Here is a 57,671-nt window from a genome sequence, read left to right as displayed (position 1 = left end):
GCGGGTGGAGGTGAAGACGGCGGCGAACCGCTCCCAGTCGACGTCGGCGACGGCGAGTACGGTCTCGTCGTCGTCCAGGGCCTGGCGCAGGGCGTGCAGCGCGAGGTCGGGGGCGATCCGGGGCAGGCCGTGCTCCTCCAGTTTGAACAGGTCGGCGTCCTCTCCGGCGACGCGGTCCAGGTGGGGGTTCTCGGCCTGCCAGATGCCCCAGTCGACGCTGGTGGCGGTGAGGCCGCGGGCCCGGCGGTGCTGGGCCAGGGCGTCGAGGTAGGCGTTGGCCGCGGCGTAGGCGCCGTGGTCGCCGCTGCCCCAGACTCCGGCGATCGAGGAGAACAGGACGAAGGCGTCGAGTTCGCGGTCGAGCAGGGCGTCGAGGTGTTCGGCACCGGCGGCCTTGGCGGCGACGATCTGTTCGAACGCGGACATCGGCGTGCCGTCCAGGGGGGCGAGCGCGACGAAGGCGGCCGCGTGGACGACCGCGGTGACGGGGTCGCCCGCCGTCTCCAGGCCGGTGAGCAGTTCCGCCACGGCCTGACGGTCCGCCAGGTCGCAGACGGGCAGGGTCAGTCGTGCGCCGAGGGCGGCCAGTTCCGCGGCGAGTTCGGCCGCGCCGGGTGCCTGGGGGCCGCGGCGGCCGGGGAGGACGAGGTGGGTGGCGCCGCTGCGGGCCAGCCAGCGGGCGAGGTGCGGGCCGACTGCTCCGGTCCCGCCGGTCAGCAGGACGGTGCCGCGGGGCTTCCAGTGCTCCGTGCGGCCCTCGCTGCGGGGGGCGCGCCGGAGGCGGCGGGCCAGTAGGCCGGTGGGGCGCAGCGCGAGCTGGTCCTCGCGACCGGCGCCGTCCGCACCGGAGGCCGCCAGTACGGCGGCGAGCCGGGTCCGGGCGCGGGCGTCGAGGTCCGGCGGCAGGTCGATGAGTCCGCCCCAGCGGGCGGACAGTTCGAGCGCGGCCACCAGTCCGGTGCCCCAGACCAGTGCCTGGCGGGGGTGGGTGACCGGGTCGTCCGGGCCCGTGGACACGGCCCCGGTGGTGGCGCACCAGAGGGGTGCGGTGAGGGCGAGGTCGCCGAGGGCCTGCACCAGGGCGACGGTGAGTGCCGTCCCGTTGGGCAGGGCCGGGTGGTCGGGGTGGGGCCGGTCGGCGGCGGCCAGCAGCGACAGCACGCCGGTCGGGACGCGGTCGCCGAGGGCGGTGGTGAGCGTGTCCGCGAGGTCCGTGCGGCGGACGGCGTCGGCGGTGAGCTCGGCCGTGACGACGGTGGCGCCCGCTTCGGTGAGAGCGAGCAGCGGGCCGGTTACCCGTGCGTCGTCCTCGTGTCCGGCGGGCAGGACGACGAGCCAGGTGCCGGCGGCGGGGGCGGCGGCCGGCGGGTCGGGCAGGGGCTGCCAGCCGATGCGGTAGCGCCAGGAGTCGATGACGCTCTCGTCGCGCCGCTGTTTGCGCCAGCCGCGCAGGGCCGGCAGGACGGGGGCGAGGGCGTCCTCGTCGACGGCGAGGTGGGCGGCGATCTCGGCCGGGGCCTCGTGGTCGACCATGTGCCAGAAGGCCGTGTCGTGCGGGTCGGCGGCCGGTCCGGCGTCGGGCAGCGCCTCCGGCTCCAGCCAGTAGCGCCGCAGCTGGAAGGGGTATCCGGGCAGGGCGGTCGGGCGGGCGCCGGTGCCGGCGTACACCGCGGACCAGTCGACGGCCGCGCCCGCCACCCACAGTTCGGCGGCCGAGCGCAGGGCCCGGCGCAGTCCGCCGTCGTCGCGGCGCAGGGTGCCGACGACCACGGGCGGCTCGGCGGCGCCGGTGGCCTCGACGGTGTCCTGGATGGCCATGGTCAGCACCGGGTGCGGCGACACCTCGACGAAGACCTCGTGGCCCTGCTCGGCCAGGGAGCGGACGGCCGCGTCGAAGCGGACGGTCCCGCGGAGGTTGCGGTACCAGTAGTCGGCGTCCATGGCCGTGGTGTCGAGCCGGTCGCCGGTGACGGTGGAGAACAGCGGGATCCGGGCCGGGAGCGGGCGTACGCCGGCCAGTGCGGCCAGCACCTCGGACCTGATCCGTTCGACCTGGGCCGAGTGCGAGGCGTAGTCCACCGGCACGGACCGGGCCCGTACGCCCTGTGCGTCGCAGTGGGCGAGCAGTTCGGCCAGGGCCCCGGTCTCCCCCGAGACCACCACGGCGGCGGGCCCGTTGACGGCGGCCACCGACAGCTTCTCGGCCCAGGGGGCGATTTCGGCGCGGACCCGGTCCTCGGGCAGGGACACCGCGACCATGCCGCCGAGTCCGGCCAGCGCCCGGATGGCCCGGCTGCGCAGGGCGACGACCTTCGCCCCGTCCTCCAGGCTCAGCGCTCCCGCCACCACGGCGGCGGCGATCTCGCCCTGGCTGTGTCCGACGACGGCGTCGGGCCGGACGCCCCAGGACTCCCAGTGCGCGGCCAGTGCCACCATCACCGCCCACAGCACCGGCTGCACCACGTCCACCCGCTCCAGGGAGGGTGCGCCGGGCGCGCCCGCCAGGACGTCGGGGAGACACCACCCGACGTGGGCGGAGAGGGCGGCGTCGCAGGCGGCGAGGCGGTCCCGGAAGGCGGGGCTGGTGGCGAGCAGGTCCCGGGCCATGCCGTCCCACTGGGAGCCCTGGCCGGGGAACACCAGGGCGGTCCGGCCCTCGACGACCCGGCCGGTGCCCGCGACGACGTCGGCGGACGCGGCCGGAGCCGGGCCGGACAGGGCGGCGAGGCCGTCCAGCAGTGCGTGCTGCCCGTCGCCGATCACCACGGCCCGGTGTTCGAAGGCGGACCGGGTGGTCGCCAGCGAGAACCCGATGTCGGCCGGCCGTGCGGGCGCGTCCGCGGCGAGCCGGGCGCGCAGCCGGGCCGCCTGCTCCCCGAGCGCGGCCGCGGTACGGCCGGACAGCACCCAGGGCAGCACGGCCCCGGGCGCCGCCTCCGACGCGTCGGCCGGTTCCGGCTCCGGTGCCTGTTCGAGGACGACGTGCGCGTTGGTGCCGCTCATGCCGAACGAGGACACCCCGGCCCGGCGCGGCCGGTCGACGGCGGGCCAGTCGCGGGCCTCGGTGAGGAGTTCGACGGCGCCCGAGGACCAGTCTGCGTGCGGGGTGGGCGCGTCCACGTGCAGGGTGCGCGGCAGGACGCCGTGCCGCAGCGCGAGGACCGTCTTGATGACCCCGGCCACCCCGGCGGCGGCCTGGGTGTGCCCGATGTTCGACTTCAGCGACCCCAGCCACAGCGGACGCCCGGCGGGCCGGTCCTGACCGTACGTGGCCAGCAGTGCGTCGGCCTCGATCGGGTCGCCGAGAGTGGTGCCGGTGCCGTGCGCCTCCACCGCGTCCACGTCGGCGGCCGTCAGCCCCGCGTCCGCCAGCGCCGCCCGGATCACCCGCTGCTGCGAGGGGCCGTTCGGCGCCGTCAGGCCGTTGCTGGCGCCGTCCTGGTTGATCGCCGAACCGCGCAGCACGGCCAGCACCGTGCGGCCGTTGCGGCGGGCGTCCGACAGTCGCTCCAGCAGCAGCATGCCCACGCCCTCGCCCCAGCCGGTGCCGTCCGCGGCCGCCGCGAACGGCTTGCAGCGGCCGTCGGAGGACATCGCGCCCTGCCGGCTGAACTCGACGAACACCGCCGGCAGCGCCATCACGCTGACCCCGCCGGCGAGGGCGAGCGAGCACTCGCCGGCCCGCAGCGCCCGCGCCGCGAGGTGCAGGGCCACCAGCGAGGACGAGCAGGCGGTGTCCACGGTGACGGCGGGGCCCTCGAGGCCGAGCGCGTAGGACACCCGCCCGGACATCACGCTCATCGAGTTCCCCGTCATCAGGAACCCCTGGACGGCTTCGGCGGCGGCGGAGCCCAGCGTCGCGTACCCCTGGTCGATGGCCGCGGCGTACACCCCGGTGCGGCTGCCCCGCAGGGTGAGCGGGTCGATGCCGGCCTGCTCGACGGCCTCCCAGGACGTCATCAGCAGCATCCGCTGCTGCGGGTCCATGGCGACCGCCTCACGGGGCGAGATGCCGAAGAACTCCGGGTCGAAGTCGGCCGCGCCGTCCAGGAACGCCCCCCGCCCAGGGACGGTGCCGCCGGACGGCCAGGCGCGCTCCCAGCCCCGGTCGCCGGGGACGGGCGCGCTGGTGTCGCGGCCCTCGGCGAGCAGTTCCCACAGCTCCTCCGGGGTGCGGACCCCGCCGGGGAAGCGGCAGCTCATCGCCACGATCGCGATCGGCTCGCTGGTGCGGGCCTCGGCCTCCCGGAGCCGCTGCCGGGTGTCGCGCAGGTCGATGGTCACCCGGTTGAGGTAGTCGCGCATCCTCTGGTCGCTCACTGGACACCGCTGCTTTCGTCTCGGGCTGCTCGGGTCTCGTCCCGAAGGACGCGGGGGGCGCGGGAGGCGCGGGAGGCGCGGGAGGCGCGGGCCGGTGTCATGAGGACCCCAGCTGCCGGTCGAGGTACTCGAACATCTCGTCGTCGCTGGCCGCCTCGATCAGGTCAGGAGCCAGATCGTCCAGGTCGTCCGGGTCGCCCGCGGGGCGGGCGGCGGCCGGTGCCCCGCCGGGCAGCGGGCGGGACAGCACGTCCCGGATCCGGCCGGCGAGTTCCTCGCTGACGCCGTCCGGCGGCAGGGCGTCGAGCAGGGTCTCCAGGGCGTCGAGGCCGGCCCGGACCGCCGCGTCGCCGGTCGGACGGGCGGCGCCGGCCCGCTCGGCGAGGTGGCGGGCGAGTGCCTCCGGGGTGGGGTGGTCGAAGACGAGCGCGGCCGGCAGCCGCAGCCCGGTCGAGGACGCCAGCCGGTTGCGCAGTTCGACGCCGGTGAGGGAGTCGAAGCCGACGTCCTTGAACGGGCGGGCCGGGCGGATCAGGTTCGGCGAACTGTGGCCGAGCACCGCGGCGGCGGTGCCGCGCACCAGGTCGAGCAGGGTCCGGTGCAGCTCGGCCTCGGGCAGCTCGGCGAGCTGCGCCGCCATCGAGCGGGTCGGCGCCTGCGCCGGGGCGGCGCCGCTCCGGGCGGGGCGGACCAGGCCGCGGAGCACGGCGGGCAGCCGGTCGTCCGCCCGCAGCACGGACGGGGCGATCCTGGCCGCGAGCCGGTAGGCATAAGGGGAGTGCAGCGCCGCGTCGAACAGGGCGAGGCCCTCCGCCGAGGTCAGCGCGCCCGCCCCGGCACCCCGGCCCGAGGTGACCGCCGCGGTCATCTCGCTGCGTTCCTCCCACAGGCCCCAGCCGATGGACAGGCCGGGCAGCCCCTCGACCCGGCGTTCGGCGGCGAGGGCGTCGAGGACGGCGTTGGCGGCGGCGTAGTTCGCCTGCCCGGCCGCGCCGAACTGGGCGGCGCCCGAGGAGAAGAGCACGAAGTGCGTGAGGTCGAGGTCCCGGGTGAGTTCGTGCAGGGCCAGCGCCGCGTCCGCCTTGGGCCGCAGGACGCGGTCGAGCCGGTCCGGGGTCAGCCCGGCGATCGTGGCGTCGTCCAGGACGCCGGCCGCGTGGACGACGGCGGTCAGCGGATGCGCGGCGGGCACCGACCCGAGCAGGGCGGCGAGCGCGTCCCGGTCGGCGACGTCGCAGGCCGCGACGGTCACCGACGCGCCGAGCCCGGTCAACTCCCGCACCAGCTCCGGCATTCCGTCGGCGGACCCGCCCCGGCGGCCCGCCAGCAGCAGGTGCCGGGTGCCGTGCGCGACGACCAGGTGCCGGGCCAGCAGCCGTCCCAGGGTGCCGGTGGCCCCGGTGACCAGGACGGTCCCCTCGGGGTCCGGCGCAGCGGGCAGCAGCAGGACGTTCTTGCCGACGCCCCGGGCCTGGCTGAGCGAGCGCAGCGCGGCCGGGGCCTGCCGGACGTCCCAGCCGGTGACGGGCAGGGGACGCAGCACCCCCCGCTCGAACAGGTCCAGGATCTCGGCGAGCATCTCGCCGATGCGCTGCGGACCGGCCTCCATCAGGTCGAACGCCCGGTAGCGCACCCCGGGGTGCTGCCGGGCGACCGCCTCGGGGTCGCGGACGTCGGTCTTGCCCATCTCCACGAACCGGCCGCCGTTCGGCAGCAGCCGCAGACCGGCGTCGACGAACTCCCGCGCCAGGCTGTCGAGCACGAGGTCGACGCCACGCCCGCCGGTGGCCGTCAGGAAGGTCTCGGCGAAGTCGGTGGTGCGGGACGAAGCGATGTGCCCGTCATCCAGTCCGCCGGCCCGCAGGGCGTCCCACTTGGCGGGGGAGGCCGTCGCGAACACCCGCGCACCGGCGTGCCGGGCGAGTTGCACCGCCGCCGTGCCGACCCCGCCGGCCGCGGCGTGGACCAGGACCGACTCCCCGGACGCCAGTCCGCCGAGGTCGAACAGGCCGTAGTAGGCGGTGAGGTACACCACCGGCACGGATGCGGCGCGGGCGAAGGACCAGCCCGCCGGTATCCGGGCGACGGTGCGGCGGTCGGCGACGGCGGTCGGGCCGAACGCGCCCCCGAAGATCCCCATCACCCGGTCCCCGGGCGCCAGGTCGTCCACGCCCAGGCCCACCTCGATGACGGTGCCGGCGCCCTCGCTGCCCAGGCCCTGGTGTTCGGGGTCGGGGTCCAGGCCGAGCGCGGCGATGACGTCGTGGAAGTTCAGCCCGGCGGCGCGCACCGCGATCCGCACCTCGCCCCGGCCCAGCGGGGCGAGGGCCGCAGGAGCGGGCTCCGCCACGATGTCCTCCGGCGAGCCCTGGCCGTCGCTGGTGAGCCGCCAGGCGGCGCCGTCCGGCAGCGACAGCGTGCCGTCCGGCCGTCCGCCGCGGACCAGCCGCGGCAGCAGCGGCGGGCCGGTCCGCAACGCCAGCTCGGGTTCCCCGGCGGCGAGCGCCGCGGGCAGGGCGTCCGCCGGCTCGGCGGCCGTGGCCGCGTCGACGAGGACGAAGCGCCCGGGGTGTTCGGCCCGCGCGCTGCGCACCAGGCCCCACAGCGCGGCCTGGGCGGGATCGACGGGACGGTCGACCGGTCCGGTGCGGACCGCGTCCCTGGTGAGCAGGGCCAGCCTGGCCGCGGCGAACCGCTCGTCGGCCAGCCACTGCTGCACGAGCGCGAGGCCCTGGTGCGCGGTGGCGCGGACCCGGTCGGCGGAGTCGGGCAGCTCGGCGGTGGCGACGGCCGCCACGATCACCTCGGGGAGTGCGGAGCCCGCTTCGAGGGCGGCGCCCAGGGTGTCGAGGTCCGGCCAGGACACGGCGGCACCGGGGACGGCGCCGCCGAGGGCGGCCCAGGTCGGCACGGCGCCGTTGGCCGGGTGGGTCGCCGGGGTCCAGTCGAGGCGGTACAGCAGGTCGGCGTGAGCACTCCCGGCGAGCGGCCCGCCCGCGGCCGGCGGCCGCAGCAGCAGGCCCTCGACGCCGATCACCTGGCGCCCGGACAGGTCGTGGGCGTGCAGGCTCACCGAGTCCGGCGCGTCGACGGCGAGCCGCACGCGCAGCATGGTGGCCCCGGTGATCCTGCTGGTCACACCGGTCCAGCTGAAGGGCAGCCGGGCCCCGCCGTCCTGGTCGGGCAGCAGCGCGGCGGTCTGCAGGGCCGCGTCCAGCAGCGCGGGGTGCAGCACGCATCCGGCGGCGTCGGCGTGCTGCTGCTCCGGCAGCACCACCTCGGCGAACACCTCGCCGCCGCGGAGCCACGCGGCCCGGATGCCGCGGAAGGCGGGCCCGTAGTGGTAGCCGGCCTCGGCGAAGCGCTCGTAGAGGTCGCCGGTGTCCACGGGTTCGGCACCGGACGGCGGCCAGCTCAGCAGGCCGGCCGCAGTTCCGGCCGGGGCCCCGGGTGCCAGGGTGCCGGTGGCGTGCTCGGTCCAGGACGCATCGGCGTCCCGTGCCGTCCGGGCGAACACGCTGAGCCTCCGCCGGCCGTCGCCGTCGGGCCCGGCGACCCGGAGCTGCAGATGGGTGGCCTCCTCCTCCGGGAGCACCAGAGCCGATCCGAGGGTGAGCTCCTCGACCACCGGGCAGCCCGCCTCCGCCCCGGCGCGCAGCGCGAGTTCGAGGAAGGCCGTACCGGGGAGGAGCACGACGCCCGACACGGCGTGGTCGGCGAGCCAGGGGTGGGTGCGCAGCGAGATCCGGCCGCTGAGCAGCAGCTCACCGGAGTCCGCGACCTGCATCGCCGCACCGAGCAGCGGGTGCCCGGTCGTGGCGAGACCGGCCGAGGCGACGTCCTGGCTCGTGGTCGGCACGTCGAGCCAGTAGCGGGTGCGCTGGAAGGCGTACGTCGGCAGTTCGACGCGCCGCGCCCCCGGGAACGCCCCCGACCAGTCCACCTCCAACCCGCGCTCCCACGCACGGCCCACCGCGCGCAGCAGCTGGGCCGGGCCGCCCTCCCCGCGACGCAAGGTCCCCAGCACCACGGCGTCCGCGCCCGCGGCCTCCACCGACTCCCCCACCGCCACGCCCAGCACCGCATGCGGACTGGACTCGACGAAGAACCGGAAACCCTCCCCCAGCAGCACCTCCGTGGCCCTGCCGAACTCGACGGTCTCCCGCAGATTCCGGTACCAGTACTCGGCGTCCAGCGACTTCGTGTCCAACCAGCCACCCGTCACCGTCGAAAAGAACGGCACCGCAGCGGAGACAGGAGCGATCCCCTCCAGATCGGCCAGCAGCTGCTCGCGGACCTCCTCCACATGCGCGGAGTGCGACGCGTAGTCCACCTCGATCAGACGCGCCCGCACCCCCTCCCCCACCAGCTCATCCACCAGCGCGCCGACCGCATCCGCGTCACCCGACACCACCGTCGACGACGGACCGTTCACCGCCGCCACCGAAAGCCGGCCCGCGATGCGCTCACGGACCACCTCGACCGGCAGCGGCAGCGAGGCCATACCGCCCCGACCCGCCAGCGCGCGGATCGCCAGGGAACGCAACGCGACCACCCGCGCCCCGTCCTCCAGACTCAGACCGCCAGCCACGCAGGCAGCGGCGATCTCGCCCTGCGAGTGGCCGACCACCGCGTCCGGAACCACGCCGAACGCACGCCAGACCTCCGCCAGCGACACCATCACCGCCCACAGCGCCGGCTGCACCACGTCCACCCGCGCCAGCAGGGCCTCCGAGCCCAGCGCCTCCGTCAACGACCAGTCCACGTAAGGCGCCAGCGCCCGCTCACACTCCGCCATCCGCCCGGCGAACACCTCCGACCCGGCCAGCAACTCGACAGCCATTCCGACCCACTGCGAACCCTGACCCGGGAACACCAACGCCACCCGACCGGAAACCAACCCGCCGCCCGCCCCTGCGGCGCCCTGCGCCAGCGCGGTCAGATGCTCGGCGAGGTTGTCCTCGGTACCCACCAGCACCGCGCGGTGTCCCAGCGCGCTGCGGCCGGTGGCGAGGGAGAAGGCCACGTCTGCGGCGCGGACGCCCGACCCGTCTGCGATCCGGGCCGCCAGCGCTGCGGCCTGGGCGTGCAGCGCCTCGGGCGTGCGCGCCGAGAGGAGCAGGGGGACGGCCTCCGGTGTCCCGGGCTCGCCGACGAGCGTGTCAGCGGAAGCCGTCGGGTCGGCCGGGGCCTGTTCGAGGATGACGTGGGCGTTGGTGCCACTGACGCCGAAGGAGGACACGCCCGCCCGGCGCGGGCGGCCCGTGGCGTCCCACTCCCGGGCCTCCATCAGCAACCGTCCGGCACCCGCCGACCAGTCCACCTCGGGCGTCGGACCGTCCACGTGCAGCGTCTTGGGCATCACGCCGTGCCGCAGCGCGAGCACCGACTTGATGACGCCCGCGACACCGGCGGCTGCCGAGGCGTGGCCGATGTTGGACTTCAGCGAGCCGATCCACACCGGCCGGTCCGCCGGCCGCCCCTGCCCGTAGGTGGCCAGCAGGGCCTGCGCCTCGATCGGGTCGCCCAACCGCGTCCCCGTACCGTGCGCCTCCACCACGTCCACGTCCGAGGCCGTCAGCCCCGCGTCCGCCAGCGCCGCCCGGATCACCCGCTGCTGCGACGGACCGTTCGGCGCCGTCAGACCATTGCTCGCACCGTCCTGGTTCACCGCCGAACCACGCACCACCGCCAGCACCGGATGCCCGAGACGCCGCGCGTCCGACAACCGCTCCAGCAGCAGCATGCCGGTGCCTTCGCCGAAGGCGGTCCCGTCGGCGGCTGCGGCGAAAGACTTGCAGCGGCCGTCGGGGGCGAGTCCGCCCTGCCGGCTGAACTCGACGAACAGTTCGGGGCTGCACATCACGTTGACGCCGCCGGCCAGGGCCAGCGAGCACTCACCGGAGCGCAGCGCCCGGACCGCGAGGTGCAGGGCCACCAGCGAGGACGAGCAGGCCGTGTCGATGGTGACGGCGGGGCCTTCCAGGCCGAAGAAGTAGGCCAGGCGTCCGGAGACGATGCTTCCCGAGTTTCCGGTGCCGAGGAATCCCTCGACGTCCTCGGGGATGTAGGGCAGCAGCCGGGCGGCGTAGTCCTGCTGCATCAGGCCGACGTACGTGCCGACCGCGGCGCCGCGCAGGGTGGACGGGTCGATGGCCGCGCGCTCGAAGAGCTCCCAGGTGGTCTCCAGCAGCAGCCGCTGCTGCGGGTCCATGGCGAGGGCCTCGCGCGGCGAGATGCCGAAGAACTCGGCGTCGAAGTCGGCGGCGTCGTGCAGGAAGCCGCCGTGCCGGGTGATGGAGGTGCCGACGCGGTCGGGGTCGGGGTCGTAGAGCGCGTCGGGGTTCCAGCCCCGGTCGGTGGGGAATTCGGAGATGCCGTCGCGGCCCTCGGCCAGCATCCGCCACAGCTCCTCGGGAGAGCTGACGCCGCCGGGGAGGCGGCAGGCCGCGGAGACGATCGCGATCAGGTCGTCGTCCGCGTCCCGGTCCCGGCCGGCGGGCACAGCAGGTACGGCGGGCGTGGCGGCCGGGGCCGTGTCGGTGAGTCCGGCGCGCAGGAAGGCCGCGAGCGCGGCCGGGGTGGGGTGGTCGAACACCAGGCTGGCGGGGAGCCGCAGGCCGGTGGCGGCGTTCAGGCGGTTGCGCAGTTGCACCGAGGCGAGCGAGTCGAATCCCAGTTCACGGAACGCTCGTCCGGCGTCGAGGGTGTCCGGGGTGGCGTGGCCGAGGACGGCCGCCGCGTGGGTGCGGACGAGTTCGACGAGCAGCCGGGTCCGTCCGGTGCCGTCGAGGGCCGCGAGGCGCAGGCGCAGGGCGTTGTCGTCGGCCTCTGCCGAGGTGGCCGCGGCGGCCGTGCGCGGCGGTGTGCGCACCAGGCCGCGCAGCAGCGGCGGCAGGGTGCCGTCCGCCGCCGCGGAGCGCAGAGCGGCGGCGTCGAGGCGCATCGGGACCAGGGCGGCCCGGTCCACGGTGAGGGCGGTGTCGAAGAGTGCGAGTCCCCGCTCGGTGGAGAGCGGCGGCATCCCGGACCGGGCGAGGCGTCGTACCTCGTCCTCGCCCAGGTGTCCGGTGAGGGCGCTGGGCTGCTCCCACAGGGTCCAGGCCAGGGACTGGCCGGCCAGCCCCGCCGCCCGGCGCCGGACGGCCAGGGCGTCGAGGAAGGCGTTGGCGGCGGCGTAGTTGGCCTGTCCGGGGCCGCCGAAGGTGCCCGCGGCGGAGGAGAAGAGCACGAAGTGCGTGAGGTCGAGGTCGCGGGTCAGTTCGTGCAGGTGGAGGGCGGCGTCGGCCTTGGGGCGCAGCACGGCGTCCACCCGCTCGGGGGTGAGTGCGGTGACGACGCCGTCGTCGAGGGCGCCGGCGGTGTGGACCACGGCGGTCAGCGGGTGTGCGGGCGGCAGGTCCGCGAGGACGGCGGCCAGGGCGGCCCGGTCGGCGGCGTCGCAGGCGACGATGGCGGTCTCGGCACCCAGCGCGGCGAGTTCGTCCCGCAGTTCCTGGGCCCCGGCGGCGGCCGGGCCACTGCGGGAGAGCAGCAGCAGGTGCCGGACGCCGTGCCCGGTGACCAGGCGGCGGGCGACGTGGGAGCCGAGCAGGCCGGTGCCGCCGGTGACGAGGACCGTGCCGTCCGGGTCGAAGGCCCGGTGCGGCCCGGCCGCACCGTCCGAGGGGACCCGGGCCAGTCGGGGGACGCGGACCTCGTCGCCGCGGACCGCGGCCTGCGGTTCTCCCGAGGCGAGGGCGGCGGCGACGGCCGCGGCGGTGCCGTGTTCGTCGTCGGCGTCGAGGTCGAGCAGGGCGAAGCGCCCGGGGTGTTCGGAGCCGGCCGAGCGGACCAGGCCCCAGAGCGCGCTGTGCGCGGGGTTGCGGACGTCCTCGCCCTCGCGGGCGGCGACCGCGCCGCGGGTGGCGAACACCAGGCGCGAGTCGGCGAAGCGGTCGTCGGCGAGCCAGGTCCGGACGTCGGCGAGGGCCTGGTGGACGGCCGCGCGGACCGCCGCGGCCGGGTCGGCCGCGGGCTCGGGCTCGGCGCGGACGAGCAGGACCGTTTCGGGCACCGGGGCTCCGGCGTCGACGGCGGCCAGCAGCGTGGCCAGGTCCGCGGTGCGGTGGACGGGTGCGCCGCTGCCGCGCGGGGGTGCGGTGACCCACTCCGTCGCGTAGAGGTCCTGGTGGTGGCGGCCGCTGGGGACAGGGGCGGCGCCGATAGTGCCTGCGGGCCGCAGGACCAGCGCGTCCACGGTCGCCACGGGGGCGCCGGTCGCGTCGGCGACGGCGAGCGCCACCGCGTCGGGTCCGGCGGGGGTGAGCCGGACGCGGATCGCCCCGGCGCCGGTGGCGTGCAGGGTCACGCCGTTCCAGGAGAACGGCAGCCGGCCCTCGGGGTGGGCGTCCGCGCCGGGGGTGCCGGGGACGCCGGTGGCGTGCAGGGCCGCGTCCAGCAGCGCCGGGTGCAGGCCGAAACGGGCGGCGTCGGGTGCGGTCCCGACCGGCCCGGCGGGCACGACGGCTTCGACGAACAGTTCGTCGCCGCGCCGCCAGGCCGCGCGCAGGCCCTGGAAGGCGGGGCCGTAGGCGAATCCGCCCGCCGCGAAGCGGTCGTACAGCCCGTCGAGGGCGAGGGGTTCGGCGCCGGGCGGCGGCCAGGGCATCGGCCCGGCGGTGTCGTCCGCCCCGTCCTCGGCCAGGAGGCCTTCGGCGTGCTTGGTCCACTCCTCGTCGAGGTCGCCGTCGGCGGGTGCGTCCGGCCGGGAGTGCAGGCTGAGCGGGCGCCGGCCCCGGGTGTCGGGGGCGCCGACGGTGAGGCGCAGCACGGTGCCGCCGTGTTCGGGCAGCACCAGGGGGGCCTGGAGGGTGAGTTCCTCGACCCGGGGGCAGCCGACGCGGGCTCCGGCCTGGAGCGCGAGTTCCAGGAAGGCGGTGCCCGGGAGCAGGGCCCGGCCGCCGACGGCGTGGTCGGCGAGCCACGGGTGGGTGCGGGCCGACAGGCGGCCGGTGAGGAGCAGGCCGTCGCTGTCGGCGAGGACCACGACGGCGCCCAGCAGCGGGTGGTCCGCGGGGGTCAGTCCGGCGGAGCCGACGTCGGCGGCGGGTGCGGCGCCGTCCTCGAGCCAGTACGGGTCGCGCTGGAAGGCGTAGGTGGGCAGTTCGACCCGGCCGGGGCGGCGGCCGGCGAAGACGGCGTCCCAGTCCGGGGAGACTCCGCGCAGGTGGAGTTCGGCCAGCGACTCGGTGAACCGGCGCGGGCCGCCGTCGTCGCGGCGCAGGGTGCCCACGGCGGTGGCGTCGGCGCCCGCGTCCTCGGCGGTCTCCAGGACGCCGACGGTGAGGACGGGGTGCGGGCTGCTCTCCAGGAGGACCTGGTAGCCGTCGGCGAGCAGGGCGCGGGTCGCCTGCTCGAACAGGACGGTCCCGCGGAGGTTGCGGTACCAGTAGTCGGCGTCCAGGACGGTGGTGTCCTCGAGCAGGCCGCCGGTGAGGGTGGAGTAGAAGGGGACGGCGGCGGTGCGGGGGGTCAGTCCGTCGAGCCGGGCGAGCAGTTCGGTGCGGATGTCCTCGACGTGGACGCTGTGCGAGGCGTAGTCGACGGGGATGCGCCGGCTGCGGACGCCCAGGGCCTCCGTCCGGTCGAGGAACGCGTCGAGCGCGTCGGTGTCGCCGGAGACCACGGTGGATTCGGGTCCGTTGACGGCGGCGACGGAGAGCCGGCCGTCCCAGGGTGCGAGGTGTCCGGCGACCTGTGCGGCGGGCAGGGCCACCGAGGCCATGCCGCCGCGGCCGGACAGCGCGCGGATCGCCCGGCTGCGCAGGGCGACGACCTTCGCCCCGTCCTCCAGGCTCAGCGCTCCCGCCACCACGGCCGCCGCGATCTCGCCCTGGGAGTGGCCGATGACGGCGCCGGGGGTGATGCCGTGGGCGCGCCAGAGTTCGGCGAGGGAGACCATGACGGCCCACAGCGCGGGCTGCACCACGTCGACGCGGTCGGCCGGCGGGGTGCCGGGGGCGCCGCGCAGGACGGCTTCCAGCGACCAGTCGACGAAGGGGGCCAGGGCGCGTTCGCAGTCCGCGATGCGGGCGGCGAAGGCGGGGGCGGAGTCGAGGAGTTCGACGGCCATGCCGGCCCACTGGGATCCCTGTCCGGGGAACACCAGGGCGACTTCGCCGCCGGTTCCGGCGGTGCCGAGGACCAGGCCGGGGGCGTCGAGGCCGGCTACCAGGGCGTCGAGGCCGGCCCGGAACTCGTCGGGGCGGGTGCCGATCAGGACCGCCCGGTGCTCGTGCGCGGCGCGGGTCGTCGCGAGGGCGTGGCCGACCTCGGCCGGGCCGGGTCCGGGGTGGGCGTCGAGGTGGTCGCGGAGCCGGGCGGCCTGGGCGCGCAGCGCTTGGGCGGTGCGTCCGGAGAGCACCCAGGGGAGGACGGCGGGGGCGGCGGGTCCTTCCGAGGGGGCGGCCGGTTCCGGGACGGGCTCATCCGCCTGTTCCAGGACGACGTGTCCGTTGGTGCCGCTGACGCCGAAGGAGGAGACCGCGGCCCGGCGCGGCCGTCCGGTCTCGGGCCAGGGGGTGTTCGCGGTGACCAGGCGTACCGCGCCCGCGGTCCAGTCGATCTGCGGGGACGGGTCCTGCGCGTGCAGGGTGGGCGGGACGGTGCCGTGGCGCATGGCGAGGACGGTCTTGATGACGCCGCCGACGCCGGCCGCCGCCTGGGTGTGCCCGATGTTCGACTTCAGCGAGCCGAGCAGCAGCGGTTGCCCGTCCGCGCGGTCCTGCCCGTAGGTGGCCAGCAGGGCCTGGGCCTCGATCGGGTCGCCCAGCGGGGTGCCGGTGCCGTGCGCCTCGACCACGTCCACGTCGGCGGGGGTGAGTCCGGCGTTGGCGAGGGCGTGCCGGATGACACGCTGCTGGGCGGGGCCGTTGGGGGCGGTGAGCCGGCTGCTGGCGCCGTCCTGGTTGACGGCGGTGCCGCGGATCAGGGCGAGCACCGGGTGGCCGCCCCGGCGGGCGTCGGAGAGGCGCTCGAGCAGGAGCATGCCGACGCCCTCGCCCCAGCCGGTGCCGTCGGCGGCGGCGGAGAAGGACTTGCAGCGGCCGTCGCGGGCCAGGCCGCCCTGGCGGCTCATCTCGACGAACGGGACGGGTGTCGACATGACCATCGCGCCGCCGGCCAGGGCCAGGGTGCAGTCGCCGGCCCGCAGGGCCTGGGCGGCGAGGTGGATGGCGACCAGTGAGGAGGAGCAGGCGGTGTCGATGCTGACCGCCGGGCCCTCCAGGCCGAAGGTGTAGGCGACGCGGCCCGAGGCGACGCTGTCGGAGCTGCCGTTGCCGATGTAGCCGGCCACGTCGTCGGGGACGTGGCGCAGCCGTACCGCGTAGTCCTGGTACATCACTCCGGCGAAGACGCCGGTCCGGCTGCCCCGCAGGGTCGCGGGGTCGATGCCGGCCCGTTCGAACGCCTCCCAGGTGGTCTCCAGGAGGAGCCGCTGCTGCGGGTCCATGGCGAGCGCTTCGCGCGGGGAGATCCCGAAGAAGCCGGGGTCGAAGTGCCCGACCTCGTCGAGGAAGCCGCCCAGGGAGGTGTGGCTGGTGCCTTCGCGCAGCTGCTCCGGGTCGTCGAGGTGGTCGAGGTCCCAGCCCCGGTCGGCGGGGAAGCCGGTGATGGCGTCGGTGCCGTCGGTGACCAGGCGCCACAGGTCCTCGGGGGACCGTACGCCGCCGGGGTAGCGGCAGCTCATCGCGACGACCGCGATCGGTTCGCGGCTCGCCTCCTCGGCTTCGGTCAGGCGTCGGCGGGTGTGGTGCAGGTCCGCTGTCACGCGCTTGAGGTAGTCCCTCAGCTTGTCGTCGTTCACCATCGGGGGCCGCCGTCCTGGTTCGGGTGTCGGGTCGGTGTCATGACAGGCCGAGTTCGTTGTCGATGAGGTCGAAGAGTTCGTCGTCGCTGGCGCCGTCCATCCGGTCCTCGATGGAGGCGGTGGCCGTGCCGTCGCCGTCGGCCGGGTTGGCGGCCGGGTCGAGGCGGCGCAGGAACTCCCGGAGCCGGTCGGCGAGCCGTTCGCGGTCGGCCGGGTCGTCGGGGACGCCGTCGAGGGCGTCCGCCAGGCGGTCCAGTTCGGCCAGGCCGGGGAGCGGGCCGGGTCCGGCGTCGGGGAGCAGTTCGGCGGCGAGGAGTGCGGCGATCGCGGCCGGGGTGGGGTGGTCGAAGAGCAGCGTGGCCGGCAGCGGGTGGCCGGTGGCGGCGCGCAGCCGGTTGCGCAGTTCCACGGCGGTCAGCGAGTCGAAGCCGACCTCCAGCAGGCCGCGTCCGGGCTCGACCGCGGCCGGGCCGCTGTGGCCGAGCACCAGGGCGGCGTGCGAGCGGACCAGGTCGAGCAGGACCCGGCCGCGCTGGGTCTCGTTGAGGGAGCCGAGGCGCTGCTTCAGGGCCTCGGGCCCGTCGGGGCCGGTGCCGGCCGCGGGGCCCGCGGTGCCGCGCCGGGCGGCGGGGCGCACCAGGCCGCGCAGCAGGGCGGGGACGCCGCCGGTGCCGGCCTGGGCGCGGACGGCCGCGGTGTCGAGCCGCAGCGGGAGGACGACCGGCTCGTCGAGGGTGCCGGCCGTGTCGAAGAGCGCCAGTCCCTGGGCCGGGTCGAAGGCGACGATCCCGCCCCGGGCGATCCGTCGCAGGTCGGCCTCGGTGAGTCCGCCGGTCATCCCGGTGCTGTTGGCCCACAGGCCCCAGGCGAGGGAGCGGCCGGGCAGCCCGTCGGCGCGGCGCCGGTGGGCCAGGGCGTCGAGGAAGGCGTTGGCGGCGGCGTAGTTGCCCTGGCCCATGCCGCCGAAGATGCCGGCGATGGACGAGAACAGGACGAACTCGGTCAGCTCCAGGCCGGCGGTGAGTTCGTGCAGGTTGATCGCCGCGTCCACCTTGGGGCGCAGGACCTGGTCCAGCTGTTCGGGCGTCATGGTGGCGACGACGCCGTCGGCCAGGACGCCCGCGGCGTGCACCACCCCGGTCAGCGGGTGCGCGGGGGGCAGGGCGGCCAGCAGGGCCGCGAGGGCGTCGCGGTCGGCGGCGTCGCAGGCGGCGATCTCGGCGTGCGCGCCGAGGGCGGCGAGTTCGGCGAGGAGTTCCGCCGCGCCGTCGGCGGCGGGGCCGCTGCGGCTGGTCAGCAGCAGGTGCCGGACGCCGTGTTCGGCAGCCAGGTGGCGGGCGACGTGGGCGCCGATGGCGCCGGTGCCGCCGGTGATCAGGACGGTTCCTTCGCCGTCCCAGCCGGGGGTGCGCCCGGTGGCGGCCAGCGGTACCCGGGCCAGCCGGGCGACGTGGACGGCTCCGGCCCGGATCGCGAGCTGGGGTTCCCCGGACGCGAGGGCTTCGGCGAGCAGGGCGGGCGGGGTCTCCGGGTCGTCCAGGTCCAGCAGGACGAAGCGGTCGGGGTTCTCGGTCTGCGCCGAGCGGACCAGACCCCAGAGCGCGGCCGGCGCCGGGTCGGGGACGTCGTCGCCGGTCACCGCGACGGCGCCCGAGGTGACCAGGACCAGCTTGGCGCCGGCCAGCCGCTCCTCGGCCAGCCAGTCGCGCAGCAGGGCGAGGAGCGTGCCGAGTCCGTCGTGGACCGCGTCGCGGAGGGCGCCGGCCGGGGCGGGCGGGCAGGCGGCCAGCACCAGCCGGGGCGCCGGGGTGCCCGCGTCGAGCAGTGCGGACAGCGCGGCGAGGTCGGCGACCGGGCGGCCGGGGAGCGTGGGCGTCCCGGTGCCGAGCACGGTCCAGGACTCCGGGTCGAGGGCGGTGCCCGCGGCGCGCTCGGGCAGGGCCTGCCACTCGGGGCGGAACAGTTCCTCGTGGTGTCCGGCGCGGGTGGCCTTGAAGCGGTCGGGCGAGACGGGCCGCAGGACGAGGGACCGGGCCGAGAGCACCGGCCGGCCGGTGGCGTCGGTCGCCCGTACGGCGACGGCGTCGCGGCCGGTCGGGGTCAGCCGCAGCCGGAGTTCGGCGGCCCCGGAGGCGTGCAGGCGCACCCCGTTCCAGGAGAACGGCAGCCAGCCCTGCGCGGGCCCCTCCAGGACGTCGAACACCAGTGAGTGCAGGGCGGCGTCCAGCAGGGCCGGGTGCAGGCCGAACGCGGCGGCGTCCGGCCGCTGCTCCTGCGGCAGGCTCGCGAGGGCGTACACCTCGTCGCCGAGCCGCCAGGCCGCGCGCAGGCCCTGGAACGCGGGGCCGTAGGCGAACCCGCCGCCCGCGAAGCGGTCGTACAGGCCCTCCGTGTCGAGGGGGACGGCTCCGGCCGGCGGCCAGGCCTCGGGATCCGCCGGGTCGGCCGGGTCCGCGGCTCCGGCGGCGCTGAGCAGGCCGCTCGCGTGCCGGGTCCAGGGGGCGTCGGGGCCGTCGTCGGCGGCCCGGGCGTGGACGCTCAGCGGGCGGGTGCCGGCGGCGTCCGGGCTGCCGACGGTGAGCTGGAGTGCGACGGCTCCGCCCGGCGGGAGCACCAGCGGTGCCTCCAGGGTCAGTTCCTCGACCTGGTCGCAGCCGACCTGGTCGCCCGCGCGGACCGCGAGTTCCAGGAACGCGGTGGCGGGGAACAGCACGCCCTCGTAGACGCCGTGGTCGGCCAGCCAGGGGTGGCTGCGGACCGAGAACCTGGCGGTGAAGAGGAAGCCGTCGGAGTCGGCGAGCTCCGTTCCGGCGCCGAGCAGCGGGTGGTCGACCGCCTGCAGTCCGGCCGCGGGCAGTCCGGCCGCGGCCGGGCCGGCCTGCAGCCAGTAGCTGCCGCGCTGGAAGGCGTAGGTCGGCAGGTCGGCGGCCGGGCCGGCCGGGCCGCCGGAATGGACGGCGTGGACGGCGTCCCAGTCCACGGGGACGCCCGTGACGTGCAGCCGGGCCAGGGCGGCCGTCGCCGCGGGCGCTTCGGGCCGGTCCTTGCGCAGCAGGGGCACCAGCACCGGGCTGCCGGTGGCGCCGGTCAGGCAGTCCTGGCCCATCGCGGTGAGCGCGCCGTCGGGTCCGAGTTCGAGGAACGCGGTGACGCCGTCGCGTTCCAGGTGGCGCACGCCGTCCTGGAAGCGGACGGTGCCGCGCACGTGCTGCACCCAGTAGTCCGGCGAGCCGAGCTGCTCGGCGGTGGCCGGCTCGCCCGTCAGGTCGGAGATCACCGGGATGGCGGCCTCCCCCGGGACGATCCGGGCGACGACCTCGCGGAACTCGGCGAGCATCGGCTCCATGAGGGGCGAGTGGAAGGCGTGGGAGACCCGCAGCCGCCGGGTCTTGCGGCCGCGCGCGGCGAGCTGGGCGGCGATCTCGTCCACCACCGCCGCGTCGCCGGAGACCACGGTCGAGGCCGGGCCGTTGACCGCGGCGAGGCCGGCCTGGCCCTCGCGGCCGGCGAGCAGCGGCAGCACCTCCTCCTCCGCGGCGGCGAGGGCGACCATCGCGCCGCCCGCCGGGAGGGCCTGCATCAGCCGTCCCCGCGCGACCACCAGCGCCGCGGCGTCGGGCAGTGTGAACACCCCGGCGACGTGGGCGGCGGCCAGCTCTCCCACGGAGTGGCCGAGCAGCCGGTCGGGGCGCACGCCCCAGTGCTCGACGAGCCGGAACAGGGCGACGCCGAGGGCGAACAGGGCGGGCTGGGCGTACTCGGTGCGGTCCAGCAGGCCGTGGCCGGGGTCGCCGGGGGCCGCGTCGATCACCTCCCGCAGCGGGCGGTCGAGCAGCGGGTCGAGCTCCGCGCAGACCGCGTCGAAGGCGTCGGCGAAGACCGGGAACCGCGCGTACAGTCCGGCGCCCATGCCGGTGCGCTGGCTGCCCTGGCCGGGGAACAGGAAGGCGGTCTTCGCGGCCGGGCCGGTGACCCCGCGCACCAGGTCCGCCGACGGCTCGCCGGCGGCGAGGGCGGCGAGCGCCTGGAGCAGGGCCTGCCGGTCCGTGCCGGTGAGGGCCGCCCGGTGTTCGAAGGCGCTGCGGCGCAGCGCCAGGGAGCGGCCCAGGTCCGCGACGGCGAGGTCCGGGTCCTGCTCGACGTGCCGGAGCAGCCGGGCCGCCTGCTCGCGCAGCGCGTCCGCGCTGCGGCCGGAGAGCAGCCAGGGCAGGGCGGGGGCGGCAGCCGCGTCAGCGGTGGACGCCGGGGCCGGTTCGGTGGGCTGTTCGAGGATGGTGTGGGCGTTGGTGCCGCTGACCCCGAACGAGGACACCGCGGCCCGCCGGGGGCGGCCGGTCTCCGGCCACGGGGTGTCGTCGGTGAGCAGCCGGACCGCGCCGGCCGACCAGTCGACGTGCGGGGTCGGCTCGTCGACGTGCAGGGTGCGCGGCAGTGTCCCGTGCCGCATGGCCTGCACCATCTTGATGATGCCGGCGACTCCGGCGGCGGCCTGGCTGTGCCCGATGTTCGACTTCAGCGACCCGAGCCACAGCGGCTCCCGCTCGCCGCGTTCCCGGCCGTACGTGGCCAGCAGCGCCTGGGCCTCGATCGGGTCGCCGAGCTTGGTGCCGGTGCCGTGCGCCTCCACCGCGTCGACCTCGGCGGCGGTCAGTCCGGCGTCGGCGAGGGCCGCCCGGATGACCCGCTGCTGGGAGGGCCCGTTGGGGGCGGTCAGGCCGTTGCTGGCGCCGTCCTGGTTGACGGCGGAGCCTCGGACGATGGCGAGCACGGGGTGGCCGTTGCGCCGGGCGTCCGAGAGGCGTTCCAGGACGAGCAGTCCGGCGCCCTCGGCCCAGGAGGTGCCGTCGGCGGCGGCGGCGAACGGCTTGCAGCGGCCGTCCTCGGCGAGCACCCGCTGCCGGCTGAACTCCACGAACGCGCCCGGGGTCGACATCACGGTCACGCCGCCGGCCAGCGCCAGCGAGCATTCGCCGGCCCGCAGCGACCGGGCCGCGAGGTGGACCGCGACCAGCGAGGAGGAGCACGCCGTGTCGACGGTCACCGCGGGCCCTTCGAGGCCGAGGCTGTAGGAGATCCGCCCGGACGCCACGCTGCCCGCGCTGCCGATGCCGAGGTAGCCCTCGAATTCCTCGGAGGGCGCGGTGACGCGCGACCCGTAGTCGTGGTGGCTGCAGCCGACGAAGACGCCGCTCGCGCTGCCCTTGAGGGAGAGCGGGTCGATACCGGCCCGCTCGAACGCCTCCCAGGAGAGTTCGAGCAGCAGCCGCTGCTGGGGGTCGATGGTCAGCGCCTCGCGCGGGGAGATCCCGAAGAAGGCCGGGTCGAAGCGGTCCGCGTCGTGCAGGAAGCCGCCCTCCCGCGCGTAGGTGCTGCCGACCCGGTCCGGGTCCGGGTCGTAGAGGCCGTCCAGGTCCCAGCCCCGTCCGGTGGGGAAGCCGGTGATCGCGTCCCCTCCGGACGCGACGAGCTCCCACAGCTCCTCGGGGGTGCTGACCCCGCCGGGGTAGCGGCAGCTCATGCCGACCACGGCGATCGCCTCGTCCTCGGGCACCGCGGCGGCCGCGGGCGGCTGCCCGGCGGCGTCGGGCGCCTCGGTGGCGGGCGCTCCCGGCAGTTCGGCGCGCAGGTGTCCGGCCAGGGTGGTGGCCGTGGGGTAGTCGAAGGCCAGGGTCACCGACAGGCGCAGGCCGGTGGCCGCCGCGAGCCGGTTGCGCAGTTCGACGGCGGTCAGCGAGTCGAAGCCGATGTCCTTGAACGCCTGGTCGGGTCCGACCGCCTCGGGCCCGGGGTGGCCGAGCACGGCGGCGACCTCGCGGCGGACCAGGTCCAGCAGGGCCCGGTCGCGTTCCGCCGGGGGCAGGGCGGCCAGCCGCAGGGCCGGCGGCTCGGCGCCGTCGGCCGTGCCCCGGGCCCCGGCCGCGGCGGCGAGCGCGTCCCGCACCTCGGGCAGGTCCCCGAGGGCGGCGCTGGGCCGGAGCGCGGTGTACGCCCGGGTGAAGCGGTCCCAGGCGAAGTCGGCGACCAGGACGGCCGTGTCGTCGTGGTCGAGGGCCTGGCGCAGCGCGGTGGTGGCGGTGGCGGGGTCCATGGCGGGCAGGCCGTCGCGGATCAGCCGTTCGGCGACCGCTCCGGAGGCGAGGCTCTCGCCGCCCCACAGGCCCCAGGCCACCGAGGTGCCGGGCAGTCCGAGGTCGCGGCGCTGCCGGGCCAGGGCGTCGAGGTAGGCGTTGGCGGCGGCGTAGCTGCCCTGGCCGGTGCCGCCGAGGGTGCCGGCCAGCGAGGAGAACAGCACGAAGGCGGTCAGGTCGAGTCCGCGGGTGAGCGCGTCGAGGTTGCGTGCGCCGTCGAGCTTGGGGCGCAGGACGCCGGCGGCGCGTTCGGGGGTGATCGAGTCGATGACCCCGTCGTCGAGGACGCCCGCGGTGTGCAGGACGGCGCGCAGCGGGCGCTCGGCCGGGATGCCGGCGAGGAGTTCCGCCAGTGCGTCGTGGTCGGCGACGTCGCAGGCCACGGCGGTGGCGTCGGCGCCGAGTCCGCGCAGTTCGGCGAGCAGGGCGTCGGCTCCCGGGGCCTGGGCGCCACGCCGGCTGGTGAGCAGCAGGTGCGCGGTGCCGGTGCGGGCGAGCCAGCGGGCGATCTGGGCGCCGAGGCCGCCGGTGCCGCCGGTGATCAGGACCGTGCCTTCGGGTGTCCAGTCGCGTGCGGGGGCGGTGTCGCCGAGTCCGGCGTGGACGACCCTGCGGGCGTAGAGGCCGGTGGCACGCACCGCCAGCTGGTCCTCGCCGTCGGGGTTGGTCAGGGCTTCGGCGAGCCGGGTCGCGGCCCGGTCGTCGAGCCGTCGTGGCAGGTCGATCAGGCCGGCCCAGCGCTGCGGGTATTCGACGCCGGCGACCCCGCCGAGGCCCCAGGCGAGGGCCTGGAGGGTGCTGTCGATCCGGTCGGAGCGGCCGACCGATACCGCGCCCCGGGTGGCGCTCCAGAGCGGGGCGTCGGTGCCGAGGTCGCCGAGGGCCTGGAGGAGCGCGACGGTCAGGGTGAGGCCGAGGGGGAGCGCCGATCCGTCGCCGTGCGGTTCCTCGTCCAGGGCGAGCAGCGACAGGATTCCGGCGGGCGGCCCGTCGGCGCGGTCGTGGGCGTCGCGGAGCAGTGCGGCGAACCGGGTCCGGTCGGTCGCGTCGGGGCCCGCCTCGACCAGGACGGGGGTGGCGCCGTGTCCGCGCAGGGCGTCCGCGGCGAACGCGACGGCCGGGTCGGCGGCGGCGCCGGCCGGGGCGACGAGGAGCCAGCTGCCGGTGAGCCGGGGCGGCTCGGGTGCGGGCAGGGGCTTCCAGGTGACCCGGTAGCGCCAGCTGTCGGCGGTCCGGTCGTCGGACCTGCCGCGCGCCCACTCGGCGAGGGTGGGCACCAGGGAGGCGAGGGAGGCCCGCAGTTCCCCGTCCTCGACCCGCAGGGTGGTGGCGAGGGCGTCCAGGTCGCCGTGGTCGACGGCCGCCCAGAAGCCGGAGTCGGCCGGGCCGGTGCCGGTCGCGGCGGCAGTGCCGGTCGCGGCGTCGGCGGGGCGGCCGGGGGTGGCCTCCAGCCAGTAGCGCTGCTGCTGGAAGGCGTAGGTGGGCAGGGGCCGCCTGCGCGCACCGGTTCCGGCGAACACCGCGTCCCAGTCCACCGGCAGTCCGCGGACCTGGACCTCGGCGAGCGCGGCGAGGAAGCGGCCGGGGCCGCCCTCGGTGCGGCGCAGGGTGCCGACGACGGCGCCGTCGCCGACCCCGGCGGCCTCGACGGCCTCCTGGATCCAAACGGTCAGCGCGGGGTGGGTGCTGCACTCGACGAAGGTGTGGTGCCCGTCCGCGACGAGCGCGTCGAGCGCCCGGCCGAACTCCACCGGTCGGCGCAGGTTCTCGTACCAGTACGCGGCGTCCAGGCTGAGGGTGTCCACGGGGCCGCCGCTGACCGTCGAGTAGAACGGGACGGCGGAGGTCCGCGGCGCGGTGCCGTCGAGGAGGGCGAGCAGTTCCTCGCGGAGCTCCTCCACCTGGGGCGAGTGTCCGGCGAAGTCCACGCCGGGGACCGGCCAGGCCAGGACGCCCGCCTCGGCGTACTGCTCGCGGAGGCGTTCCAGGGCCGCCGGGTCGCCGGAGACCGTCACCGACGTCGGCCCGTTGACCGCGGCGACGTCGAGTGCCCCGTCGTGGGCGGACAGTGCCTCGCGCACGGCTTCGACCGGCTGCGGCACGAACAGCATGCCGCCGCGTCCGGTCAGGGCCAGCAGGGCCCGGCTGCGCAGGGCGACGATCCGGGCCCCGTCCTCCAGGCTCAGACCACCCGCCACGCAAGCGGCGGCGATCTCGCCCTGGGAGTGGCCGACCACGGCGTCGGGGACGATCCCGTGCGCCCGCCACAGCTCGGCCAGCGACACCATCACCGCCCACAGCACCGGCTGCACCACGTCCACCCGGTCCAGCGGGGGCGCGTCGGGCTCGTCGCGCAGGACGGCGAGCAGCGACCAGTCCAGGTACGGGGCGAGGGCGCGTTCGCAGGCCGCGACGCGGTCGGCGAAGGCCGGGGCGTGGTCGAGCAGTTCCCGGGCCATGCCGGCCCACTGGGATCCCTGGCCGGGGAAGACGAAGACGGTCCTGGCCGACCGGGCGACGGTGCCCCGGACCAGGCCGGGTGCGCGCTCTCCCGCGGCCAGCGCGGCCAGGCCGCCCAGCAGGGTCTCCCGGTCGCCGCCGACGACGGCCGCGCGGTGCTCGAAGGCGGTCCTGGTGGTGGCCAGGGAGTAGCCGACGTCGGCGGACGGCAGCTCCGGCCGCTCCGTCAGGTACGCGTGCAGCCGCTCCGCCTGGTCCTTCACCGCCTCGGCGGTCCGCCCGGACAGCACCCACGGGACGGCGGACGACGAGGGCACGGGCGCGGCGGACGCGGGGTCGGCGGGCACGGGCTCGGCGGACGCGGGCTCGGCAGACGCGGGCTCGGCGGACGCGGGCTCGGCCGACGCGGGCTCGGCGGGCGGCTGTTCGATGACGACGTGGGCGTTGGTGCCGCTCAGGCCGAACGAGGACACTCCGGCGCGGCGCGGCCGGCCGGTCTCCGGCCAGGGGGTGGCCTCGGTCAGCAGGGCGACGGCGCCCGCCGTCCAGTCGACGTTCGGGGTCGGCGCGTCGATGTGCAGGGTGCGCGGCAGTTCGCCGTGCCCCATGGCCAGCACCATCTTGATGATGCCGCCGACGCCGGCGGCGGCCTGGGTGTGCCCGATGTTCGACTTCAGCGACCCGAGCCACACCGGCCGGTCGGCCGGCCGGTCCTGGCCGTAGGTGGCGAGCAGCGCGTCGGCCTCGATCGGATCGCCCAGCCGGGTGCCGGTGCCGTGCGCCTCGACGGCGTCCACGTCGGCGGCCGTCAGCCGGGCGTTCGCCAGCGCGTCGCGGATCACCCGCTGCTGGGCCAGGCCGCTGGGTGCGGTCAGGCCGTTGCTCGCGCCGTCCTGGTTGATCGCGGAGCCGCGCAGCACCGCGAGTACCGGGTGGCCGTTGCGGCGGGCGTCGGAGAGGCGTTCCAGGAGCAGCAGGCCCACGCCCTCGGCCATGCCGAAGCCGTCCGCCGAGGCGGCGAAGGACTTGCAGCGCCCGTCCTCGGCGAGGCCGCGCTGCCGGCTGAAGCCGGTGAACGACAGCGGCGTGCCCATCACCGTGGCGCCGCCCGCCAGGGCCAGCGCGCACTCGCCCGAGCGCAGCGACTGCGCGGCGAGGTGGACCGCCACCAGCGACGAGGAGCAGGCCGTGTCCACGGTCACGGCGGGCCCCTGGAGGCCGAGTTGGTAAGCGACCCGCCCGGACAGGACGCTGGTGGAGATGCCCGCGATGAACAGGCCCTCGAGTTCCTCGGGGATGTCGCGCAGGTTGCCGCCGTAGCCCTGGTAGGAGGCGCCGGCGAAGACGCCGGTCGGGGTGCCGCGCAGGGTGGACGGGTCGATGCCGGCGCGCTCGATCGCCTCCCAGGAGGTTTCGAGCAGCAGGCGCTGCTGCGGGTCCATGGCGAGGGCCTCGCGGGGGGAGATCCCGAAGAACCCGGGGTCGAAGCGGTCCGCGTCCCTGACGAATCCGCCTGCGGCGGCGTAGCTCCGGCCGGGCCGGTCGGGGTCCGCGTCGTACAGCGCGTCGAGGTCCCAGCCCCGGTCGGACGGCAGCCCGGAGACGGCGTCGCGTCCGTCCGCGACCAGGCGCCACAGGTCCTCGGGGGTGCGGACGCCGCCGGGGTAGCGGCAGCTCATGGCGACGATCACGATGGGGTCGTCGTCGGCGGCGGGTGCCGCCGTCGGGGGCTGCCGGACGGTGGCGGGCTCCCCGGCGGCGCCCAGCAGTCCGGTCTCCAGGCGTCCGGCGAGGGCGGTCGCCGACGAGTAGTCGAAGACGACGGTGACCGGGAGCCGCAGGCCGGTGGCGGCGTTCAGCCGGTTGCGCATGTCCACGGCGGTCAGGGAGTCGAAGCCCAGCTCGCGGAAGGCGCGGCCGGGGGCGATCGCGTCCGGCGAGTCGTGGCCGAGGACGGCGGCCGCGTGGGTCCGGACCAGGTCGACCAGCACGCGGGTCCGCTCGGCCGCCGGGAGCGGCGCCAGCCGGTCGCGCAGCGCCGAGGGGGCCGCCCCGGCGCCGGCCTCGCCGGTCTCGGGTTCGGCGGCCAGCGCGGCGCGCACCTCGGGGAGTTCCCCGATCAGCGGGCTTGGGCGGGCCGAGGTGAAGACCGTCGCGAAGCGGTCCCAGTCGATGTCGGCGACCACGACCACCGTCTCGTCGTGGTCCAGGACCTGCTGGAGCCCGGTGATCGCGACCGCGGGCGGCATGAAGAGCACGCCGTGGCCGCGCAGGGTCTCCTCCGCCAGTTCGGCCGCCATCCCGCCGGCCCCGTCCTCGGGGCTCCAGATCCCCCACACCACGGAGGTCGCGGCGAGGCCGCGGCTCCGGCGGTCCTCGGCGAGGCCGTCGAGGTAGGCGTTGGCGGCGGCGTAGGCGCCGTGGACGGCGCTGCCCCACACCCCGGAGATGGAGGAGAACAGCACGAACGCGTCGAGGGTGTCCCGGTCGAAGAGCAGGTCCAGGTTCCGGGCCCCGCCGACCTTGGCGTGCAGGGTGTCGGCGAACTCGTCCGCGTCGGTGTCGGGCAGTGGCACCAGCAGCCCGGCCCCTGCGGCGTGGAAGACGGTGCTCAGCCGGTGGCCGTCCTGTTCGAGGCCGTCCTTCAGGGTGCGCAGGGCGTCCAGGTCGGCGACGTCGCACGAGGCCAGGGTGACCCGGGTGCCGAGCGCGGCCAGTTCCTCGGCGAGCTCCCGCGCACCCGGCGCGTCCGCGCCGCGCCGGCTGACCAGCACCAGGTGCCCGGCTCCCCGCCGGGCCAGCCAGCGCGCGATCTGCGCGCCGATCCCGCCGGTGCCGCCGGTGATCAGCACGGTGCCCCCGGGCCGCCAGCTCCGCCGCGGCGCGGCGTCGCCCAGGGCGGACCGGACCAGCCGCCGGCCGTGGCAGCCGGTGGCCCGGACGGCCACCTGGTCCTCGTCCCGGGCCCGGCCGGCCAGTACCCGGCACAGCCGCTGGGCGGTGTCCGGGTCCAGGACCTCCGGGAGGTCGACCAGACCGCCCCAGCGCTGCGGGAACTCCAGCGCGGCGACCCGACCCAGGCCCCAGAGCAGGTTCTGCGCGGCGCTGACCGCGCTCCCGGTTTCCGTACCCCCGACCGACACCGCGCCCCGGGTCGCCCACCACAGGGGCGCGCCGATCCCGGCGTCGCCGAGGGCCTGCACCAGGGCCAGGTTGAGCGCGGTGCCCAGCGGGACGGCGGGGTGCGCCGGGTGCGGGCGCTCGTCGAGGCCCAGCAGCGACAGCACTCCCGTCACCGGTCCCGGCAGCGTGTCGAGGGCCTCGCGTATCCGGTCGGCCAGCACGGCGCGGTCGGCCGCCGCCTCGGTGATCCGTACGTGGACCACCGAGGCCCCGGCCTGCTCCATGGCGTGGACGGTCGCCTCCGACCGACGCGCCCCGTCCTCGGACTGGCCGTCCGAGGACAGCACCAGCCAGCTGCCGTCCAGTGCGACCGCCGGGCCCTCGGGCAGGGCCCGCCAGGTCACCCGGTAGCGCCAGGAGTCGACCACCGAACGCTCGGTGCGCTCGGTGCGCCAGGTGGCGAGCGCGGGCAGCACCACGTTCAGCGGGTCCTCGGCCGCCACCCCGAGGGCGGTGGTGAACCGGTCCAGGTCACCCCCGCCCAGGGCCTCCCAGAAGTCGTCGCCCGCCGCGGACGGACCGCCCGCCGCGGTGGCGGTGTCCTCCAGCCAGTACGGGCGGCGCTGGAAGGCGTAGGTGGGCAGTGCCACCCGGCCGGGGCGGTGTCCGGCGAACACCCGCTCCCAGTCCGGCAGCAGGCCGCCCACGTGGGCCTCTCCCAGGGACGTCAGGAAGCGGTCCAGGCCGCTCTCCCCGCGCCGCAGCGTGCCCACGACCACGGCCGGGCCCTGCGCGGAGCCGGCGGTGTCGGCCGCGTCGGCGGTCTGCTGGACACCGAAGGTGAGCACGGGGTGAGGGCTGGACTCGACGAAGAACCGGAAGCCCTCCTCCAGCAGCACCTCCGTGGCCTTGCCGAACTCAACGGTCTCCCGCAGGTTCCGGTACCAGTACTCGGTGTCCAGCGACTTCGTGTCCAGCCAACCGCCCGTCACCGTCGAGAAGAACGGCACCTCGCCCGAGGCAGGAGCGATCCCCTCCAGATCGGCCAGCAGACGCTCGCGGATCTCCTCCACATGTGCGGAGTGCGACGCGTAGTCGACCTCGATCAGCCGCGCCCGCACCCCCTCCCCCACAAGCTCATCCACCAGCGCGCCGACCGCGTCCGCATCGCCCGACACCACCGTCGACGACGGACCGTTCACCGCCGCCACCGAAAGCCGGCCCGCGATGCGCTCCCGCACCACGTCCGCCGGCAGCGGCAGCGAAGCCATGCCGCCACGTCCCGCCAGCGCGCGGATCGCCAGGGAACGCAGCGCGACCACCCGCGCCCCGTCCTCCAGACTCAGACCGCCAGCCACGCAGGCAGCGGCGATCTCGCCCTGCGAGTGGCCGACCACCGCGTCCGGAACCACGCCGAACGCACGCCAGACCTCCGCCAGCGACACCATCACCGCCCACAGCACCGGCTGCACCACATCCACCCGCGCCAGCAGCGCCTCGGAACCCAGCGCCTCCGCCAACGACCAGTCCACGTAAGGCGCCAGAGCCCGCTCACACTCCGCCATCCGCCCGGCGAACACCTCCGACCCGGCCAGCAGCTCCACCGCCATCCCGACCCACTGCGAACCCTGACCCGGGAACACCAGCACCGAACGGCCGGAGGACACACCGTCGCCCCGCACCAGGCCCGGCACCGAGCGGTCCTCCACCAGCGCCTTCACGCCGTCGAGCAGCTGATCCGGGTCGGTGCCCACCACGACGGCCCGCCGTTCGAAGGCGGTGCGGGTGAGGGCGAGGGCGCGGCCGGTTTCGGCGGCCCGCAGGGGTCCGGGGGTGGCGCCCAGGTGCGCCAGCAGCCGGGCCGCCTGGGCGCGCAGCGCCTCGTCGGTGCGGCCCGACAGCACCCAGGGCAGCGGGTGCGGGTCGCCGTCGGCCACGGTTTCGGCCGCCGGTTCGGCTTCCTCCGCCGGGGCCTGTTCGAGGATCAGGTGGGCGTTGGTGCCGCTGACTCCGAAGGCGGACACGCCGGCCCGGCGCGGGCGTTCCGTGTCGTCCCAGGCGCGGGCCTCGGAGAGGACTTCCACGGCGCCCGACGACCAGTCCACCATGGGGGTCGGCCGGTCCGCGTGCAGCGTCCTGGGCAGTTCGCCGTGCCCGATCGCCAGCACCATCTTGATGACGCCGCCCACGCCGGCCGCCGCCGAGGTGTGGCCGAGGTTCGACTTCAACGAGCCCAGCCAGAGCGGCCGTTCGGCGGGCCGCCCCTGGCCGTAGGTGGCCAGCAGGGCCTGCGCCTCGATGGGGTCGCCCAAGCGCGTCCCCGTACCGTGCGCCTCCACCACGTCCACCTCGGACGCCGTCAGCCCCGCGTCCGCCAGCGCCGCCCGGATCACCCGCTGCTGCGACGGGCCGCTGGGCGCCGTCAGGCCGTTGCTCGCGCCGTCCTGGTTCGTCGCCGAACCGCGTATCACCGCCAGCACCGGGTGCCCGTTGCGGCGGGCGTCCGACAGCCGCTCCAGCAGCAGAATGCCCGCTCCCTCGGACCAGCCGGTGCCGTCCGCGTCCGCCGAGAACGCCTTGCAGCGGCCGTCGGCCGACAGCGCGCGCTGGCGGCTGAACGCCACGAACGGGTCGGGGGTCGCCATCACCGACACACCGCCGGCCAGGGCGAGCGTGCAGTCGCCCGCCCGCAGTGCGCGGATCGCCAGGTGCAGGGCGACCAGCGAGGAGGAGCAGGCCGTGTCCACGGTCACCGCGGGGCCTTCCAGGCCCAGGGTGTAGGCGATCCGGCCGGAGACCACGCTGCTCGCGGTTCCGGTGTCCAGCAGGCCCTGGACCTCGGGGAGGTGGCGCGAGCCCGCGCCGTAGCCGTTGCCGATGGCCCCGAGGAAGACGCCGGTGCCGGTGCGCCGCAGCGCGCGGGGGTCGATCGCGGCCCGCTCGACCGCCTCCCAGGCGGTCTCCAGGGCCAGCCGCTGCTGCGGGTCCATCGACAGGGCCTCGCGCGGCGAGATGCCGAAGAACTCGGCGTCGAACTCGGCGGCGTCGTGCAGGAAGCCGCCGTTGCGGGTGTAGGAGGTGCCGGGCCGCTCGGGGTCCGGATCGTAGAGGCCCTCCAGGTCCCAGCCGCGGTTGACCGGCCAGGCGGAGATCGCGTCGGCGCCCCGGGCGACCAGGTCCCACAGCAGTTCGGGCGTGTCGGCGCCGCCGGGGTAACGGCAGGCCATGGAAACGATGGCGATCGGTTCGTGGCGGGCCTGCTCGGCCTCGCGCAGCTGCCTCCGGGCGTCACCGAGGTCGGCGGTGGCGCGCCTGAGGTAGTCGAGCAGCTTCTTGTCGTCGGACATCAGTGCCAGCTCTCTCTCAGACGTTCCCGAAGTCGTTGTCGATCAGGGCGAACAGCTCGTCCGCTGTCGCCGTTTCGGTCACCGTGGCGGTGTCGTCCACCGCCCCGGGAGGTACTGCCCCGCCGCCCGGTGACCTGCCGCCCGGTGCGCCGGCGCGCCTGCGCCAGCTGCGCAGCAGTTCGTCCAGTCGCTCGCCGACCCCGTCGCTGTCGGCCGTCCCGGGCGGGGCGGCCGTGAGGAGCGCGGCCAGCCGGTCCAGCTCGGCCAGCAGCGGCGAGGGCGGTTCGGGCGCGGCGGACAGCTCCGCGTCCAGGTAGGCGGCGAGCGCCTCGGGCGTCGGGTGGTCGAAGACGGCCGTCGGCGGGACGGCCAGCCCGGTGGCCTCGCACAGCGCGTTCCGGAACCGCACCGCGAGCATCGAGTCGAAGCCGACCTCGGCGAAGGTGCGTTCCGGGCGCACCGGGCCGGTTCCGGGATGGCCGAGGACCGCGGCCGAGTGCCGGACGACCAGGTCGAGCACCGCCTGCCGGCGGGCCCGCCGGTCCAGCGGGGCCAGGCGGGCGGCCAGCCGTTCGGCGGGGGTCCCGTCGTCGTCGCCCGCGGCCTCCGGTGCCTCCTCGGCCGGCACCGCCGTGGTGGCGGCGGCCGTCCGGCCCGGGGTGGCCAGCCAGTACCGGTCGCGCTGGAACGGGTACGTCGGCAGCAGGACGGGGGCCGGGCCGGGGGTCCCGGTCCAGGGCGACCAGTCCACCGGACCGCCGCCGGCCGCCCACGCCTCGGTCAGCGAGGCCAGCAGCCGGTCCCGGCCGCCGTCGCCGCGCCGCAGCGTGCCGACCGCCGACACCTCCCGCCCGGCCTCCGCGGCCACCGCCTCGATCCCGGCGAGCAGCACCGGGTGCGGGCTGACCTCGACGAGCAGGGTGTGGCCGGCGTCCAGCAGGGTGCGGGTCGCTCCGGCGAAGTCGACCGGTTCGCGCAGGTTGCGGTACCAGTAGGCGGCGTCGAGCGATTCTCCGGCGACGGGTTCGCCGGTCACCGTCGAGTAGAGCGGGACGGCCGAGGCGCGGGGGCGGATCCCGCCGAGGGCTTCGCGCAGTTCGTCCTCGATCTCGGCGACCTGGGCGGAGTGGGCCGCGTAGTCCACCGGGATCGCCTTGGCCCGGACGCCTTCCCGCTCGCAGGCCGCGAGCAGGGCGGCCAGTTCCTGGGGCTCCCCGGCGACGACCACGGCTTCGGGGCCGTTCACGGCGGCCACGCACGCGCGTCCGCCGGCGGGCAGCAGGCCCGTGGTCCGCTCGGCGGAGGCGGCGACCGACACCATGCCGCCGCGTCCCGCCAGCCTCAGCAGCGCCCGGCTGCGCAGCGCCACCACGAGGGCCGCGTCGTCGAGCGACAGCGCTCCGGCGACGCAGGCGGCGGCGATCTCGCCCTGGCTGTGCCCGACGACGGCGTCCGGGGTGACCCCGGTGTCGCGCCAGTGCGCGGCCAGCGCGACCATCACGGCGAAGAGCACCGGCTGGACGACGTCCACGCGCTCGAGCGTCGGCGCGCCGGGCGCGCCGCGCAGCACCTCGATCAGGGACCAGTCGGTGTGCGGGGCGAGCGCCCGTTCGCAGTCGGCGATGGCGGCGGCGAACGGCGCGGAGGTGTCGAGCGCCGCCGCGGCCATGCCGGCCCACTGCGATCCCTGGCCGGGGAAGACGAAGACCGTGCGGCCGCCGCGCGCCCGGTCCTGCACCGCGTCGGGGGCGGGTTCGCCCGCCGCGAGGGCGTCCAGCCAGCCGATCAGCGCGGCGCGGTCGCGGCCGGTGGCGGCCGCCCGGAAGGGCAGGGCGGGGCGGGTGGTGGCGAGCGCCCGGGCGGCCGCGGCGGCGCCCGCGTCGGGGTCGGCCCGCAGGTGCTCGCCCAGTCGGCGCGCCTGGCGGCGCAGGGCCGCGGGGGTCATGGCGGAGAGCAGCCAGGGAACGGTGGTCCCGGGCTCCTCGGCCGGCGGGCGGTGGTCGGTGGCGGGTGCTTCCTCCAGGACGGCGTGGGCGTTGGTGCCGCTCATGCCGAACGCGGAGACGCCGGCCCGGCGCGGCCGGCCCCCGTCCGGGGCGTCCCAGGGGCGGGCGTCCGCGAGCAGCCGGACCGCGCCGGCCGACCAGTCCACCCGGCTGGACGCCTCATGGGCGTGCAGGGTGCCGGGGAGCACGCCGTTGCGCAGGGCGAGCACCGTCTTGATGACGCCGGCGACTCCGGCGGCGGCCTGGGTGTGCCCGATGTTGGACTTCAGCGAACCCAGCCACAGCGGGCGGTCGGCGGGCCGGTCCTGGCCGTAGGTGGCCAGCAGGGCCTGCGCCTCGATGGGGTCGCCGAGCACGGTGCCGGTGCCGTGCGCCTCGACCAGGTCGATCTCGGCGCCGGACAGTCCGGCCGTGGCCAGCGCGGCCCGGATCACCCGCTGCTGCGCGGGGCCGCTCGGGGCGGTGAGGCCGTTGCTGGCACCGTCCTGGTTCACCGCGGTGCTCCGTACCAGCGCGAGGACCGGGTGCCCGAGGCGGCGCGCGTCGGAGAGGCGTTCCACGAGCAGGACGCCCACCCCTTCGCCCCACCCCGTGCCGTTCGCCCCTTCGGCGAAGGAGCGGCAGCGGCCGTCGGGCGACAGGCCCTGCTGGCGGCTGAACTCGACGAAGACGTCCGGGCTCGCCATCACCGCGGCGCCGCCGACCAGGGCGAACGAGCAGTCGCCGGCGCGCAGTGCCTGGCCGGCCAGGTGCAGTGCCACCAACGAGGAGGAGCAGGCCGTCTCCACGGTCACGGCGGGGCCGCCGAGGCCGAGGGTGTAGGCGATCCGGCCGGAGGCGACGCTGGTGACGGTGCCGCTGAGCAGGTGCCCCTCGACCTGGTCGGACGGGTCCTGCGGGCCGGTGCCGTAGCCCTGGGAGGCGACGCCGACGTAGACGCCGCCCTCGCTGCCGCGGACCGACGCGGGGTCGAGTCCGGCCCGCTCCAGGACCTCCCAGCTGGTTTCGAGCAGCAGCCGCTGCTGCGGGTCCATGGCCAGGGCCTCGCGCGGCGAGATGCCGAAGAACTCCGCGTCGAACTCGGCCGCCCCGTCCAGGAATCCGCCGCCGGTGGTGTAGAAGGTGCCCGGGTGCAGGGGGTCCGGGTCGTAGAGGTCCTCCAGCGGCCAGCCGCGGTCGGCGGGCAGCTCGGCGACCGCGTCCACTCCGTCGGCGACCAGCCGCCACAGGTCTTCGGGCGAGCGGACGCCGCCCGGGAACCGGCAGGCCATCGAGACGATCGCCAGGGGTTCGTCGGCCGCCGCCGGATCCGCCGCGGTCGCGCTGGTCGTGCCGGGCGTGTCGTCGGCGCCCGGTTCCGTGCCGCTCAGCCCGGCGAACAGGTGCTCGGCGAGGGCGGCCGCCGTCGGGTGGTCGAAGACGGAGGTGAGCGCGAGCGGCAGGGCGGTGGCCGCGACCAGCCGGTTGCGGAGTTCGACGGCGGTGAGCGAGTCGAAGCCCGCCTCGCGGAACGGGCGGTCGGCGGCGAGGCCGACGGCCGACTCGTGGCCCAGCACGGCGGCCGCTTCGCTCCGGACCAGCTCGGTCAGCAGTTTGCGGCCCTCGGGCCCGGACAGCCGGTGCAGCCGGTGCGACCACGAGGGGTCGCCGCCCGTACCGGGTGCGGACCCGACAGAAGTGTCCGCGGGGCCGCCGTCCGCCGTCCGGTACCCCGCGGCGGCGGGCAGGCCGCGCAGCAGCGCGCTCTCCCGGACCGATCCGAAGGTGGGCGCGAAGCGGCTCCAGTCCAACTCGGCGACGACCGCTTCGCCCTCGTCCAGGGCCAGCGCCAGGCCGAGCGCGGACAGCGCCGCCGCAGGGTCCATCGGCACCAGCCCGTGTCGGCGCAGGCCGTCGCCGACGGCGCCCTCGGCCATGCCCGCGCCGGCCCAGGGCCCCCAGGCCACCGAGGTCGCCGGCAGGCCCCGGCCGCGCCGCGCCGCGGCGAGGCCGTCCAGGTAGGCGTTGGCCGCCGCGTACGCGCCCTGGCCGCCGCTGCCCCAGGTAGCCGAGATCGAGGAGAACAGCACGAAGGCGTCCAGTTGGCGGCCTTCGAACAGGGCGTCGAGGTGGGCCGCGCCGCGTGTCTTGGCCGCCGTCCGCAGGGCCAGTTCCTCCGGCGTGCAGTCCATCAGCGCGGTGTCCGAGGTGAGTCCCGCGGTGTGCACCACGGCCCGTACGGTGTCGCCCTCGGCGTGCAGCCGCTCCAGGACCCGTTCCAGCGCGGTGCGGTCGGCGACGTCGCAGGCCAGCACGGTGCTCCGGGCGCCGAGCGCCGCCAGGGCGTCGACCAGCGCGTCGGCTCCCGGGGCCTCGGGGCCCCGCCGGCCGAGCAGGACCAGGTGGTCCGCGCCGCGCTCCGCGAGCCAGCGCGCCACCTGGGCGCCGAGGCCGCCGGTGCCGCCGGTGACCAGGACGGTGCCGCGCGGCGTCCACGGTGCGGGTGCGGGTGTCGCGGGCTCCGGCGCGGGGACGAGCCGGCGGCCCAGCGGTGCCGGCACGCGCACGGCCACCTGGTCCTCGCCGTCCAGTCCGGCCAGCACCGCGCACAACCCTTCCAGCGCGGGCCCGTCCAGCAGCTCCGGCAGGTCGACCAGGCCGCCCCAGCGCAGCGGGTGCTCGAGGGCCGCCACCCGGCCCAGGCCCCACACCTGGGCCTGCTCGGGGCGGACCTCCTCCGTGCCGTGGGCCGCCACCGCGCCGCGGGTGGCGCACCACAGGGGTGCGTCGATGCCGCTCTCGCCCAGGGCCTGGATCAGCATCAGGGTCCCGGTCAGGCAGGCGTCGAGCGTCCGCAGGCCGGGGTGCGGCCCCTCGGCCAGGGCGAGCAGCGACAGGGCGCCCTCCAGGGAACCGAACTCCGGGAGCAGCGAGGCCAGTTCGGCGCGTTCGACGGCGACCCCGACCCGGATCACGACCACGTCGGCGCCGTGTCCGGCGAGGGCCTGTTCGCAGGCGAGCGCGGTGTCCTCGGCGCCGGGTCCGTCCGGGACGACGAGCAGCCAGCGGCCGGAGAGGCGGGGCTCCGCGGGCGCGGTGAGCGGCTCCCATCCGATGCGGTAGCGGTGCGGGCCGGCGGGGGCCGCGATTCCCCGGCGGCCGCGCCAGGCGGCGGGGGCCGGGTCCGGCGCGGCCACCGGCCAGAAGCGCCGGTGCTGGAAGGCGTACGTGGGCAGGTCGACCCGCCGCACGTCGGTGCCGCTCCAGCCCGCCGACCAGTCCACCGCCACGCCGCGCAGGTGCAGCGAGGCGAGTGCGGTGCGGACCGCGTCCGACTCGCCGCGGTCACCGCGCAGCAGCGGCACCGCCCCGGGACCGCCGGGGGCGGGAACGGAGCCGCCGGGGACGGAGTCGGAGTCGGCTTCGGGAAGGCAGGCGTGGAGCATGCCGGACAGCACGCCGCCCGGTCCGAGTTCGAGGTACGTGGTCGCGCCCGCGGCCCGCAGTTGGCGGGCCCCTTCCAGGAAGCGCACGGTGCCCCGGGCGTGCCGCACCCAGTGGTCGGGGGAGCGGAGTTCCGCGGCCGTGGCCGTGCGCCCGGTCAGGTTGGAGACGATCTCGATGCCGGGCGCGTGGTAGGTCAGCGACTCGGCCACGTCCCGGAACGCGTCGAGCATGCCGTCCATCCGGGCGGAGTGGAAGGCGTGGCTCACGCTCAGGCGCCGGGTGCGCCGGCCGCGGTCGCGGAACGTCCCGGCCAGGCGGCGTACCGCGTCCTCGTCACCGGACAGGACCACGGAGGCGGGCCCGTTGACGGCGGCGATGTCCACCGTGTCCCGGTCCTCGGTCGACAGGGCCTGGCGCACTTCCTCCTCGCCGGCCTCGACCGCCACCATCGCCCCGCCCTCGGGCAGTTCGTCCATCAGCCGGCCCCGGGCCGTCACCAGCGCGCAGGCGTCGGGCAGGTCCAGCACGCCCGCCGCGTGGGCGGCGGCGAGTTCGCCGATGGAGTGCCCCATCAGCAGGTCGGGCCGCACGCCCCAGTGCCGTACCAGCCGGAACAGCGCCGTCTCCAGGGCGAACAGCGCGGGCTGGGTGTACCGGGTGCGGTCGAGCAGTTCCGCGTCGGGGGTTCCGGGTTCGGCGAACAGGAGGTCGCGCAGGTTCAGGTCGAGGTGCGGGTCGAGGCCGGTCAGCACCTCATCGAGGGCGTCGGCGAACACCGGGTCCTCGCCGTAGAGCTCCGCGCCGGCTCCGGCCCGCTGGCTGCCCTGTCCCGGGAACAGGAAGGCGGTCCGGCCGGGGCGCACGCCGCCGCCGGTGAGCAGTCGGCCCGCCGTCGTGCCGCGCGCGAGCGCGGTGAGCGAGCGCCGGACGGACGCCCGGTCCCGTCCCAGGACGGCGGCCCGGTGTTCGAGCGGGGCCCGTCCGGTGGCCAGCGAGTAGGCGACGTCGACCAGTTCGACGTCCGGGTCGGCGTCGAGCCGGCCCACCAGCCGGCCGGCCTGGGCCCGCAGGGCCTCCGGTGTCCTGGCCGAGAGCAGCAGCGGCACGGGCGGGCCGGTACGGCGGGCGGTGGGGGTGGCGGTGTCCGCGGCAAGGGCCATCGTGGCGGCGGCGGGGGTGGCGGCCGGGGTGTCCGTGGCGGGGGCGGCCGGGGTGTCGGTCCGGTCCAGGGCGGGCACGGCCGCGATGGCGGGCGCCTGCTCGATGATCAGGTGCGCGTTGGTGCCGCTGATGCCGAACGAGGACACGCCCGCCCGGCGCGGGTTCCCGGTCTCCGGCCACGGGGTGTGCGCGGTGAGCAGGCGGATGCCGCCGTCGGACCAGTCGACGTGCGGGTTCGGCGTCCCGGCGTGCAGGGTTCCGGGCAGTTCTCCGTGACGGATGGCCAGCACCATCTTCATCACCCCGGCCACCCCGGCGGCTGCCTGGGTGTGCCCGATGTTCGACTTCACCGAGCCGAGCCACAGCGGACGGTCCGCCGGGCGCTCCGGTCCGTGGACGGCCTGGAGCGCCTGCGCCTCGATCGGGTCGCCGAGCCTGGTGCCGGTGCCGTGGGCCTCGATCGCGTCGATCTGCTCGGCGCGCAGCGCGGCGTCGGCCAGGGCGGCGCGGATGACCTGCTGCTGGGACGGGCCGTTGGGGGCGGTGAGCCCGTTGCTGGCGCCGTCCTGGTTCACGGCGGTGCCGCTGATCAGCGCGAGGACGGGGTGGCCGTGGCGCAGGGCGTCGCTGTGGCGCTCGAGCAGCAGCACGCCGGCGCCCTCGCCCCAGCCCGTGCCGTCCGCGTCCGCCGAGAACGCCTTGCACCGTCCGTCGGCGGCGAGCCCGCGCTGACGGCTGAACTCCACGAAGAGCCGCGGGGTGCTCATCACGGTCACCCCGCCCGCGAGGGCCTGCTCGCAGTCGCCGCGCCGCAGTGCCTGGACGGCCAGGTGCAGCGCCACCAGTGACGAGGAGCACGCGGTGTCGACGGTGAGCGAGGGCCCCTGGAGGCCGAGGACGTAGGACAGCCGGCCCGACAGCACGCTGGCCGTGTTCCCGGTCAGCAGGTGGCCCTCGGACACTCCCTCGGCGCCCTCCAGCAGCGCGGAGTAGTCCTGCCCGTTGGTGCCGATGTAGACGCCGACCTGCCGGTCCTTCAGCGCGGTCGGATCCTGCCCGGCGCCCTCGACCGCCTCCCAGGCGGTCTCCAGGAGCAGCCGCTGCTGCGGGTCCATGGCGAGGGCCTCGCGCGGCGAGATGCCGAAGAACTCGGCGTCGAACTCGGCGGCGTCGTGCAGGAAGCCGCCCTGCCTGGTGTACGTGGTGCCGGGGTGGTCGGGGTCCGGGTCGTACAGCCCCTCGGTGTCCCAGCCCCGGTTCGACGGCCAGTCGCCGACGGCGTCGGTGCCCTGGGAGAGCAGGTGCCAGAAGTCCTCGGGCCGGGCGACCCCGCCGGGGAAGCGGCAGCCCATGCCGACGATCGCGATCGGCTCGTTGCCGACGGGGTCGGCGGTGTCGCTCGCCTCGTCCGGCAGACCCGGGTCGAGGGCCTGGTCCAGGTCCAGTTCCGCGAGCAGCCGGTCGGCCAGTGCCGACGGGGTGGGGTGGTCGAAGAGGACGGTGGCCGGCAGGGCCAGCCCGGTGACGGCGGCGAGCCGGTTGCGCAGCTCCACCGCCATCAGGGAGTCGAAGCCGAGCGCGGAGAACGCCTTTCCGGGCTGGACGGTGTCGACGCCGGGGTGGCGCAGGACCGTCGCCGCTTGGGTGCGGACCAGTTCGGTGAGGGCCCCGACCCGGTCCTCGTGGCGCGGCAGTGCGGCGATCCGCTGCCGCAGGGTGTCGGCGACGCCGTCGCCCTCCCGGGCCGCCGACGGTGCGGCGGTGTCCTGGGTGGGCCGTGCGGCAGCCGGGTCCGGTATCCCGTCGAGCAGGGCGGTGGACCGCAGGCCGATGGCCGCGGTGAAGCGCTTCCAGTCGACGTCGGCGACCACGACCAGCGCGTCGTCCGCCTCCAGTGCCCGGCCGATCGCGGTGACGGCCGTTTCGGGCTCCATCACCGGCATGCCGAAGTCACGGAGCCGGCCGGCGACCTCGTCCGCCAGCATGCCCGGTCCGGCCCAGGCGCCCCAGGCCACGGACGTGCCGGGCAGCCCGGCGGCCCGGCGGGCGGCGACGAGTGCGTCGACGGCCGCGTTGGCGGCCGCGTAGTTCCCCTGCCCGGCGTTGCCCACGACGCCCATCACCGACGAGAACACCACGAAGGCCGACAGGTCGAGGCCCGCGGTGGCCTCGTGCAGGTTCCGGGCGGCGGTCAGCTTGGCGCGCAGCACCACGGCGAGCCGCGCGGGGTCCAGCGCGTCGAGCACACCGTCGTCGAGGACGCCCGCCGCGTGGATGACGGCGGACAGCGGGTACCGCGCGGGGATGTCGGCGACCAGCGCCGCCAGGGCGGCCGGGTCGGCGACGTCGCACGCCGCGAAGGCCACTTCGGTGCCCAGCGCCGTCAGTTCCGCCCGCAGCGCGTCCGTGCCGGGGGCGTCGGCGCCGCGCCGGCTGACCAGCAGCAGCCGCTCCGCGCCCTGGCCCGCGAGCCAGCGCGCCGTGTGCGAGCCGACGCCGCCGGTGCCGCCCGTGACGAGGACCGTGCCCCGCCACCGGGCGTCCGGGCCGCCCGCACGGGCCTTCGGCGGCACGGACGGCGCGGGCCGGAGGCGGCGTCCGTGGACCCCGGTGGAGCGCACCGCCACCTGTTCCTCGTCGGCCGCGGCTCCCGCGAGCACCGCGCACAGGCGGCGGGCGGCCCGTGCGTCCGGCACCTCGGGCAGGTCGACCAGACCGCCCCGGCGGTGCGGGTGCTCCAGGGCCAGCGTCCGGCCCAGGGCGGCGGAGGCGGCCTGACCGACGTGTCCGGGCCGCTCCGCGCCGCCCAGGACGGCCAGTCCCTTGGTCAGTATCCAGAGCCTGGCCTGGATGCCCGCGTCCTCGAGTGCCTGGGCCAGCGCGAGGGTCAGCGCCGGACCACCGGGCAGGTCGGGGTGCTCGGGGTGGGGGCGTTCCTCCCAGGACAGCAGGGACAGCACGCCGGCGATCGGCTGCTCCCCGGCGGTCTCCGTGAGCAGGGCGGCCAGCTGTTCGCGGGTCGCGCCCGGATCGGCGACGACGCACGGGAGGAGGTCGGCCCCGGCCTCGCGGAGGGCGTCCAGGACGGCCGCCGCGTCGCCGCCTTCGGGACGCAGGGCGAGCCAGCGACCGGGGAGGCCGTCCGTCGGCGTGACCGACAGGGGTGCCCAGGCGACGTGGTAGCGCCAGGATTCCGCCTTCCGCTCACGGCTCCTGGCGGAGCGCCAGGTCGCCAGCGCGGGCAGGACTTCGTCCAGGGCGGCGCGGCCGACCCCGAGGATTTCGGCGAGCCGGGCGGGGTCCTGCAGTTCCAGGTCGTCCCAGCGGTCCTCGGCGGGGGCGGCCGGGACGGCGGCGGGGGCCGTCAGCCAGTAGCGGGTGCGCTGGAAGGCGTACGTCGGCAGCTCGACGCGGCGCGCCCCCGGGAACGCCCCCGACCAGTCCACCCCCAGCCCGCGCTCCCAGCCGCGTCCGACCGCGCGCAGCACCTGCGTCGGGCCGCCCTCCCCGCGACGCAAGGTCCCCAGCACCACGGCATCCGCACCCGCCGCCTCGACCGACTCCCCCACCGCGACGGACAGCACCGGGTGCGGGCTGGACTCGACGAAGAACCGGTGCCCGGCCGCCAGGAGCGCGCGGGTCGCCTGCTCGAACTCGACGGTCTCCCGCAGGTTGCGGTACCAGTACTCGGCGTCCAGGGCCTTCGTGTCCAACAGGCCGCCCGTGACGCTCGAGTAGAACGGCACCGCAGCGGACAGCGGCACGATGCCGTCCAGATCGGCGAGCAGCTGCTCGCGGACCTCCTCCACGTGCGCGGAGTGCGACGCGTAGTCGACCTCGATCAGCCGCGCCCGCACCCCGTCCCCCACGAGCTCTTCCACCAGCGCCGCGACCGCGTCAGCATCGCCCGAGACCACCGTGGACGACGGGCCGTTCACCGCCGCCACCGACAACCGGCCCGCGATGCGCTCCCGCACCACGTCCACCGGCAACGGAAGCGAGGCCATACCGCCCCGACCCGCCAGCGCGCGGATCGCCAGGGAACGCAACGCGACCACCCGCGCCCCGTCCTCCAGACTCAGACCGCCCGCCACCACGGCGGCGGCAACCTCGCCCTGAGAGTGACCGACCACCGCGTCCGGAACCACACCGAACGAGCGCCACACCTCGGACAGCGACACCATCACGGCCCACAGCACCGGCTGCACCACATCCACCCGCGCCAGCAGGGACTCCGAGCCGAGCGCCTCCGCCAACGACCAGTCGACGTACGGCGCCAGCGCCCGCTCGCACTCCGCCATCCGTTCCGCGAACACGGCCGATTCGGCCAGCAGTTCGGCGGCCATCCCGACCCACTGCGAACCCTGGCCCGGGAACACCAGCGCCACCCGACCGGAAACCAGCCCGCCGCCGGACACCGCGGCACCCTGCGCCAGCGCCTGCACGCCGTCGAGCAGTTCGCTCCGGTCCCCGCCCACCACCACCGCACGGTGCTCGAAGGACGCGCGCCCCACCGCCAGCGAACAGCCCACGTCCGCCACGTCGAGCCCGGGCTCCGCCGCCACCCGCGCCGCCAGCGCCTCCGCCTGCGCGCGCAGTGCCTCGGCGTTGCGCGCCGACACCGGCCACACCACCGGCCCGGGACGCGGGGCGTCCTCCACCGCCTCGGCCGGCACGGACTCCAGGATCACGTGGGCGTTGGTCCCGCTGATGCCGAAAGAGGACACGCCCGCCCGGCGCGGGCGGCCCGTGTCGTCCCAGGCACGGGCCTCCGTCAGCAGCCGGCCGGCGCCCGCCGACCAGTCCACCTCGGGCGTCGGACCGTCCACGTGCAGCGTCTTGGGCATCACGCCGTACCGCAGCGCCAGCACCGACTTGATGACGCCCGCGACACCGGCCGCAGCCTGGGCGTGGCCGATGTTGGACTTCAGCGACCCGATCCACACCGGCCGGTCCGCCGGCCGCCCCTGCCCGTAGGTGGCCAGCAGCGCCTGCGCCTCGATCGGGTCACCCAACCGCGTCCCCGTACCGTGCGCCTCCACCACGTCCACGTCCGAGGCCGTCAGCCCCGCGTCCGCCAGCGCCGCCCGGATCACCCGCTGCTGCGACGGGCCGTTCGGCGCGGTCAGACCGTTGCTCGCTCCGTCCTGGTTCACCGCCGAACCGCGCACCACCGCCAGCACCGGATGCCCGAGACGCCGAGCGTCCGACAACCGCTCCAGCAGCAGCATGCCCACGCCCTCGGCCAGGCCGAAGCCGTCGGCGGCCGCCGCGAACGCCTTGCAGCGGCCGTCGGGGGCCAGGCCGCCCTGCCGGCTGAACTCGACGAGCATGCCGACCGTGGACATCACGGTCGCGCCACCGGCCAGCGCCAGCGAGCACTCGCCGGACCGCAGCGCCCGGACCGCGAGGTGCAGAGCCACCAGCGAGGACGAGCAGGCCGTGTCCACGGTGACGGCCGCCCCCTCCAGGCCGAGGGTGTAGGCCAGGCGGCCCGACGCGACGCTTCCGGTGTTGCCGGTCAGCAGGTGGCCGCCCTCGTCGGCGCCCTGTTCGAGGGAGGGGCCGTAGTCCATGGTCATCGCCCCGACGTAGACGCCCGTCGGGGTCCGCCGCAGGGTGGACGGGTCGATCCCGGCCCGCTCCAGCGCCTCCCAGGTGGTCTCCAGCAGCAGCCGCTGCTGCGGGTCCATGGCGAGGGCCTCGCGCGGCGAGATGCCGAAGAACTCGGCGTCGAAGTCGGCCGCGCCGGCGAGCGAACCCGCCTCCCGCTGGTAGTACCGGCCCGGTGTGCCCGGTGCGGGGTCGTACCGTCCGGCGGTGTCCCAGCCGCGGTCGTCGGGCAGCGCGGAGACGGCGTCGGCGCCCGCCGACACCAGCTCCCAGAGGTCGTCGGGGCCGCCGACGCCGCCGGGGTAGCGGCAGCCCATGCCGACGATCACCACGGGGTCGTCGTCCGCGGGCCGCCGCACCGGCTCGACCGCGTCCGTGCGCAGGTCGGGCCGGTCGCCGCCGATCCGGGCGCTGAGGTACGCGACCAGGGCCGCCGGGGTCGGGCAGTCGAAGACGGCCGTCGCCGGGATGCGCAGCGCGGTCGCCGCGCTCAGCCGGTTGCGCAGCTCCACGGCGGTGACGGAGTCGAATCCCAGGTCGAGGAAGGCCACGTCGGCGGGGACCGGTTCGGACCGCCCGGTCACCGCGGCGATCTCCTCGTCCACCAGCCGGGCCAGCGCGGCGCGCCGTTCCGGGGCGTCCATGCCGGCCAGTTCCGCCTGCAACGCGCCGCCGACGTCCCGGCCGCCGCCCGTGCCGCCCACACCGTCCGGGTCCGCCGGGCCAGGCTCCGCGAGCGCCGCCAGGACTGCCGCCGGCAGCTCCCGTACCCCTGCGGACGGCGCTTCCGGTTCCCGCTCCGGGGTGACACCGTGCACGTACAGGTCGCCGAGCGAGGTCAGGAACCGGCCCGGACCGCCCTGGTCCCGGCGCAGCGTTCCGAGGACGGCGGCCTGCGCGCCGTGTTCCTCCGCGCAGTCCGTGAGGGCGGAGGTCAGCACGGTGTGCGGGCTGACCTCCAGCAGGACGCCGTACCCGTCCCGGAGCAGGGCGCCGGCCGCCTGGTGGAACCGGACAGGGTTGCGCAGGTTGCGGCACCAGTAGTCGGCGTCCAGGACCGGGGCGTCCAGTCGTCCGCCGGTCAGTCCGGAGTAGTAGGGCAGCTGCGGTGTGCGGGGCCGGATCGGTGCGAGGTCGGCGTGCATCCGGGGGACGATCGCGTCGATGTGGGGGGAGTGGGCGGCCAGGCCGACCGCGATCCGCCGTGCGTGCACCCCCTCCGAGGCCAGGTCGGCGAGGAGTTCGGCCGCGGCGTCGCGGTCGCCGGAGACGATCACGGACCGCGGGCCGTTGTGCGCGGCGACGACGAGGCGGCCGTCCCAGCGGCGCAGCCGCGGCTCGACCGCGTCGGCCGGGGCCATGACGGAGACCATGTCGCCCTGCCCGGCCAGGGTCGCCTGGGCCTGGCTCCACAGGGCGACCACCCGTGCGGAGTCGTCCAGGGACAGCGCGCCGCTGACCGCGGCGGCGGTGACCTCGCCGACGCTGTGCCCGAGCACGGCGGCCGGTTCCACGCCGTGGGAGCGCCACAGCTCGGCGAGCGACACCGTCACGGCGAACAGCAGGGGCTGCACCACGTCGGCCCGGTCCGCGGCGGGGGCGCCCGGCGCGTCCGGGTCGCGGAGCACGTCGATCGGCGACCAGTCGGTGAACGGTTCGAGGGCCTGCGCGCACGCGTCCATCCGGTCGCGGAACACCGCGGAGGTGTCCAGCAGGTCCACGGCCATCCGGGGCCACTGCGCGCCCTGTCCGGGAAACACGAAGGCGACCCGGCGGCCCGCCGCGGCGGTGCCCTCGACCAGGCCGGGCGTGCTCCTGCCGTCGGCGAGCGCGTCCAGCCGCCGCAGGAACCCGTCCCGGCCGTCGGCGACCAGTGCCGCCCGCCGGCTCCCCTCGGAGGCGGTGCGCGCGAGGGCGAGCGCGATGTCCTGGGGGCTCCAGTCGTCACGACCGGCCAGGTACCCGTGCAGGCCGCGCGCGCCGGCCGCCAGCGACTCCCTGCCGCTGCCGGCCAGTGTCCACAGCAGCGGTGCTTCCGTACCGTCGGGGTGCGCCATCGTGTCTTCGGACTCCTTCACGGCGAGCGGGACCACCGGTCGCCGAACCGTGGCGGGCGCCCGCTCTCGCGGGTCGCGCGCCGACCGGGACGCCTTCGTCAGGCCCGGCGCGTACCCCCACCGGACCTGCGACGTCGATCTTGCCCACTGCCGCATAGCAGCCCGATAGCGCGGGCCGCGACACGACGCGGGTACGGGGAGCGGGCGGGGCGCGGAGCGGCGGGAGGGCCGCGCGCGTACCCCGTGGAGCGGGCGGGGCGCGGAGCGGCAGGAGGGCCGCGCGCGTACCCCGTGGAGCGGGCGGGGCGCGGAGCGGCAGGAGGGCCGCGCGCGTACCCCGTGGAGCGGGTCGGCCGGACAGGCCCTAAGTGCGCGGCACCCCGAGCTCGCGCCAGATCCCGTCCAGTGCCGCGACGAACGCCTCGACCTGCGCGGGCTGGTGGACGGCGCCGGGCGCGCTCCGGAGGATCTCCTGTCCCGCGCGCACGCTGGGCGCGTTGATCGCCTGCACGTAGATGCCGTGGCGCTCCAGCAGCAGGGCGGAGATCCGCCGGGCGAGCGCGTCGTCCCCGACGAAGATCGAGACGATGTGGGAGCCGTCGGAGACGAAGGGGATGCCGTGCTCCGTGAGCAGCCGGTGCGTCAGCCGCGCGTTCGCGTGGAGCCGGTCGCGCTCCTCGTCGGAAGTGCGCAGGTGCCGGACCGCGGCGAGCGCGCCCGCCACGACCGCCGGCGGCAGGGCGGTGGTGAAGATGAAGGAGCGGGACAGGCCGCGCACCGCGTCGACCAGTTCGGCGGGACCGGCGATGTACCCGCCGGTGGTGCCGAATCCCTTGGCGAGCGTTCCCATGATGACGGTGAACTCGTCCGCGATGCCCAGGCTCGCGGCGATACCGGCTCCCTGCGGCCCGTACATTCCGACCGCGTGGACCTCGTCGAGGAAGGTCATCGCGCCGTATTTCCGGGCGATCCGGGCGATCTCGGCGAGCGGGGCGACGTCGCCCGCCATCGAGTAGACCGATTCCATGACGATCATCTTCGGCCGGTCGGGATCGGCGGCGGATATCAGCTCTTCCAGGTGCGCCGTGTCGTTGTGCCGGAAAATGTGTTTCTCGGCGCCGCTGTGGCGGAGTCCATCGATGATCGAGGCGTGGTTCATCTCGTCGGAGAAGACGACGCAGTCCCCCAGCCGGCCGGCGAGGACCGTGAGGGCTCCGTCATTGGCGGTGTACCCGGAGGTGAAGAGAAGGGCGTCCTCTTTTCCGTGCAGATCCGCCAGTTCGTTCTCCAGCAGCACGTGGCAGTGGTTGGTCCCGCCGATGTTCCGGGAGCCGCCCGAGCCCGCGCCGTACTCGTCGAGGGCTTCGCGGGTCGCCGCCAGGACCAGCGGGTGCTGGCCCATTCCCAGGTAGTCGTTGCTGCACCACACGCTGATCTCGGAGGTGACCCCGTCCCGCAGGCTCTCGGCCGCCGGGAATTTCCCGGCGAGCCGGCCGATCTCCAGGAACTCCCGTTTCGCCTTCGGTGATCCACCTTCCTTCATGCGCCGCGAGAAGAGCTCCAGGTATTGGTTCATGACGACCCTTTTCTCCGAAGACTACGCCGATGCGGGGCCCGGACCGGTAGAGGGAATTGTCTCAGAGCGAAATATCACTTCGATGGCGCGGGGTGCGACAATTGAGAACCCACCGCGCATCCGCTTTTCCGATTCACGCCCCCTGGTGGACCCGATTTGCTCGTTGTAGGCTGTGCGGAAATTCCTCGAAGCGGCACCACTGGAGTTTCCCATGCCGTCGGACGAAACGTATGTCAGCCAGATCCTTGAGGTAATCTCCGCGGAACCGGAGAAAGTGGTCCTGTCCTGGCGCGACCGGACGCTGACCGCGGCGGAGCTGACCGCCCTGGTCCGGTCGGCCGCGCAGGCCCTGCACCGGCAGACCGGCGGGGGCGGCGCCGGCGCCGTGGTCGCCATCCTGACCGTCACCAACACCGGCCCGACCCTGGTCCTGCGGTACGCCGCGAACCTGGTCGGGGCCACGGTGGTCCACCTGCACACCACCAACGCGGTCGACCCGGCGGACCACCTGGCCGCCGGCGCCAAGCTCAAGATCCTCCGGGACACCGGCGCGACACACCTGGCCGTCGACGCGGAGAACCTGACGTCCGCCCGCGAACTGCGCGAGCGGCTGGGCACGCCGCTCACCCTGGTCGCCCTCGGCGACCTCGGCCCCGACGTCCTGGACCTGACGACCGGGGACCCGGACGCGCTGGACCCGGCCGGCATCGAGATCGCCCCCGACCGGCCCGCGGTGGTGACGTACACGAGCGGGACGACCGGCGAGCCGAAGGGCATCGCCTTCGACTTCCGGGCCCGCAACGGCTTCATCTCCGCCGGGCTCCAGATGCGCTGGCGGTCCGTCTACCTGGCCTGCCTCCCGCTCAGCCACTCCAGCGGCGCCACGGCCGACGACTCGCTCGCGTCCGGCGGCTCGGTGGTCCTGCGGGACGGCTTCGAGCCGGGCGACGTGCTGCGCTCCGTCGCGCGGCACGGGATCACCCGGATGCTGCTCTCCCCTCCGCAGCTGTACCTGCTGATGGACCATCCGGAGCTGGGCTCGACCGACCTGTCCAGTCTCCAGATGGTCACCTACCTGGGCTCCCCCGCGTCTCCCGAGCGACTGGCCGAGGCGGTCAAGGTCTTCGGCGACGTGCTGCTCCAGGTGTACGCGACCAGCGAGGCGGGTTTCGTCAGCATGCTCTCGCCAGCCGAGCACCTCGACCCCCGGCTGCGGGCCACGGTCGGCCGCCCGATGCCCGACTGGGTCCGGATCACCGATCCGGACGACCACCACGACCTGCCGCCCGGCGAGATCGGCGAGGTCTGCGTCCGGTCGCCCTTCACGATGAGCGCGTACGTGGCCGAGCCCGAGCTCACCGCCCGGACCGTACGGGACGGCTGGGTGCACACCGGCGACCTCGGATTCGTCGACGGTGACGGCTACCTGCACCTGCGCGGCCGGATCGGCGAGGTGATCAAGACCAACGGCATCAAGATCCATCCGGTGACGGTGGAGAACGCCCTGCTGGCCCATCCCGACGTGGTGCAGGCCGCCGTCTTCTGCGTCCGGGACCGGGACCGGATCGAGTTCCTGCACGCCGCCGTGGTGCTGCGCGACGCGGGCACGGCCGGCCCCGACGAGCTGGCCGAGCACGTCCGGGCGACCGTCTCGCCCAAGCACGTCCCCGCGCGGATCCGCGTCCGCTCCGAGCTGCCCCTCACCGGTGTCGGCAAACCGGACAAGGCGCGGCTGGCCGCGGAAGCGAGCGGGTGAGACCCCCGTGACCCTCTCCGTGGCGGCCATCCTCGCCGAGTCCGCGCTGCGCCGGCCGGAGCACCCGGCGATCGTGTCCGGCGCCCGGAAGATCACCTACCGCGAGCTGTGGGACGGGGCGCGCAGGTACGCGGCGGTGCTGCGCGCGCGGGGCATCGGCCCCGACGACAAGGTGGCGCTGCTGCTGCCCAGCACCCCGCACTTCCCGCTGGCCTACTTCGGCGTGCTCGCGCTCGGCGCGGTCGCGGTCCCGGTCCACGCCCTGCTCCGGGCGGACGAGATCGCGTACGTCCTTCGGGACTCCGGGGCGGCAGCGCTGATCTGTGCCGCCCCGCTGCTGGCCGAGGGCGGCAAGGCGGCGGAGACGGCCGGCACGCCCCTGCTCACCGTCATGGAGCGGGAGGGTGCCCCCGATCGGCAGCTGGACGCGCTCGCGGCGCGCAGCGCCCCGATCGACCGCCAGGTGCCGCGCGACCCCAGGGACATCGCGCTGGTCCTCTACACCTCCGGCACCACCGGCAGGCCCAAGGGCGCCCTGCTCACGCATCTCAACGTGGTGATGAACGTCGACACGACCATGCTGTCGCCGTTCGACTTCACCGCCGACGACGTCCTGCTCGGCTGCCTTCCGCTGTTCCACACCTTCGGCCAGATCTGCGGCATGAACACCTGCTTCCGGGCGGGGGCGACCATGGTCCTGATGCCGCGGTTCGACGGACCGGGCGCGCTGGAGCTCATGGTGCGGGAGGGCTGCACCGTGTTCATGGGGGTCCCGACGATGTACACGGCGCTCCTCGACGCGGCCCGCGCCGACTCGCGCAGGCCGGCGCTCGACCGCGCGTTCTCCGGCGGCGCCGCGCTGCCGGTGGCGGTCCTGGACGCGTTCCGCGAGGCGTTCGGCTGCCCGGTCCTCGAAGGGTACGGGCTGACCGAGACGTCCCCGGTGGTGGCCTACAACCAGAAGGCGTGGCCGCTCAGGCCCGGCACGGTGGGCCGGCCGATCTGGGGCGTCGAGGTCGAGATCGCCCGGGCGGAGGTCGCGGACAGGGTCGAGCTGCTGCCCGCCGGCGAGACCGGGGAGATCGTCATCCGGGGCCACAACGTGATGGCCGGCTACCTGAACCGGCCGGAGGCGACCGCCGAGGCCATCGTGGACGGCTGGTTCCGCTCGGGCGACCTCGGCGTCAAGGACGACGAGGGCTACCTGTCCATCGTCGACCGCAAGAAGGACGTGGTGCTGCGCGGCGGCTACAACGTCTACCCGCGCGAGGTCGAGGACGTCCTGGCCCGCCACCCGGCGATCGCCCAGGCGGCCGTCGTCGGGCTCCCCCACCCCGTCCACGGCGAGGAGGTCTGCGCGGTGGTGCGGGCCCGCCCCGGCAGCACGCCGGGCCCCGCCCTCGGCGCCGAGATCGTCGCCTGGAGCAGGGAGCGGATGGCGCCGTACAAGTACCCGCGCCGGGTGGAGTTCGTGGACGCCTTCCCCCTCGGCCCCAGCGGCAAGGTACTCAAACGCGAGCTGGTCGCCCGGTTGAGCACCGCGAACCCGGACCGGCCACCGGCCGGCCCGCCGCGCCCGCACTGAGCCCGGGCCAGGGGTTCCGGTTCGTCAGGTGGCCTCGCCCATGCCGGGTGAACTGCCTGTTCAGGCGGGCGGATCGCGGGGAACGACCGAGGGCATGACGATTCCGCACCGCTTGACCGGCACCGGCGACCACCATGTCCTGGTCCTCCACGACTGGTTCGGCACCAGCGCCGGCTGGGGCCCGTTCCTCGACTACCTCGACGGCGACGCCTTCAGCTACGCCTTCCTCGACTACCGCGGCTACGGCCAGCGCAAGGACGTTCCCGGCACGTACACGCTCGCCGAGATCGCCGCCGACGCGCTCGCCCTGGCCGACCAACTCGGCTGGGACCGTTTCTCCCTGGTCGGCCACTCGATGGGCGGGAAGGCGGCCCAGCAGGTACTCGCCGAGGCGCCGCTGCGGGTGCGCAAGCTGGTCGGCCTGGCGCCGGTGCCGGCCGGGGCGTACCCGCTGGACGAGGCGGGCGAGGCGCTGTTCTACGGCGCCGCCGAGGACCGGGAGAAGCGCCTCGCCATCCTCGACCTGGTCACCGGCCAACGGGCCGGCCGGGTCTGGCTGGACCGCATGGTCGACCAGTCCCTCCGCCTGTCCGCCCCCGAGGCGTTCGGCGGCTACGTCCGCGACTGGGCGACGGCCGACCTGGAGCACCGGATCAGCGGCAACCCGGTGCCGGTCAAGGTGATCGTCGGCGAGCACGACCTCGCCCTCACCGCCGACGTGATGCGCGGCACCTTCCTCACCCACTACCCCAACGCCGAACTCGAAGAGCTGGGCGGCAGCGGCCACTACCCGATGTACGAGACCCCGGTGGCCCTCGCGGCGTCCCTGGAGGGCTTCCTCCACAACTGACGGTGAAGATGTGTGATGGCTTCCCCGTCGGGTCCGACCGGCGGCCTGCGACGGCCCGGATCCTCACGAGCCGTCGCAGGCCACCGCTCGTGTCAGGCCGGCCGGATGCCCGGGTTGCCGGCCTCGGTGACGAAGGAGGCGGCGGTGAGCAGGGTGCCGTCGGGGCGGGTGATGTGGGTGACGGCCCGGTAGTCGGCGCGGGCATGCTGACGGTCGAGGGTGACCAGGGTGTAGCCGCGCCGGCCGTCGTAGAACTTCATGTGCGGGTTGGCGGCGGTCAGGGTGGCCCAGTTGGAGGGGTGGGCCTCGCCGTCGCCGTCGCTGCTGATCGAGGTGCCGACGAACTCGACGCCCACGGTGCGGGAGTTCGGGTCGTCGAAGTCGCGCTTGACGTCGAGCGCGTAGGCGACGTGCACGTCGCCGGTGAGCAGCACCAGGTTCTTGACGCCGGCCTGGTCGACGGCGGTCAGGAAGCGCTCGCGGGCGGCGGGGTAGCCGTCCCAGGCGTCCATGGACAGCTTGGAGCTGGCGGCGGTGGTGTTCTTGCGGCGGGAGAACACCACCTGCTGCGGGACGACGTTCCACAGCGCCTTGGAGCGGCGCAGCCCGTCCGCGAACCAGCGTTCCTGGGTGGCGCCCATCAGGGTGCGCTTCGGGTCCTGGGATTCGGGGGTGGGGTACTGCCAGCCGTCGCCGTTGGCCTGGTCGTCGCGGTACTGGCGGGTGTCGAGGATGTCGAACTGCGCCAACTGCCCGTACTGGAAGCGGCGGTAGAGGGTCAGGTCGGTGCCGCCCGGCTTGGGCATCCGCAGCGGCTGGTTCTCCCAGTAGGCGCGGTAGGCGGCCGCGCGGCGGGCGACGAACGGCGCCGGGTCCTGGTTCTTCTCGGGGATGCCGCCCGCGTAGTTGTTCTCCACCTCATGGTCGTCCCAGGTGACGTACCAGGGGTGGGCGGCGTGCGCGGCCTGCAGGTCAGGGTCGGTCTTGTAGAGCGAGTACCGCAGCCGGTAGTCCTCGAGCGTGGTGGTCTCGTGGTTGAGGGCGGCGGGCAGGACGCGGTCGGTGTACTTGCGGTCGCCGCCGACGGAGTCGATGCCGTACTCGTAGATGTAGTCGCCGACGTGGAAGACGGCGTCCAGGTCCTCCTGGGCGAGGTGGCGGTAGGCGGTGAAGTAGCCGTCCTCGTACGCCTGGCAGGAGACCAGCCCGAGCTTGGTGCTGTCGAGCTTGCGGCCGTGCGAGGGTGCGGTGCGGGTGCGGCCGGCGGGGCTGGTCCACTGCCCGACGGTGAACCGGTACCAGTACTCGCGGGCCGCCTCCAGGCCGGTCGCGTCCACGTGCACCGACCAGTTGAACTCGGCGTGCGCCTTCGCGCTGCCGCGCCGCTCGACGCGGCGGAACCGCTCGTCCCGGGCGATCTCCCAGCCGACCTTGATGCTCCCCGCCGGCGGCAGCCCCACCCCGGGCTCCAGCGGACGCGGCGCGAGCCGGGTCCACAGCACCACCGCGTCCGGCAGCGGGTCACCGGAGGCGACGCCGAGGGTGAACGGGTTCTCGGTGAGGGTGCGCGGCGCGAGTTCGTTCTCCTCGGCGTGCGCGCCGGGCAGGTTGACGCCGAACGCGAGCGCGGCGGCGGCCGAGGTGACGGTCAGGAACCGCCGCCGGTCGAGCCGTCCGGCGGCGGCGAGCAACTGCTGGTCGGGCGTGGGACGGTCGGAAGTGCTGGACATCGGAGGGGCGCCTTTCGCCGAATGGGTCGGTGTGCGAAGGGAATTCGACCCGTCCTGGTGGTCTGCCCGTGGTCATCGCCTTGGCAAACGAATGATCATTTGATGGCAAAGTCGTGAAGAGCGACGACAGGCACGCTCACTGATCGACCGTGAACACCACCGCCCGGCCCTCCTTCGCGGCCCGCCGGTAGAACTCCCGCACGCCCGGCAGGAAGCACACCGTGTACTCCAAGTCCTCCTCGCCGCGCGCGCCCTCGTACTCCTCGAACTCCAGCTCCGCGTACCGCCCCCGCAACCACTCCTCGTCGACCTCCTCCAACGCGGCCGCCACCGCCCGCACCTGCGCCGGATCCACGTAGCAGGCCACGTAGTCGTCGTCCTCCAGCAGCAGCCGCCCGCCCAGAACGACGTGGGACAGCGGGAACCCCCCGTTCTCGAACTCCAGCCGACCGTCCGTCAGGCACCGGTGCAGCGCGTCCCACGCCTTGTCCAACTCGCACACCCGCGGCCTGTCCCAGGCCTCCTCCACCTCCTCGACCAGCGCCATGACCTCTTCGTCGCCCTCACACGCCAACAGTCGCACCCGCTCGCGCTCGGTCAGCGCGAACAGCACTCCCAGAGACCCCATCCCGGCATCCCCCTTTCCGTCCCCGGAGAGTGAAGCGAACGGGGCTGACAAATTCCGTGGCGGGCCGCCGCGACACCGTGCGAGGCTCTGCGGCGTGCACGACGTCCTGCAGAGCCTGGCCGGCAATCCCGCGCTGCTTCCCGAACACATCGACACACTGATCGCCCACGGCGACCCCGGCGTCCTGTCGGCCCTGTGCGACCAGCCGGAACTGACACCCGGCCAGCTCGACGCGCTACTGGCCGCCGGCGGGCGGGAGGCGTTCCTCCGGCTGATCACGTCCGGCGCGATGCCGCGGGAACGGATTCCCGGGGACGATCCCCAGGCCCTGCTGGCCGCCGTCGACCGGCCGGACATGCCCGGTGACACGATCCTCCGGCTCGCCACCTGCCAGGACGCGGACGTCCGCCGGGCCCTCGCGCAGTACGTCCTGCACCACTACGACTGGAACGAGACGCTCACCGACGACCGCCTCGCGGCGATCCTCGCGCTCACCCAGGACCCGGACTGCTCGGTGGCCACCCCGATCCTCTGGGTGGCGGAAGACCTGACGGAAGACTTCGGCGAACCGCACGGCCTGCACGCTCGCGCGCGCACCGAGGCGTGCGCCCGGATCGCGCTCGCCTCGTCCACCGGCGACGAGCCACTCCTCCGTGCCATGCTCGCGACCGACGGGCCGCCAGCCCTGACACCATGCCCCCACCACCCCGATCCGGACGCCGCCCTGTACGAACTGCGGCACGCCGCCATCGGGAACTGGCGAGCCCCGGCCGACGCGGTCGAGCACCTGCTCGACGCCACCTGGCCCGCGCTGGCCGCCCCCGCCGCGGGCTACTGGAACGGGCTGTCCGCCGAGACCTACCACCGGCTGCTCGCGCTGGACGAGCCCGGCGTCACCGGCCGGGTGGCAATGAACCGGGGGGGCGCCGGCCGAACTGATCCGCCACCTCTTCGAGGCGGAGGACGGCCGCTGGCGCAGCCATGTCCTCAGCAACACCGCCACCATCCCGATCGACCTGCTGGTCCACCTGGCCGTCACCGGCCGCGGCGGCGGAGGCCAACTCGTCGACACCGAAGGCATGCAGGCGTTGCTGGACCACCCCGACCCCCGGGTCCGCGTGCTCCCCCTCGTTCACCACATCTTTCACGACTGGGCCGTCCCCGCCCTGCTCGACGACCCCGATCCCTCGGTGGCCTTCGCAGCCATCTGCTGCTCCCGCGACCCGCCCGCTACCGCGAAGCCGCCCGCCGCTACGGCCCGCCCAAGTACGACGCCCTGGCCGGTCGGTCGGCCTGCCCGCCCGACCTGCTGCTCGCCATCGCGCGGGACCCCGCCACCCCACTCGGCGTCGCCCTGCTCGTCGCCTGGCACGACCACGCCCCCGCGCCCGCCCTCGACGCCTGCCTGCGCAACCACCCCGGCCCGGACATGGACGACGCCGTGGCCACCAACCCGGCCGCCACACCGGACCAACTCCGGCAGGTGGTGCGGTCGGGCGACCCGCACGCCGTACGAACGGCCGCCGAACACCCGAACCTGCCACCCGACGCGATCGACCTGCTCCTCACCATCGCCCTCACCCGCTGAAGGCCCGTCAGACCTCGGGATGCAGAAGCATCTCGGCGAGCTCCCGAACCCGCTCCATCGTGATGCCCGTGCGCTGTTCGACCGCCAACGGGTGGTCGGTCGGCTCCAGTTCGATGATGGGGCGCCGGCCGACGGGGCGGGTGTGGAGCATCGTCTTCAGGTTGATCGTCGACGGCGTGTACGGGACCAGCTCGGTGGACAGCCAGCCGAAGTACGCCGGTTCCGATTCACGGCCCGGGGTCTCCCACAGCTCGCTCGCCCGCACGAAATTCTTTTCGCTGAGCGAGACCCACACGCCCCACGAGAACACCTCGTCCCCGCCGATGACGGGCAGCTCGATCAGCCCGCGCACGAAGAACGCCTCGCCGCCGATCACGCACTGGTCGGGCGTCAGCTCGCAGTCCGGCGCCTGCTCCATGCCCGGCTCCCAGTAGTCGGGCGCCGGGCTGGAGAAGTTCATCGGAAGCTCTGCGTGACGCTCGCCGCAGCAGGTGCAGATGAATCCAGGATCGGCCGACATGGCAGCAGACACTACCGGACCGTTTCCCCAGGCCGGCGGGCCTCCCCCAGACACTCACCCCCCGTCGACGAACGCCCGCACATCCGCCGCCAGCGCGGCCAGTTGCTCCCCGCCCTCCACCCACGTCGTGACGGACGCCTCCCACCCGCGCTGCGCCGTGCGCCACGGCCGCACCGTCCAGGTCAACCCGACGTACCCGCCGGAGCGGAACACCGCGCGGACCGTCAAGTCCCGGTCGTACGTGGCCCAGACCCGCTCGCCGTCCCACCCGCGGAACTCCTCCGCCAGCCCCGCCAGGAACCCCGCGAGCCCGTCCGCCGCCCCCACCCAGCCGACCATTTCCTCCACCCTCGCGGCCAGCCCGGGCGCCGACACCTCCACCGCGAACCGCACCGCCCCCACCTCCGGCCCCGTCCGCTCGACCAACCGCACCCCGACGCCCGCCGACTCCGCGCACCGCACCGCCACCACGCCCTGCACCTCGCCCACTCCTCACCCACTCCTCGCTCACCCGACCGTCCGCCGACGAACGACAATACGACGGGCCCCACGGTGGCCGGTTCGCCGTCCCGGCACGGCGAATCGCCGGCGCGCAATCGCGCGCCGGCGTCCCGAACTGCGAACTCGCCTACTGGGCGTCCTCGTTCGACCCGTTGCCGCCGGAGTTCTGACCGTAGCCGTTCGCGTCCTTCATCGTCTGCTTGATCCACCCCGCGTAGGCGGGTGCGCTGCTGTAGAGGCCCGGCCCGCCCGAGCACGGCACGCCGCGGGCGCCCGGGCCGGAGGTGACGCCGACCAGCTCCCACCGGCCGTTGCGGGCCTTCTGGAGCTGCGGGCCGCCGGAGTCGCCCATGCACGCCATGGCCTTGGCCTTCAGGCTGATCGTGCAGAGCCTGGTCGGGTCCGCGTAGCCGGGGTCGCACTCGGAGACGGCGCCCAGCCGGGTGTTCAGTTGCAGCAGGTCCTCCGAGAAGGCGAACTGGCCGTCCACGGTGCTGCCGAAGCCGAGCAGCCGGGTCGGGGTGCCGGGCTGCCCCGCCTCCTTCGCGATCTTGATGGGCTGCTGGGTGACCGGCCGGTCGAGGCGGATCAGCGCGACGTCGTCCTTGTTGGGGCCGAGGTTCTCACCGTTCACGTAGCCGGGGTGCACGAACGTCCGGTCGATGTTCCGGACCGTTCCCCCGGACTTCCGCTGGTCGGCACCCACCCGCACGATGCCGTCCAGTTCGATGCCCTCGCCCGTCACGCAGTGGGCCGCCGTCAGGACCCACTGCTGGTCGATCAGCGAACCGCCGCAGCTGCCGTCGAGCACACCGGCGTCCGGCGCCGCCATCGGGATCACCGCCATGAAGGGGTAGCTCTCGCTGGCCGCGTCACCGTTGACGATGGCCCCGGCGCTTCCCGCCATGACGGTGGTACAGGCGACTGCGGCGATGGCTCCGGCGGCGGCCACGCGGGCCGCGGCGCTGCTCCGACCCCGGGCACCAGCCGCGTCACCGCCACGTCATGATCAGGTAACAGCCGCCGGGCTCCCCGATCTTGCCCCTACGCTCCCCCGCATGAGCCTGACAGTTTCTGACGTCGCCGCCGCCGGTGCGGCCTGGGTGTGGATGCCGGACGACGCCGAGGTCGTCGAGGACCCGGAGTTCACCTTCCTCCGTCTGCCCGACTACTGCCCGTTCGACCTCTCGGTGGTCTCCTTCACGCCGACTCGCCCAGTGGACCAGGCCGTTGACGCCCTGATGGCGCGGGCCCGCGCCTTCGGGCCGCCGGTGCTGGACTGGCAGGTGCTGCTCGGCGCCCCGGAGGGGCTGGAGGCCGAACTGTCCGCGCGCGGCGGGAAGGTGAAGATCGTGCTGGAGATCCTGGCCGCCGACCTGAGCGACGGTGCGCCCGAACTCCGGCCCCCGACGGTGGACGTCGAGCTGCGCTGGGCCACCGACGTG

At 75.6% G+C, this 57,671-nt stretch carries 15 protein-coding genes (2 of these 15 running past the window's edge); 5 read left to right on the top strand and 10 right to left on the bottom strand.

Going from position 1 to position 57,671, the window contains the following annotated elements; genetic code table 11:
• The 5 genes from ACIHEI_RS31405 to hemA form a co-directional block, all read right to left on the bottom strand.
• Window positions 1-4,320 carry part of the coding region annotated (locus ACIHEI_RS31405; protein WP_396609107.1) for a type I polyketide synthase on the bottom strand (this coding region is incomplete at its 3' end). The annotated region extends 703 nt beyond the left edge of the window, so 4,320 of the 5,023 annotated nt are shown.
• A 97-nt stretch (window positions 4,321-4,417) separates the two neighbouring features.
• Window positions 4,418-16,168, bottom strand: a complete 11,751-nt coding sequence (locus ACIHEI_RS31400; RefSeq protein ID WP_396609109.1) for an SDR family NAD(P)-dependent oxidoreductase — start codon at window positions 16,166-16,168, stop codon at window positions 4,418-4,420.
• Between the two features lie 40 nt (window positions 16,169-16,208).
• Window positions 16,209-31,229: a type I polyketide synthase gene (locus tag ACIHEI_RS31395; protein WP_396609106.1), complete on the bottom strand. Its 15,021-nt coding sequence runs from the start codon at window positions 31,227-31,229 to the stop codon at window positions 16,209-16,211.
• 16 nt (window positions 31,230-31,245) lie between these two features.
• Entirely contained in the window at window positions 31,246-45,492 is a 14,247-nt protein-coding gene (locus ACIHEI_RS31390) for a type I polyketide synthase (RefSeq protein WP_396609105.1), read from the bottom strand.
• A gap of 364 nt (window positions 45,493-45,856) precedes the next feature.
• The gene (gene hemA / locus ACIHEI_RS31385) at window positions 45,857-47,068 is read right to left on the bottom strand and encodes a 5-aminolevulinate synthase (RefSeq protein WP_396609104.1); all 1,212 of its coding nucleotides are present in this window, start codon (window positions 47,066-47,068) and stop codon (window positions 45,857-45,859) included.
• A 211-nt stretch (window positions 47,069-47,279) separates the two neighbouring features.
• Between hemA and ACIHEI_RS31380 the strand changes: the two genes are divergently transcribed.
• The 3 genes from ACIHEI_RS31380 (at window position 47,280) to ACIHEI_RS31370 (ending at window position 51,259) form a co-directional block, all read left to right on the top strand.
• A complete protein-coding gene (locus ACIHEI_RS31380) occupies window positions 47,280-48,824 on the top strand; it encodes an AMP-binding protein (protein ID WP_396609103.1) in 1,545 nt (514 codons plus the stop codon).
• 7 nt (window positions 48,825-48,831) lie between these two features.
• Window positions 48,832-50,409 carry a long-chain fatty acid--CoA ligase gene (locus ACIHEI_RS31375; RefSeq protein WP_396609102.1) on the top strand — a complete coding sequence of 526 codons (1,578 nt, stop codon included), beginning with the start codon at window positions 48,832-48,834 and terminating at the stop codon, window positions 50,407-50,409.
• Window positions 50,410-50,503: 94 nt separating this feature from the next.
• Window positions 50,504-51,259 (top strand): alpha/beta fold hydrolase, encoded by a 756-nt coding sequence (locus ACIHEI_RS31370; protein WP_396609101.1) that lies wholly within the window; start codon window positions 50,504-50,506, stop codon window positions 51,257-51,259.
• A 92-nt stretch (window positions 51,260-51,351) separates the two neighbouring features.
• On the opposite strand, the gene ACIHEI_RS31365 is transcribed toward ACIHEI_RS31370, so the two are convergent.
• On the bottom strand, window positions 51,352-52,989 hold the full coding sequence (locus tag ACIHEI_RS31365) for an alkaline phosphatase D family protein (protein WP_396609100.1): 1,638 nt from the start codon (window positions 52,987-52,989) through the stop codon (window positions 51,352-51,354).
• Window positions 52,990-53,125: 136 nt separating this feature from the next.
• Window positions 53,126-53,617: a YfbM family protein gene (locus ACIHEI_RS31360; RefSeq protein WP_396609099.1), complete on the bottom strand. Its 492-nt coding sequence runs from the start codon at window positions 53,615-53,617 to the stop codon at window positions 53,126-53,128.
• 94 nt (window positions 53,618-53,711) lie between these two features.
• Between ACIHEI_RS31360 and ACIHEI_RS31355 the strand changes: the two genes are divergently transcribed.
• The gene (locus ACIHEI_RS31355; protein WP_396609098.1) at window positions 53,712-55,205 is read left to right on the top strand and encodes a hypothetical protein; all 1,494 of its coding nucleotides are present in this window, start codon (window positions 53,712-53,714) and stop codon (window positions 55,203-55,205) included.
• A 7-nt stretch (window positions 55,206-55,212) separates the two neighbouring features.
• Here the strand turns inward: ACIHEI_RS31355 and ACIHEI_RS31350 are convergent, their stop codons facing one another.
• The 3 genes from ACIHEI_RS31350 to ACIHEI_RS31340 form a co-directional block, all read right to left on the bottom strand.
• Window positions 55,213-55,665, bottom strand: coding sequence for a DUF2199 domain-containing protein (locus ACIHEI_RS31350; protein WP_396609108.1), 453 nt, complete (start codon window positions 55,663-55,665; stop codon window positions 55,213-55,215).
• 114 nt (window positions 55,666-55,779) lie between these two features.
• On the bottom strand, window positions 55,780-56,214 hold the full coding sequence (locus tag ACIHEI_RS31345) for a DUF6228 family protein (RefSeq protein ID WP_396609097.1): 435 nt from the start codon (window positions 56,212-56,214) through the stop codon (window positions 55,780-55,782).
• 139 nt (window positions 56,215-56,353) lie between these two features.
• Window positions 56,354-57,133 (bottom strand): S1 family peptidase, encoded by a 780-nt coding sequence (locus tag ACIHEI_RS31340; protein WP_396609096.1) that lies wholly within the window; start codon window positions 57,131-57,133, stop codon window positions 56,354-56,356.
• A 151-nt stretch (window positions 57,134-57,284) separates the two neighbouring features.
• On the opposite strand from ACIHEI_RS31340, the gene ACIHEI_RS31335 reads away from it, so the two are divergent.
• On the top strand, window positions 57,285-57,671 hold the start of the coding sequence (locus ACIHEI_RS31335) for a GNAT family N-acetyltransferase (protein ID WP_396609095.1). The gene runs 411 nt beyond the window's last position; 387 of the gene's 798 nt are visible here — the first part of the coding sequence; the start codon lies at window positions 57,285-57,287; its stop codon lies beyond the right edge, outside the window.

Source organism: Kitasatospora sp. NPDC051984 (assembly GCF_044593455.1).
Lineage (GTDB): Bacteria > Actinomycetota > Actinomycetes > Streptomycetales > Streptomycetaceae > Kitasatospora.
This window is presented reverse-complemented; position numbering and strand designations above follow the sequence as displayed.

Bases quoted from the DNA above. Each gene is read 5' to 3' on its own strand.
- ACIHEI_RS31360 (WP_396609099.1), bottom strand. From the start codon at position 53,617: ATGGGGTCTCTGGGAGTGCTGTTCGCGCTGACCGAGCGCGAGCGGGTG.
- ACIHEI_RS31390 (WP_396609105.1), bottom strand. From the start codon at position 45,492: ATGGCGCACCCCGACGGTACGGAAGCACCGCTGCTGTGGACACTGGCC.
- ACIHEI_RS31340 (WP_396609096.1), bottom strand. From the start codon at position 57,133: ATGGCGGGAAGCGCCGGGGCCATCGTCAACGGTGACGCGGCCAGCGAG.
- ACIHEI_RS31350 (WP_396609108.1), bottom strand. From the start codon at position 55,665: ATGAACTTCTCCAGCCCGGCGCCCGACTACTGGGAGCCGGGCATGGAG.
- hemA (WP_396609104.1), bottom strand. From the start codon at position 47,068: ATGAACCAATACCTGGAGCTCTTCTCGCGGCGCATGAAGGAAGGTGGA.
- ACIHEI_RS31380 (WP_396609103.1), top strand. From the start codon at position 47,280: ATGCCGTCGGACGAAACGTATGTCAGCCAGATCCTTGAGGTAATCTCC.
- ACIHEI_RS31370 (WP_396609101.1), top strand. From the start codon at position 50,504: ATGACGATTCCGCACCGCTTGACCGGCACCGGCGACCACCATGTCCTG.
- ACIHEI_RS31395 (WP_396609106.1), bottom strand. From the start codon at position 31,229: ATGTCCGACGACAAGAAGCTGCTCGACTACCTCAGGCGCGCCACCGCC.
- ACIHEI_RS31365 (WP_396609100.1), bottom strand. From the start codon at position 52,989: ATGTCCAGCACTTCCGACCGTCCCACGCCCGACCAGCAGTTGCTCGCC.